This window comes from Xanthomonas sp. DAR 80977 (assembly GCF_041240605.1).
GTDB lineage: Bacteria > Pseudomonadota > Gammaproteobacteria > Xanthomonadales > Xanthomonadaceae > Xanthomonas_A > Xanthomonas_A bundabergensis.
In genome coordinates this window covers 2,054,563-2,112,233 of sequence record NZ_CP162487.1, presented here as the reverse complement: position 1 = coordinate 2,112,233, position 57,671 = coordinate 2,054,563, and the positions used below count along the sequence as shown (strand labels likewise).

The 57,671-nt window shown below is 70.6% G+C and carries 46 protein-coding genes (2 of these 46 only partly in view); 24 read left to right on the top strand and 22 right to left on the bottom strand.

Going from position 1 to position 57,671, the window contains the following annotated elements; translation table 11 throughout:
• From AB3X10_RS08955 to AB3X10_RS08910, 10 genes are all read left to right on the top strand, one after another.
• Nucleotides 1-496: the 3' portion of a class I SAM-dependent methyltransferase gene (locus AB3X10_RS08955; protein WP_369980862.1), read on the top strand. Its footprint begins 386 nt before the window's first position; 496 of the gene's 882 nt are visible here — the last part of the coding sequence; its start codon lies off the left edge, out of view; its stop codon occupies nucleotides 494-496.
• A 122-nt stretch (nucleotides 497-618) separates the two neighbouring features.
• A complete protein-coding gene (locus AB3X10_RS08950; protein WP_369980860.1) occupies nucleotides 619-1,605 on the top strand; it encodes a PhoH family protein in 987 nt (328 codons plus the stop codon).
• The gene (locus AB3X10_RS08945; RefSeq protein WP_369980858.1) at nucleotides 1,602-2,159 is read left to right on the top strand and encodes a hypothetical protein; all 558 of its coding nucleotides are present in this window, start codon (nucleotides 1,602-1,604) and stop codon (nucleotides 2,157-2,159) included. The genes AB3X10_RS08950 and AB3X10_RS08945 overlap by 4 nt, the downstream gene beginning before the upstream one ends.
• A gap of 98 nt (nucleotides 2,160-2,257) precedes the next feature.
• On the top strand, nucleotides 2,258-3,130 hold the full coding sequence (locus tag AB3X10_RS08940; protein ID WP_369980856.1) for a hypothetical protein: 873 nt from the start codon (nucleotides 2,258-2,260) through the stop codon (nucleotides 3,128-3,130).
• Between the two features lie 56 nt (nucleotides 3,131-3,186).
• Nucleotides 3,187-3,672 (top strand): rRNA maturation RNase YbeY, encoded by a 486-nt coding sequence (gene ybeY, locus AB3X10_RS08935; protein ID WP_369980855.1) that lies wholly within the window; start codon nucleotides 3,187-3,189, stop codon nucleotides 3,670-3,672.
• A gap of 45 nt (nucleotides 3,673-3,717) precedes the next feature.
• The gene (locus AB3X10_RS08930) at nucleotides 3,718-4,188 is read left to right on the top strand and encodes a hypothetical protein (RefSeq protein ID WP_369980854.1); all 471 of its coding nucleotides are present in this window, start codon (nucleotides 3,718-3,720) and stop codon (nucleotides 4,186-4,188) included.
• Between the two features lie 58 nt (nucleotides 4,189-4,246).
• Complete coding sequence (locus AB3X10_RS08925) at nucleotides 4,247-4,825, top strand: hypothetical protein (RefSeq protein ID WP_369980853.1); 579 nt, start codon at nucleotides 4,247-4,249, stop codon at nucleotides 4,823-4,825.
• A 112-nt stretch (nucleotides 4,826-4,937) separates the two neighbouring features.
• Nucleotides 4,938-5,819 (top strand): HlyC/CorC family transporter, encoded by an 882-nt coding sequence (locus tag AB3X10_RS08920; RefSeq protein WP_145705814.1) that lies wholly within the window; start codon nucleotides 4,938-4,940, stop codon nucleotides 5,817-5,819.
• A gap of 80 nt (nucleotides 5,820-5,899) precedes the next feature.
• Nucleotides 5,900-7,120 carry a DUF4105 domain-containing protein gene (locus tag AB3X10_RS08915; RefSeq protein WP_369981740.1) on the top strand — a complete coding sequence of 407 codons (1,221 nt, stop codon included), beginning with the start codon at nucleotides 5,900-5,902 and terminating at the stop codon, nucleotides 7,118-7,120.
• A gap of 25 nt (nucleotides 7,121-7,145) precedes the next feature.
• A complete protein-coding gene (locus AB3X10_RS08910) occupies nucleotides 7,146-8,138 on the top strand; it encodes a magnesium and cobalt transport protein CorA (RefSeq protein WP_369980852.1) in 993 nt (330 codons plus the stop codon).
• Between the two features lie 180 nt (nucleotides 8,139-8,318).
• Here the strand turns inward: AB3X10_RS08910 and AB3X10_RS08905 are convergent, their stop codons facing one another.
• The 12 genes from AB3X10_RS08905 to AB3X10_RS08850 all read right to left on the bottom strand — a co-directional run bounded on the left by AB3X10_RS08905 (nucleotide 8,319) and on the right by AB3X10_RS08850 (nucleotide 25,095).
• A complete protein-coding gene (locus tag AB3X10_RS08905) occupies nucleotides 8,319-9,683 on the bottom strand; it encodes an NAD-dependent succinate-semialdehyde dehydrogenase (protein ID WP_369980850.1) in 1,365 nt (454 codons plus the stop codon).
• A gap of 228 nt (nucleotides 9,684-9,911) precedes the next feature.
• On the bottom strand, nucleotides 9,912-10,766 hold the full coding sequence (locus tag AB3X10_RS08900; RefSeq protein WP_369980848.1) for an ABC transporter permease subunit: 855 nt from the start codon (nucleotides 10,764-10,766) through the stop codon (nucleotides 9,912-9,914).
• The gene (locus AB3X10_RS08895; protein WP_369980846.1) at nucleotides 10,763-11,725 is read right to left on the bottom strand and encodes an ABC transporter permease subunit; all 963 of its coding nucleotides are present in this window, start codon (nucleotides 11,723-11,725) and stop codon (nucleotides 10,763-10,765) included. Before AB3X10_RS08895 ends, AB3X10_RS08900 begins: the two co-directional genes overlap by 4 nt.
• Complete coding sequence (locus AB3X10_RS08890; RefSeq protein WP_369980844.1) at nucleotides 11,722-12,846, bottom strand: ABC transporter ATP-binding protein; 1,125 nt, start codon at nucleotides 12,844-12,846, stop codon at nucleotides 11,722-11,724. Before AB3X10_RS08890 ends, AB3X10_RS08895 begins: the two co-directional genes overlap by 4 nt.
• A 151-nt stretch (nucleotides 12,847-12,997) precedes the next feature.
• Nucleotides 12,998-14,494 (bottom strand): efflux transporter outer membrane subunit, encoded by a 1,497-nt coding sequence (locus AB3X10_RS08885; RefSeq protein ID WP_369980842.1) that lies wholly within the window; start codon nucleotides 14,492-14,494, stop codon nucleotides 12,998-13,000.
• 7 nt (nucleotides 14,495-14,501) lie between these two features.
• On the bottom strand, nucleotides 14,502-16,085 hold the full coding sequence (locus AB3X10_RS08880; RefSeq protein WP_369980840.1) for a DHA2 family efflux MFS transporter permease subunit: 1,584 nt from the start codon (nucleotides 16,083-16,085) through the stop codon (nucleotides 14,502-14,504).
• A complete protein-coding gene (locus AB3X10_RS08875) occupies nucleotides 16,082-17,296 on the bottom strand; it encodes an HlyD family secretion protein (protein WP_369980837.1) in 1,215 nt (404 codons plus the stop codon). Before AB3X10_RS08875 ends, AB3X10_RS08880 begins: the two co-directional genes overlap by 4 nt.
• A 795-nt stretch (nucleotides 17,297-18,091) precedes the next feature.
• Nucleotides 18,092-19,219 carry an extracellular solute-binding protein gene (locus AB3X10_RS08870; RefSeq protein ID WP_369980836.1) on the bottom strand — a complete coding sequence of 376 codons (1,128 nt, stop codon included), beginning with the start codon at nucleotides 19,217-19,219 and terminating at the stop codon, nucleotides 18,092-18,094.
• Nucleotides 19,220-19,379: 160 nt separating this feature from the next.
• Nucleotides 19,380-20,504, bottom strand: a complete 1,125-nt coding sequence (locus AB3X10_RS08865) for a polyamine ABC transporter substrate-binding protein (RefSeq protein WP_369980834.1) — start codon at nucleotides 20,502-20,504, stop codon at nucleotides 19,380-19,382.
• 98 nt (nucleotides 20,505-20,602) lie between these two features.
• Nucleotides 20,603-21,967 (bottom strand): aspartate aminotransferase family protein, encoded by a 1,365-nt coding sequence (locus AB3X10_RS08860; protein ID WP_369980832.1) that lies wholly within the window; start codon nucleotides 21,965-21,967, stop codon nucleotides 20,603-20,605.
• A 976-nt stretch (nucleotides 21,968-22,943) separates the two neighbouring features.
• Entirely contained in the window at nucleotides 22,944-24,326 is a 1,383-nt protein-coding gene (locus tag AB3X10_RS08855; RefSeq protein ID WP_369980830.1) for a glutamine synthetase family protein, read from the bottom strand.
• 13 nt (nucleotides 24,327-24,339) lie between these two features.
• Nucleotides 24,340-25,095 carry a gamma-glutamyl-gamma-aminobutyrate hydrolase family protein gene (locus AB3X10_RS08850; protein ID WP_369980828.1) on the bottom strand — a complete coding sequence of 252 codons (756 nt, stop codon included), beginning with the start codon at nucleotides 25,093-25,095 and terminating at the stop codon, nucleotides 24,340-24,342.
• Nucleotides 25,096-25,363: 268 nt separating this feature from the next.
• On the opposite strand from AB3X10_RS08850, the gene AB3X10_RS08845 reads away from it, so the two are divergent.
• The 3 genes from AB3X10_RS08845 (at nucleotide 25,364) to AB3X10_RS08835 (ending at nucleotide 29,549) form a co-directional block, all read left to right on the top strand.
• Entirely contained in the window at nucleotides 25,364-26,743 is a 1,380-nt protein-coding gene (locus AB3X10_RS08845) for a glutamine synthetase family protein (RefSeq protein WP_369980826.1), read from the top strand.
• A 99-nt stretch (nucleotides 26,744-26,842) separates the two neighbouring features.
• A complete protein-coding gene (locus AB3X10_RS08840) occupies nucleotides 26,843-28,150 on the top strand; it encodes an NAD(P)/FAD-dependent oxidoreductase (RefSeq protein WP_369980824.1) in 1,308 nt (435 codons plus the stop codon).
• Nucleotides 28,151-28,244: 94 nt separating this feature from the next.
• Nucleotides 28,245-29,549 (top strand): diguanylate cyclase, encoded by a 1,305-nt coding sequence (locus tag AB3X10_RS08835; protein ID WP_369980821.1) that lies wholly within the window; start codon nucleotides 28,245-28,247, stop codon nucleotides 29,547-29,549.
• A gap of 10 nt (nucleotides 29,550-29,559) precedes the next feature.
• Here AB3X10_RS08835 and AB3X10_RS08830 read toward each other — a convergent pair whose 3' ends face one another.
• The 5 genes from AB3X10_RS08830 to AB3X10_RS08810 form a co-directional block, all read right to left on the bottom strand.
• Nucleotides 29,560-30,840 (bottom strand): MFS transporter, encoded by a 1,281-nt coding sequence (locus tag AB3X10_RS08830; protein WP_369980819.1) that lies wholly within the window; start codon nucleotides 30,838-30,840, stop codon nucleotides 29,560-29,562.
• A gap of 73 nt (nucleotides 30,841-30,913) precedes the next feature.
• On the bottom strand, nucleotides 30,914-31,162 hold the full coding sequence (locus tag AB3X10_RS08825) for a hypothetical protein (RefSeq protein WP_369980817.1): 249 nt from the start codon (nucleotides 31,160-31,162) through the stop codon (nucleotides 30,914-30,916).
• On the bottom strand, nucleotides 31,152-33,500 hold the full coding sequence (locus tag AB3X10_RS08820; protein ID WP_369980815.1) for an FdhF/YdeP family oxidoreductase: 2,349 nt from the start codon (nucleotides 33,498-33,500) through the stop codon (nucleotides 31,152-31,154). The genes AB3X10_RS08825 and AB3X10_RS08820 overlap by 11 nt, the downstream gene beginning before the upstream one ends.
• The gene (gene fdhD, locus AB3X10_RS08815; RefSeq protein WP_369980813.1) at nucleotides 33,497-34,336 is read right to left on the bottom strand and encodes a formate dehydrogenase accessory sulfurtransferase FdhD; all 840 of its coding nucleotides are present in this window, start codon (nucleotides 34,334-34,336) and stop codon (nucleotides 33,497-33,499) included. The genes AB3X10_RS08820 and fdhD overlap by 4 nt, the downstream gene beginning before the upstream one ends.
• Nucleotides 34,337-34,359: 23 nt before the next feature.
• A complete protein-coding gene (locus AB3X10_RS08810; protein WP_369980811.1) occupies nucleotides 34,360-36,042 on the bottom strand; it encodes an OFA family MFS transporter in 1,683 nt (560 codons plus the stop codon).
• 188 nt (nucleotides 36,043-36,230) lie between these two features.
• Here AB3X10_RS08810 and AB3X10_RS08805 point away from each other — a divergent pair, with 188 nt between their 5' ends.
• From AB3X10_RS08805 to AB3X10_RS08795, 3 genes are all read left to right on the top strand, one after another.
• Nucleotides 36,231-37,304: a substrate-binding domain-containing protein gene (locus tag AB3X10_RS08805; protein ID WP_369980809.1), complete on the top strand. Its 1,074-nt coding sequence runs from the start codon at nucleotides 36,231-36,233 to the stop codon at nucleotides 37,302-37,304.
• 250 nt (nucleotides 37,305-37,554) lie between these two features.
• The gene (locus AB3X10_RS08800) at nucleotides 37,555-38,145 is read left to right on the top strand and encodes a hypothetical protein (protein ID WP_369981738.1); all 591 of its coding nucleotides are present in this window, start codon (nucleotides 37,555-37,557) and stop codon (nucleotides 38,143-38,145) included.
• Between the two features lie 228 nt (nucleotides 38,146-38,373).
• Entirely contained in the window at nucleotides 38,374-38,895 is a 522-nt protein-coding gene (locus tag AB3X10_RS08795) for a DUF1203 domain-containing protein (RefSeq protein WP_369980808.1), read from the top strand.
• Nucleotides 38,896-39,010: 115 nt separating this feature from the next.
• Here AB3X10_RS08795 and AB3X10_RS08790 read toward each other — a convergent pair whose 3' ends face one another.
• Entirely contained in the window at nucleotides 39,011-40,513 is a 1,503-nt protein-coding gene (locus AB3X10_RS08790) for an aldehyde dehydrogenase (protein WP_369980807.1), read from the bottom strand.
• Nucleotides 40,514-40,601: 88 nt separating this feature from the next.
• Nucleotides 40,602-41,150, bottom strand: coding sequence for a cupin domain-containing protein (locus AB3X10_RS08785; RefSeq protein ID WP_369980806.1), 549 nt, complete (start codon nucleotides 41,148-41,150; stop codon nucleotides 40,602-40,604).
• A 207-nt stretch (nucleotides 41,151-41,357) separates the two neighbouring features.
• Here AB3X10_RS08785 and AB3X10_RS08780 point away from each other — a divergent pair, with 207 nt between their 5' ends.
• The 5 genes from AB3X10_RS08780 to AB3X10_RS08760 all read left to right on the top strand — a co-directional run bounded on the left by AB3X10_RS08780 (nucleotide 41,358) and on the right by AB3X10_RS08760 (nucleotide 46,873).
• Entirely contained in the window at nucleotides 41,358-42,746 is a 1,389-nt protein-coding gene (locus tag AB3X10_RS08780; protein WP_369980804.1) for an aspartate aminotransferase family protein, read from the top strand.
• A 61-nt stretch (nucleotides 42,747-42,807) separates the two neighbouring features.
• Complete coding sequence (gene ald / locus AB3X10_RS08775; RefSeq protein ID WP_369980803.1) at nucleotides 42,808-43,920, top strand: alanine dehydrogenase; 1,113 nt, start codon at nucleotides 42,808-42,810, stop codon at nucleotides 43,918-43,920.
• A 25-nt stretch (nucleotides 43,921-43,945) separates the two neighbouring features.
• Entirely contained in the window at nucleotides 43,946-45,439 is a 1,494-nt protein-coding gene (locus AB3X10_RS08770; RefSeq protein ID WP_369980801.1) for a CoA-acylating methylmalonate-semialdehyde dehydrogenase, read from the top strand.
• 95 nt (nucleotides 45,440-45,534) lie between these two features.
• Nucleotides 45,535-45,849 (top strand): EthD family reductase, encoded by a 315-nt coding sequence (locus tag AB3X10_RS08765; protein WP_228321605.1) that lies wholly within the window; start codon nucleotides 45,535-45,537, stop codon nucleotides 45,847-45,849.
• 169 nt (nucleotides 45,850-46,018) lie between these two features.
• The gene (locus AB3X10_RS08760; RefSeq protein ID WP_369980800.1) at nucleotides 46,019-46,873 is read left to right on the top strand and encodes a plasmid replication/partition related protein; all 855 of its coding nucleotides are present in this window, start codon (nucleotides 46,019-46,021) and stop codon (nucleotides 46,871-46,873) included.
• A 59-nt stretch (nucleotides 46,874-46,932) separates the two neighbouring features.
• Here AB3X10_RS08760 and AB3X10_RS08755 read toward each other — a convergent pair whose 3' ends face one another.
• Entirely contained in the window at nucleotides 46,933-47,316 is a 384-nt protein-coding gene (locus AB3X10_RS08755) for a VOC family protein (RefSeq protein WP_369980798.1), read from the bottom strand.
• Nucleotides 47,317-47,578: 262 nt separating this feature from the next.
• Here AB3X10_RS08755 and AB3X10_RS08750 point away from each other — a divergent pair, with 262 nt between their 5' ends.
• From AB3X10_RS08750 to AB3X10_RS08740, 3 genes are all read left to right on the top strand, one after another.
• Complete coding sequence (locus AB3X10_RS08750; RefSeq protein ID WP_369981736.1) at nucleotides 47,579-48,820, top strand: DUF445 domain-containing protein; 1,242 nt, start codon at nucleotides 47,579-47,581, stop codon at nucleotides 48,818-48,820.
• A gap of 179 nt (nucleotides 48,821-48,999) precedes the next feature.
• Nucleotides 49,000-53,088, top strand: a complete 4,089-nt coding sequence (locus AB3X10_RS08745; RefSeq protein WP_369980796.1) for a CHASE domain-containing protein — start codon at nucleotides 49,000-49,002, stop codon at nucleotides 53,086-53,088.
• 57 nt (nucleotides 53,089-53,145) lie between these two features.
• A complete protein-coding gene (locus AB3X10_RS08740; protein ID WP_369980794.1) occupies nucleotides 53,146-54,189 on the top strand; it encodes an HD domain-containing phosphohydrolase in 1,044 nt (347 codons plus the stop codon).
• A gap of 129 nt (nucleotides 54,190-54,318) precedes the next feature.
• Here AB3X10_RS08740 and rlmKL read toward each other — a convergent pair whose 3' ends face one another.
• Both rlmKL and AB3X10_RS08730 read right to left on the bottom strand, forming a co-directional pair.
• The gene (gene rlmKL, locus AB3X10_RS08735; protein ID WP_369980792.1) at nucleotides 54,319-56,499 is read right to left on the bottom strand and encodes a bifunctional 23S rRNA (guanine(2069)-N(7))-methyltransferase RlmK/23S rRNA (guanine(2445)-N(2))-methyltransferase RlmL; all 2,181 of its coding nucleotides are present in this window, start codon (nucleotides 56,497-56,499) and stop codon (nucleotides 54,319-54,321) included.
• Nucleotides 56,500-56,701: 202 nt separating this feature from the next.
• A protein-coding gene (locus tag AB3X10_RS08730; protein ID WP_369980790.1) for an ATP-binding cassette domain-containing protein crosses the window boundary here: on the bottom strand, nucleotides 56,702-57,671 show its 3' portion. It continues 644 nt past the right edge of the window; 970 of the gene's 1,614 nt are visible here — the last part of the coding sequence; its start codon lies beyond the right edge, outside the window; its stop codon occupies nucleotides 56,702-56,704.

The window sequence follows — 57,671 nt, the reverse complement described above, 5'->3', positions numbered from 1 at the left end:
GCTGAAACGCCGCGCCCTGGCGTCGTTGCGGTTCGACCAGCCGCGCCTGCATTTCGTCGCGTGCGATCTGGCGCAGGCAGCGCTGCCTGCGGCACTCGTCGGCGCGCCGCAGTTCGATCCCGACGCCGCCACGCTGGTGATCGCCGAAGGCGTTGTGATGTATCTGCCCATCCCGGCGGCGCTCCGGCTACTGCACGGACTGGCCGGATTGCTGCGGCAGGCGCGCTGCATCGCCACCGCGATGCAGACGCGCGCCGACGGCCGCGCGGATTTCGTCCTGGCACGCCCCTGGCTGCGCCATTGGCTGCGCTGGAACGGCGAGCCGTTCCGTTGGGGATGCAGCCGCGCGGCGTTGCCCGGGGCGTTGCGGCGGGCCGGACTTGCGATGGACGCGCTGGCGGACCCCGACGACCAGGCCGACCCGGATCCGTGTCCGGGAGAATGGCTGTTCGCCGGCACCCTCCTGCCCGGTCCGCCGCCTGCGCTTGGCCGCTGACGCAGGTGTTCGCCAGCGCCTGCATGCCTGCCCTCGTCTGGCCCTTCACCGCCCCGCGCGCTACGCTTCTCTTCCCTGTCCAACGACGCAGGCGTCGCCTCGCGCGCCGCGTACGACCTTCGATGACCATCCCCGCGCAACGCGATTTCACCCTGGAACCCGCCGACACCGAACGCCTGGCCAACCTGGCCGGTCCGTTCGACGCGCACCTGCGCCAGATCGAACTGCGCCTGGGCGTGGAGATCTCCAACCGCGGCAACGTGTTCCGGATCACCGGCCCGTCCGGCGCGGTCGCCGCCGCCGAGACCTTGCTGCAGGCCCTGTATGCCGAGGCCGACAGCGTCGTGTTCGACGACCAGGCCATCCACCTGCGCTTGAACCAGGCCAACGTGGACCTGGTCGCCGAGCGCGCCTACGCGCCGCAGGAGGTGGCGATCAAGGTCAAGCGCGGCACCGTGCGCGGCCGCGGCGCCAACCAGGCCAAGTACCTGCACCAGATCGCCACCCACGACATCAATTTCGGCATCGGCCCGGCCGGCACCGGCAAGACCTTCCTGGCGGTGGCCAGCGCGGTCGAGGCGCTGAACGAATCGCGTGTGCAGCGGCTGATCCTGGTGCGCCCGGCGGTGGAAGCCGGCGAGAAGCTGGGCTTCCTGCCCGGCGACCTGAGCCAGAAGGTCGATCCCTACCTGCGCCCGCTGTACGACGCGCTGTACGAGATGCTCGGCGTGGAGAAGGTGGTCAAGCTGCTGGAGAAGAACGTCATCGAGATCGCGCCGCTGGCCTACATGCGCGGGCGCACGCTCAACGACGCCTACGTGATCCTGGACGAGGCGCAGAACACCACCATCGAACAGATGAAGATGTTCCTGACCCGGCTGGGCTTCGGCTCCACCGCGGTGGTCACCGGCGACCTGACCCAGATCGACCTGCCCAAGCACGTCAAGTCCGGCCTGCGCGACGCGATCGAGGTGCTGCACGAGGTCGACGGGGTCAGCTTCACCTTCTTCGAAGCGCGCGACGTGGTGCGGCATCCGCTGGTGGCGCGCATCGTCACCGCCTACGAAAAGCGCGACCTCACCGACAAGGTCACCGGCCCGGCGGCATGACCCCGCGCTGGCCCGGGGTTGCACTGGCGGCCCTGCTCGGCATGGCCTGCAGCCATTGCGGCCTCGCCCAGGCCCAGGCGGCGATGCCGGCGACGCCACAGCGCATCGCCCTCGCCCAGACCATGGCGCCGCCCTGTGTTTCGGTCAGGGTCGAGCAGGCGACCATCAGCCTGCCCGGCGCCGAGCTCGAACGCGCCGCCGACGCCCGGCGTGCCTCCACCACCGCGCCGAAAGACGACGAGCGACAGCGCCTGGCCTGGATCGCTGGAGGACGTGCGCAGGCACTGCTGGCGGCCGCCGGCGACGCACGCGACCGATTCGGCTGCGCCGTGGTCGAAAAGGCGCGGGTACCCACCGATGCCCTGTATTTCGTGGGCCAACTGCTCGAACGCGGACAGGCCGCCGTGTGGACGAACGCGCCGCCGGGCCTGGCGCCGGCGCTCGAGGTCAGGCGCAACGACCCGCACTGCCGGCACGACCCGATGGGCAGCGTGTCCTATCGCGTCGCCGGCGGCGGGCCGCCACTGCTGATGCTGGTCGAATGCGTCACCTGATCCGGCGCCATCCCGGCCAGCAGCAGTGGCACTGACTTGCCTGCGCAAACCTTGCGGGTGACCTTACACTGCTCTCATATCCCGCACAGGAAGTGCCCATGCTCCGTTGTTGCTCGCTGCTGTCCGTCTGCCTGCTGGCCCTGGCACCCGTCGCGGCATCCGCCAAGCCGAAGCAATCGCCGGCGCCATCGCGCCCCTACATCGAAACCAGTTACGTGATCGCACCGAAGACGGTGGGCGCGTTCACCCTCACCCGCAGCAAATACGACCCGGCCGCCAAGCTGGCTGGCGCCGGCTTCCACTACGCCATGGACGACCATCCGGAACTGGCGATCGATGTCTTCGTGTATCCGATCGGGCGGCAGGATCCTGCCAGGGCGCTCGATGACGGCTTGGTCGCCTTTCGCCGCGACCTGTCCTCGGCGGTGACGCATGGCACCTATTCGCGGTTGGACGAACTGGACCACGCACCGTTCGCGCTGGGCGGCGACACCTCCCCTCCATCGCAGCGGGCCAACGACATGGATGCCGCGGTGCTCGCGGCCATCGCCGAAAGCGAGCGCACGGCTGGGGAAAGACTGCGGCTCAGCATGCAGTTGTCCTCGACCGGCATGCCGCTGTTCTCCAACGGCTACCTGTTCTACAAGCAGCTCTACTACTTCAAGGTCCGCGTGTCCGCAGCGCGGGACGGCATGACGCAGGAGGGCTTCGACGCGCTCGCCGACCGGACCGCGCGCACGCTCGTGCCGGCCATCGAGGTGGCCAACGTCGGCGGCTGCGCGGGCGCGACCATCCACATCGACGTCAACGATCCGCCCGAGCAGCGCGTCGCGGCGCTGGTCCGCCAGGCCAGGACCCAGATGGGCTTCAACTGCCATGGCTCGGCCAAGGACGCGGGCATCGATGGGCATGCCGGCACCGCCGAGGTGATCGAGATCGCCTACGCCGCCGGCGACTGGACGTCGCGGTGAAGCGCCACACGCGCGATACTGTCGGCTCCTGTCCGCTCTGAAATGCCGGTATCGCCATGACCAAAGGTCCGGTCCACCTCGACGTCGGCGTCAGCTACGCCCTGCCCCGCGCCGGATTGCCGGCGGCGACGAGCTTCCGCAAGTGGGTGGCGGCGGCGCTGAAGGGCCGCATCCGCGAAGCCGACCTGGCGATCCGCCTGGTCGACGCCAAGGAAGGCCGTGCGCTGAACCACCACTACCGCGGCAAGGACTACGCCACCAACGTGCTCAGCTTCCCGGCCGAGCTGCCCGAAGGGCTGCCCAAGGGCGTCAAGCTGCCGCTGCTCGGCGACCTGGTGATCTGCGCGCCAGTGGTGGCGCGCGAAGCCGCCGAACAGGACAAGCCGCTCAACGCCCACTACGCGCACCTGACCGTGCACGGCGTGCTGCACCTGCTCGGCTGGGACCACGAGGACGACAAGGAAGCCGAGGCGATGGAGCAACTGGAGCGCGAGATCCTGGCCGACCTGGGCGTGGGCGACCCCTACGCCGGGGAACGCTGACACCTGCCGCACGCGGCGCATTTTTCGACATTGGAGTGGACACGGATGTTCGAACCAGCACGACCCGCACAGCGCCAAACCCGCCCGCACCCAGCGCGATGGCATGGCCTCGCCGCGGCCCTATGGGGCACCGGCCTGGCCGCTTCCGTCTATCTGGGCCTGATCCGTCCGGCACCGCTGTTCGCCGGCAGCGGCAGCCTGCCCGAGCAGGTGCTGCCCTGGCTGGGCGGGCTGGCCGTGCTGGTGGTGGCGACCACGCCCGGCGCCTGGCGCTGGCTCTACCGGCGCCGGCAGCGGGATGCAGGCGCCGGCCCGGTGCGCATCGCCGCCCATCCCGGACGGGTCGCGCTGCTGTTCCCGCTGTCGGTCGGCGCCTGGCTGTGTTGCCGCCAGTTGCATGCCCAGGTCGACAGCGGCGGGACATTCGCGGCGCTGTCGGTGCTGTACCTGGCCAGCGCGCTGCTGACCGTGTCCAGCGCGCGGCAATGGCTGGTCAAGCGCTGGCGCGGGCGCTAACGTTGCCGCGCGGCCGCCGTGCCGCGCCACTCCGTTCCCCGGCCCGAGGTCCAGCGCGTTGATCCGTCCATCGCTCGTTCTGCTCGCGCTCGCGTGCGCGCTGCCCGCGGCTGCCGCTCCCGCCTCCGCACCCGCCATCGACCTGCCGGCGCTGCTCGAATGCCGCCAGGGCGTGGCCGACTTCGCCGCGCTGGGGCCGCTGCTGGCCGATCCGCTGAAGGCGGTGGCGCAGGGCTGGCGGCCGCTGCCGCAGTCCAACCTGTTCATGAGCGAATACGAGCTGGTGCGGCCGATCCAGGTGTTCGGCCACAGCACCAATCGCATCGCCGTGGCCGGCGCCAGCGTGATGGCGATCCTGGACCTGGCCGACCCGCGCCCGCTGGCCAAGCAATTGCAGCTGGAAGCGGCGGTGGACACGCCGGAGAAGGCGATGTTCGGCCGCGAGCTGGTCAGCCGCGACGTGACCGACCCGAAGACCGGCGAGCCGATGATCGAATCGGTCATCCTCAGCCTGTCCACGGTGAAGTCGCATCCGGGCAAGACCCTGGCCGGCTGCAGCTACAGCCTGGACCTGCCGGAGGATCCGGACGCCGCGCCGGCGCCGGACCCGCTGCACACGCCCGCCAGCGGCGGCTGAACCCGTGCCCGCGCGCCCCGCGCCGGCCGCCGGCGGCGTCGCGGCTCTGTCCCATTGGCCCTGCTAGACTTGCGCACATCGCCCGGCAGACCGGGTGCCGTATCCACAGAACATGTCAGAAGACGACTCTAGTAGCTCCCCTTCGGAAACCCACGAAAAACGCCGCGGCTGGCTGGAACGGCTCAGCTCGGTCTTCTCCGGCGACCCGCACACCCGCGACGACCTGGTCGAGGTGCTGCGCGACGCCCAGCACGACGGGCTGATCGCCGCCGACACCCTGCGCATGATGGAAGGCGCGCTGTCGGTGTCCGAGCTCACCGTCGGCGACGTGATGATCTCGCGCTCGCAGATGGTGTCGCTGCCGGTGGAATCGCGCTTCCTCGACCTGATGAAGCAGGTGGTCGAATCCGGCCACTCGCGCTTCCCGGTGCATGGCGAGAACAAGGACGACATCCTCGGCATCCTGCTGGCCAAGGACCTGCTGCGCGGCGTGGTCGCCGACCACGGCCCCGGCACGGTGCGCGAACTGCTGCGCCCGGCGGTGCTGATCCCCGAGTCGAAGAAGCTCAACGTGCTGCTCAAGGAGTTCCGGCTCTCGCGCAACCACATGGCGATCGTGGTCGACGAGTACGGCGGCGTCGCCGGCCTGGTCACCATCGAGGACGTGCTGGAGCAGATCGTCGGCGAGATCGACGACGAGCACGACGACGCCGAGGACGAGGCCTCGCTGATCGCCGCGCAGGCCGACGGCCAGTACGTGGTCGACGCGCTGACCCCGATCGAGGATTTCAACGAACGCTTCGGCGCCGACTTCTCCGACGACGACTACGACACCGTCGGCGGCCTGGTCACCGAGGCCATCGGCCACCTGCCGGAAACCGGCGAGGAACTGACCCTGGGGCGCTTCGCGTTCCGCGTGGCGCGCGCCGACGCGCGCCGGGTGCAGGCCTTCCACGTTACCATCCTGCCGCCCGACCCGCAGGAAGACGCTTGACCGCTCGCCCGCTGTCGCCGCTGCCGGCACGTCGCTGGCCGCAATGGCTGCTGGGCGCGCTGCTGGCCTGCTGCGCGGCGCTGGCGTTCGCGCAGGCCGGCAGTGCGGACCCGGCCGCGCCGCCCGCGCTGGCGCCCGCCGCCACCGCGGTGACGGTTGCCGGCCCGGCCAGCGACGACGCGTCGGCACCGGCGCCGCGGATCGGCGTGGCCACGATGCAGCCGGGCGAGGTGTTCTTCGAGCGCTTCGGCCACGACGCGATCGTGGTGGTGGATCCGCGCAGCGGCCAGGCCACCTCGTACAACTTCGGCTTCTTCGACCCCAGCGAGCCGGACTTCGTCAGCCGCTTCGCCGCCGGCGACATGATGTACTACCTGGTCGCCCTGCCCTTGCAGGACGACCTGGCGCAGTACCGCGACGCCGGCCGCGGCGTGGACATCCAGTGGCTGGACATGGAACCGGCGCAGGCACGCGCGCTGCAGCAGGCGCTGGCCTGGCGCGCGCGGCCGGAAAACGCGCGCTACCGCTACGACTACTACACCGCCAACTGCGCCACCATGGTCCGCGACGCGCTGGACCGGGCGCTGGACGGCGCGCTGCACGCGCAACTGTCCGGGCGTTCGCGCGGCAACACCTACCGCAGCGAATCGGTGCGCCTGGCCTCGCCGGCGCCGTGGATGTGGCTGGGCTTCGACCTGGGCCTGGGCCCGTTCGCGGACAAGCCGCTATCGCGCTGGGAAGAGGCGTTCGTGCCGATGCGCCTGGCCGAGAGCCTGGGCGAGGTGCGCAACCGCGCCGGGCGCCCACTGGTGCAGGCGCGCCAGCAGCTGCTGCCGCAGCGGCTGCCGCCGGAGCCGACGGAACAGGCACGGCACTGGTGGCCGTGGCTGCTGGCCGGGCTGCTGGTCGCCGCCGGCGTGCTCGCGCTGGCGCGGCGGCCGCGCGCGCTGGCCGCGCTGGCGCTGCCGTTCTGGCTGCTGTGCGCGCTCGGCGGCGGCGTGCTGCTGTACCTGTGGGGTTGCAGCGACCACCGCGCGGCCTGGGCCAACCGCAATCTGCTGCTGCTCGACCCGCTGTGCCTGCTGCTGGTCGGCGGCGCCATCGCGCAGCTGCGCGGGCGCCGGCCCGGACGCTGGTTCGGCGTGCTGCTGTGGTCGGTGGTGGCCCTGGCCGGCGCGGCGCTGCTGATCCATTGGCTGTCGATGCTGCAGCCGCAGTTCAACCTGCAATGGATCGCCCTGCTGCTGCCGGTGCATGCGGCGCTGGCCTGGGCGTTCACGCGGCGCCGCTTGCAGCGCTGATCCCGCCCGCGCACGATTCCCGCCCATGGCCTCCGTTCCCGAAAATCCCGCCTGCGTCATCAATTGCGTGCACTACGACGGCCACGGCCGCCGCCACGACATCGCCCTGGCGCAGATCAGCGACGTGCTGGCCGGCGACGACGGCTTCGTCTGGGTCGGCATGTACGAACCCGCCGACGACGTGCTGCAGCAGCTGAAGGAAGAATTCCAGCTGCACGACCTGGCGATCGAGGACACGCGCAAGGCGCACCAGCGGCCCAAGGTCGAGGCCTACGGCAATTCGCTGTTCCTGGCCGTGCACACCGCGCAGGTGATCGACGAGCGCATCGTCTACGGCGAGACCCACGCCTTCCTCGGCGCGCGCTTCCTGCTGACCGTGCGCCACGGCGCGTCGCTGCCGTACGCGCCGGTGCGCGAACGCCTGGAGCGCGAGGCGGCGCTGATGCAGCTCGGCCCGTCCTACGCGCTGTACGCGGTGCTGGACTACATCGTCGACAACTACCAGCCGATCCTGGACGAGTTCCGGCAGAGCCTGGAGCGCCTGGAGAAGGACATCTTCGCCGAGGCCTACCGGCGCGACACCGCGATCCGCCTGTACGAACTCAAGCGCGAGCTCAACCAGATGCGCCTGGGCGTGGCGCCGCTGCAGGACGTGCTGGCCCACCTCAAGCGCAACCCCGGCCCGCTGATCCCCGACGAAGTGCGGCTGTACGTGCGCGACGTGCTCGACCACGCGGTGCGCACCAACGAGGCGATCGACACCCTGCGCGAGATGCTGGGCACCGCGCTGAGCGTGAACCTGTCGCTGGTGACCCTGGCCCAGGGCGAGACGGTCAAGCGCCTCGGCGCCTGGGCCGCGCTGCTCGCGGCCCCGACCCTGATCACCAGCTGGTACGGCATGAACTTCAAGCAGATGCCGGAACTGGAATGGCCCTGGGCCTACCCGCTGATGGTCGGCGGCGTGGCCGCGGTGTGCCTGGGGCTGTATGTGGCGTTCAAGCGGGCCAGGTGGTTGTGAGCCGGGATTCGGGATTGGGGATTCGGGATTCGCAAAAGCGGGGGAGCTGGCCATCTGAGAGAGAGGACGTGATGGCCCAGGTTTGAAGCGCTGCGATAGGAGCCTTGGGACCACGCGGTTTCGCCCAGGCGTCGGGATCCGCCGTTGCGAATCCCCAATCCCGACTCCCCAATCCCGGATTCAACCCACATACACCGACTTGATGTTCATGAACTCATGAATGCCGTGCTCGGCCAGTTCGCGGCCGAAGCCTGAGCGCTTGATGCCGCCGAACGGCAGGCGTACGTCGCTCTTGACGATGGCGTTGACGAAGGCCGCGCCGCACTGCAGCTGGCGGGCGACGCGCTCGCCGCGCGCAGGGTCGGCGCTCCACACGCTGCCGCCCAGGCCGAAGCTGGTGTCGTTGGCCACGCGCACCGCCTCGGCCTCGTCGGCCACGCGCAGGATCGCGGCGACCGGGCCGAACAACTCTTCGTCGTAGGCCGGCATGCCCGGCACCACCTTGTCCAGGATCGAGGCCGGATAGCCGGCATGGGTTCCGCTGTCGGGCGCGCCGCCGAGCAAGGCCACCGCGCCCTTGGCGAGACTGGCCTGCACCTGCTTGTGTAGTTCCTCGCGCAGGTCCTGCCGCGCCATCGGCGCCAGCGTGGTCGCGTCGTCCTGCGGATCGCCGAGCCGGCGCTCGGCCGCCGCGGCGACGAAGCGGCGCACGAAGTCGTCGGCGATCGCCTCCACCACCACGAAGCGCTTGGCCGCGATGCAGGTCTGTCCGGCGTTGTCGAAGCGCGACTTCACCGCCGCGGCCACGGTGAGGTCCAGGTCGGCGTCGTCCAGCACCACGAAGGCATCGCTGCCGCCCAGTTCCATCACGCACTTCTTCAGCTGGCCGCCGGCGTTGGCGGCGATCGAGCGGCCGGCACGCTCGCTGCCGGTCAGGGTCACCGCGGCGATGCGCGCATCGCGCAGCACCTCGGCGGCCTGGTCGTTGTCGATGTGCAGCACGTCGAACACGCCGGCCGGCACGCCGGCGGCGGCGAGCGCGGCGTGGATCGCGTCGGCGCAGCGCGGCACGTTGCTGGCGTGCTTGAGCAGGGCCACGTTGCCGGCCATCAGCGCCGGCGCCAGGAAGCGGAACACCTGCCAGATCGGGAAGTTCCACGGCATCACCGCCAGCACGCAGCCCAGCGGCTCGTAGCGCACGTAGCTGCGCTGCGCGTCGGTGGCGATCGGCAGCTCGCGCAGGTAGTCGGCGGCGTGCTCGGCGTAGTAGTCGCAGGCGTCGGCGCACTTGTCGATCTCGGCCAGCGCCTCCTTGCGCAGCTTGCCCATCTCCGCGGTCATCACCCGCTGGATCTCCTCGCGGCGCGCGCGCAACTGCGCGCCGACCTGGCGCAACAGCGCGCCGCGCTGTTCCAGCGGCGTCTGCGCCCACGCGGGAAAGGCCTGCGCGGACGCGGCCAGGCGCCGCTCGACGGCGGCGGCATCCATCAGCTCCAGGCTGTATTCGACCTGGCCGGTGGCGGGATTGACGGTGTCGTAAGGCATCGCGACGGACTCCTGGAAAAAGTCCGCCCAGCCTAGCGCCGCGAAGGTTGCGGCGGCGTGGCGATGCGGCGATCGCGATGGACCGCAGCGTTCTGCGCTGGCCGCTGCCGGTGTAGGGATTTTGTGGGAGCGACTTCAGTCGCGACAGGCCTTCCCGGTAACGCCCGTCGCGACTGAAGTCGCTCCCACAACAAGCGGCAGAGCACAAAGACCCGGTTCGACGCCCCGTCAGCCGCCCTGCTGCAGCGCCAGCTGGATGTCGCGCTGGCGCCGCTTCTCGCTGCGCGCCATCAGCCACCAGCCGAGGAAGGCGGCGATCGACACCGCCAGCACCATCAGCGTGGCCAGCGCGTTGATCTTCGGCTTCAAGCCCATCCGCACCGAGGAGAACACGGTCATCGGCAGCGTGGTCGAGTTCGGCCCGGCCACGAAGTTGGCGATCACCACGTCGTCCAGCGACAGGGTGAAGGCCAGCAGCCAGCCGGACACCAGCGCCGGGGCGATGATCGGCAAGGTGATCAGGAAGAACACCTTGAGCCGGTTCGCGCCCAGGTCCATCGCCGCCTCTTCCAGCGAGCGGTCCAGCTCCTGCAGGCGCGAGGACACCACCACGGTGACGAAGGACAGGGTGAAGGTGACGTGCGCGGCCCAGATCGCGGTGACGCCCTTGGGCGGGATGCCGATCAATCCGCCCATCGACACCAGCATCATCATGATCGACAGGCCGATGATCACCTCCGGCATCACCAGCGGCGCGGTCACCAGCGCGCCGAACAGGCTCTTGCTGGAGAAGCGGCGGAAGCGGGTCATCACCATCGCCGCCAGCGTGCCGATCACCATCGACGCGGTGGCGGTCCAGAACGCCACCTTCAGGCTGATCCACGCCGCCTGCAGGATCTGCCGGTCGCGCAGCAGCTCGCCGTACCACTTGGTCGAGAACCCGGCCCAGACCGTGGCCAGCTTGGAGGCATTGAACGAGTACACCATCAACAGCAGGATCGGCAGGTACAGGAAGGCGAAGCCGCCGCCCAGCACCGTCCAGCGCAGCACCCGCCCGCCGCGCAGCGCGCCGGCGCCGCTCATGCCTGGCCGCCTTCGAGCTGGCGCTGCTGGTAGCGGTTGAAGATCAGGATCGGCAGCATCAGCAGCGCCAGCATCGCGATCGCAACCGCCGAGGCGGCCGGCCAGTCGCGGTTGTTGAAGAACTCGCCCCACAGCACCCGGCCGATCATCAGCGTGTCCGGCCCGCCGAGCATTTCCGGGATCACGAACTCGCCCACCGCCGGAATCATCACCAGCATGCAGCCGGCGACGATGCCCGGGCGCGACATCGGCAAGGTGATGGTCAAGAACGCCTTCCACGGCCGCGCGCCGAGGTCGTAGGCGGCCTCGAGCAGGCGGTGGTCCTGCTTGACCAGGGTCGCGTACAGCGGCAGCACCATGAACGGCAGATAGCAGTAGACGATGCCGATGTAGGCGGCGATCGGCGTGTACAGGATGCGCAGCGGCTGCTCGATCAGGCCCAGCGCCAGCAGCGCGCGGTTGAGCACGCCGTTGCTGTCGAGGATGCCGATCCAGGCGTAGACGCGGATCAGGAACGAGGTCCACGACGGCAGCACCACCAGCATCATCGCGATGTTGCGCGCCGACGGCGACAGCCGCGCGATCACGTAGGCCATCGGATAGCCGATCAGCAGGGTCAGCAGGGTCGAGATCCCGGCGATCTTGATCGAGCCCCAGTAGGCCTCGATGTACTGGTTGTCGCGCACCAGCGCCAGGTAGTTCTGCAGGGTGAACTTCAGCGTCAGCACGCCGTCCTGGTAGTCTACCAGCGCGCTGTACGGCGGGCTGCTGATCGCCTGCTCGGCGAAGGAGATGCGCAGCACGATCAGGAACGGGATCGCGAAGAACAGCAACAACCACAGATACGGCGCGGCGATCACCGCCCAGCGCGCGCCGGGCAGGCGACGCAGGCGCTGCAGCAGCCTGCGCCGCGGCGGCAGCGGCGCGGCGGGCACGCTGGCGGCGGCGGGCGCGCTCATGCGGTCAGCACCACGCCGTCGTTCTCGCCCCACCACACCCACACCGTATCGCCCCAGGTCAGGTTGTCGCTGGCCCAGCGCTGCTGGTTGGCGAAGTTGGCCATCAGCTTGACGCCGCTGGGCAGGCGCACGTGGTAGACCGAATGGCTGCCGAAGTAGGCGATGTCCTCGATCGTGCCCTGCGCCTTGTTGTGCGCCTGCGCCGGCGCGTCCTTGCCGATGCCGAGCTTCTCCGGGCGCACCGCGAACGACACCGGCTGCCCGGTGATGCCGGTGATGCCGTGGCCGACGTAGATGCTGTCGGCGAAGGCGCCGGCGCGCAGGGTCACGTAGTCCGGCAGGTCCTCGTCGATGACCGCGTCGATCAGGTTGACCGAGCCGATGAACTCGGCGGCGAAGCGGTTGGCCGGCTGCTCGTAGATCTCGTCCGGGGTGCCGACCTGCTGGATCCAGCCGGCATCCATCAGCGCGATGCGGGTGGCCATGGTCATCGCCTCCTCCTGGTCGTGGGTGACCATCACGCAGGTCACCCCGGAAGTCTCGATGATGTTGACCAGCTCCAGCTGCATCTGCGAGCGCAGCTTCTTGTCCAGCGCGCCCATCGGCTCGTCCAGCAACAGCAGCTTCGGCCCCTTGGCCAGCGAGCGCGCCAGCGCCACGCGCTGCTGCTGGCCGCCGGAGAGCTGGTGCGGCTTGCGCTTGCCGAGCTTGCCCAGTTGCACCAGCTCCAGCATCTCGCCCACGCGGGTGGCGATGGCCGCGCGCGACAGGCCGTCCTGCTTCAGCCCGAAGGCGATGTTCTGTTCCACCGACATGTGCGGGAACAGCGCATAGGACTGGAACATCATGTTGAGCGGGCGCTCGTACGGCGGCAGGCCGTCCAGCGGCTGGCCGTCGAGCACGATGCGGCCGCGGCTGGGTTGCTCGAACCCGCCCAGGCAGCGCAGCAGCGTGGACTTGCCGCTGCCCGAGCCGCCGAGCAGCGCGAAGATCTCGCCCTTGCGGATGTCCAGGTCGACGTCGTCGAGCGCGACGAAGCCGTCGAACTCCTTGCGCAGGCCGGCGATGGACAGGTAGCCGCTGCCCTTGGCCGGCGGCGCCGCGGCGGCCGCGATCGCCATCGGCGGAAGATCGGATCTCGCTTCGCTCAACGCCATCTAGTGCTCCCCGTGGAAGACGCCGCCGCGCAGGTTCGCCGATGCTGCCGGGACGTGCGCGGCCGTCCCCAGTGTAGCCGCGGCCGCCGCATCGGCGATACCGCGGCGCGGGGGTTTATTGCGTCTGTGTCGGCGTCTGCACCGGCGGCGGCGCCCAGCCCAGGCCCAGGCTCTTCTGCAGCGCCACGTAGCGCAGCAGCACCTGGGTCCGCGCCTGCACCGCACTGTCCTGCGCCGAGGCCTGCTGGCGCTGCACGTCCAGCGCATCGATCAGCGACGAGGCGCCGGCCGCATAGCGCTGCTGCAGCAAGGCCGCGGAACGGTCCGCCGAGGCTTGGGCCTTGGCCGCGGCCAGCGCCTGCTGGCGGGCAGCGCCGAACCGCGCCAGCGCGCTGTTGGCGTCCTGCAGCGCCGCCAGCACGGTGCCTTCGTAGGCGGCCAGGCGCGCGGCGTTGCCGGCGCGGGCCTGTTCGACCTTGGCCCTGGTCGCGCCGAAATCGAAGATCGACCAGCGCAGGAACGGCGCCACCACGCTGTTGATCGCATCGCTGCCGAGGTCGCCCGGCGAGGTCGCGGCCATGCCGATGTTGCCGAGCAGGGTGACCTGCGGGAAATACGCGCTCAGCGCCTGCCCGATCTGCGCCGAGGAGGACGCCAGCTGGCGCTCGGCGCGGCGCACGTCCGGGCGGCGGCGGATCAGCGATCCCGCATCGTCCACCGGCACCACCGCCGGCAGCGTCGGCAGCGGCCGGTCCGCGGCCAGCGCGGCGTCGAGCGCGCCCGGCTCGCGGCCGATCATCAGCGCCAGCTGGTCCAGCGCCTCCTTCGCCTGCGCCTGCAGGTCCGGCAACACCGCCTCCTGCTGTTGCAGCTGCGCCTGCGCGCGCTCCACCTGCAGGTCGGCATCGGCGCCGCGCTCGCGGCGCTGCCGGGTCAGTTGCAGGGTCTGCCGCGCCGCGTCCAGATTGCGCTCGGCGATGGCGATGCGCTCGCGGGTGCCGCGATAGCCCAGGTAGGCCTGGCCCACTTCGGCGGCGAGCTGCACCTGGGTGTCGGCCAGGTCGGCCTCGTCGGCCTGTGCGTCGGCCAGCGCGCCTTCGCTGGCGCGGCGGCGGCGGCCGAAGAAGTCCAGCTCCCAGCTGGCATCGAAGCCGACGTTGTACAGCTGCGCGTGCGGGTCGATGGACAGCTGCTGGCCGCTGCCGGCGGCGACGCTGCCCAGGCCGTCGACCAGCGCATCCGGCGCCCTGGCGTTGAGATAGGCGGCGTTGGCGCCGACGCTGGGCAACTGCTCGGCATGGCGCTGCTGCACCAGCGCGCGCGAGGCGCGCAGCTTGGCCTGCGCCGCGCGCAGGTTCGGGCTGTTCTGCAGCGCCTGTTCGACCAGCGCGTTCAACTGCGGGTCCTGCAACGCCTCCCACCAGCGCTGCGGCGGCGCGGCCGGCACCACCCCGGCCGCGGCGGCGTCCGCATCGGCGCGATGCAGTTGCGGCTGCGCCTGCGCGGCCTCGGCCACCGGCGGCGGCTTCACGTAGTTCGGGCCGAGCACGCAGGCCGACAGCAGCAGCGGCAGCGCGGCGGGGACGAGCACACGGGAAAAGCGCTGGGCCATGGAATCCTCAATGCATCGCGAGCGGAGCGCCGCCCTTGGGCAGCGGTTTGAGCAGGAACGCCAGCGGGATCGTGCACACCACGATCACCCCGAAGATCCAGAACAAGTCGTTGTAGGTCATCACCAGCGCCTGCTGCTGCACCATCCGCGCCAGCTGCGCCACCGACTGCATCGCCGCGCCGGCGCCGGTCACCGACTGCAGCTGCGCGGCCAGGCCGTGCACGTAGTCCTGCGCCAGCGGCGAATTGGCGCTGGTGCCGCTGCCGATCATCTGCGTGTGGAACACCATGCGCCGCTCCTGGAAGGTGGAGATCAGCGCCAGCCCGATCGAGCCGCCCATGTTGCGCGCGGCGTTGAACAGCCCGGAGGCGTCGCCGGCCAGTTCCGGCGGCACCGAGGAGATCGCCGCCTGGTTCAGCGACATCATCGCCAGCGCCAGGCCACAGCCCTGCAGCAACTGGCCGACCACGAAATGCATGCCCACCGAATCGGCGCTGAGGTTCATGTTGACGAAGCAGGCCACGGCGAAACAGCTCAACCCGCCGATCACCAGCATGCGCACGTCCACGCTCATCAGCATCTTCGGCATCAACGGCATCAGCAGCACCGTCGGCACGCCGGACAGCAGCACCACGTAGCCGGACTGCTCGGTGTTGTAGCCGGAGATCGTGGCCAGGAACTGCGGGATCATGTACATGACCCCGAACAGGATCATGCCCACCGCCATCACCATCACGAACACCGCGCCGAAACTGCGCTGCAGCAGGATCGACAGGCGGATCACCGGCTGCCGGCTGAAGAACTGCGAGGCGACCAGGGCGACGAAGCCCAGCGCCGAGAGCAGGCTCAGCAGCACGATCTCCGAGGACTCGAACCAGCGCTCGCGCTGCCCTTCCTCCAGCACCACGGTCAGCGCGCCGAGCCCGGCGGTGAGGCCGAAGATGCCGAGCCAGTCGGCGTCGAGCAGCCCGCGCAGGTTCATCCGCTCGTGCGGCAGGCCGAGCAGCAGCAGCGCCACCAGCCCGGCGCAGATCGGCACGTTGATGAAGAACGCGTAGTGCCAGCTGACGTTCTCGGTGAGCCAGCCGCCGAGCAGCGGCCCGATCACCGGCCCCAGGATCACGGTCATGCCGAACAGCGCGGTGCCCATGGTCTGCTGCGCCGGCGGCAGCCGCGTGGCGACGATGGTCAATGCGGTGGGAATCAGCGCGCCGCCGGCGAAACCCTGGCCGACGCGGCCGAGGATCATCATGGTCAGGCTGTTGGACAGCCCGCACACCACCGAGAAGAAGGTGAACAGCAGCGCGCAGATCAGCAGGAAATTGCGCAGCCCCAGGGTGCGCACGAACCAGCCGGTCAGCGGGATCATCACGATCTCGGCGACCAGGTAGGCGGTGGAGATCCAGGTGCCCTCGGTGCCGCTGGCGCCGACCTCGCCCTGGATGGTCGGCAACGCCGCGTTGACGATGGAGATGTCCAGCGTCGCCATGAACGAGCCGATGGTGCCGGCGGCGACCGCCAGCCACGCCCCGGCGTCGGCCTTCTGCTGCGCGCCGGCGCCCGCCGCCGGGGCAGCGGCGGCCTCGCTCACGGCCGGCCCTCGCCCTGCTTGCTTTCCTGCTGCACGCGGTCCTTGACGTCCTTGGCCGCGCGCGTGTCCACCGTGACCGTCACCGACATGCCCGGCACCAGCACCTTGCGCGCCTCCGCGCCGGCCTTCAGGCGGATCCGCACCGGCACCCGCTGCACCACCTTGGTGAAGTTGCCGGTGGCGTTCTCCGGCGGCAGCAGCGCGAACTGCGAGCCGGTGCCCGGCGCGATGCTCTCGACCACGCCGTCCAGCTCGACACCCGACAGCGCATCGACCTCGATCCGCGCCGGCTGTCCGGGCCGCATCAGCCCGACCTGGGTTTCCTTGAAATTGGCGCTCAGGTACAGCGCATCGACCGGCACCACGCTCATCAGCCGGGTGCCGGCGGCGACGAACTGGCCGACCTGCACGGTCTTGTCGCCGATGCGGCCGTCGATGCGCGCGGTCAACCGCGTGTCCTCCATCGCCACCTCGGCCTGGTCGGCGTCGGCCTGCGCCTGCTGCAACCCGGCGCGGGCCTGGTCGAGCTGCGCGCTGGCGCCCTGCACCTGGCTTTCGGCGGCCACGACCTGGGCCTTGGCCGCGTCGTACTGGGCCTGCGCGCGGTCGCGGTCGTGGACGATGCTCTCGTAGTGCTCGTGGGTGTCGGCGCCGGACGCGGCCAGCGGCGCGAAGCGCTTGGCCTCGCCCTGGGCGAAGCGCAGGCTGGCCGCGGCCGCGGTGACCTGGGTGCGCGCCTGCAGCAGCGTGGCGCGCTGCGCCTGCAGCCCGGCCTCGGCGGCGGCGATGTCGGCCTGGCGCACGGCGACCACCGCCTGCGCCTGCTGCTGGGTAGCGCGATAGGTGCGCTCGTCGATCTGCAGCAGCGGCTGCCCGGCCTTGACCGTCTGGTTGTCGCCGACGTACACCGCGGTCACGTAGCCGTTGACCCGCGGCGCCACCGCCACCGAATCGGCCTGCAGGTAGGCGTTGTTGGTTTCCTGCAGGTAGCGGCCGGTGGTCAGGTAGTAGACCAGCCATGCCACCAGCGCGATCAGCACGACCAGGCCGATCAGCAGCAGGGTCCATTTCACCTTGGGATTCTTCAGCGGCGACGGCTTGTCGGCTTGCTTGGCGTCGTCCTTGCCAGCGTCCTGGGCCGGCGCGGCCCGCGCATCGTCCGAACTCGCCTGCCGTTGCGTCTGCGTGGGATCTGGGTCGTGGGTGCTCAAGTCGCAGGTTCCTGGGGGTGGAGGACCATCGTCGCCTGTGCGCCTGACGGTGCAGGGACAGGAACGCGCTGCCTGGCGCGCATTCACCAGACGGAAGCGTACGGCGACTCTACAAGTATCTGTACTGGCGGGTCCAGATTGTGTGAGCGCCGGTCGGCGGCGGCGTTCAGGCGCCTACGCGCGTCCGCCCGTCGCCGGTGGCACTCCTCTCCCCTCGCCTTCGCGGCGGCCGATGGCTTGCAGCCTGGCGCACCGGGTATGGCGTGCTGTTCGAACTTTCCGCCTGCGCCGTACCCTCACCCCTGCCCCTCTCCCGTGGGGAGAGGGGAATCATGGCGGCGTTCGCTGCGCGGCACGATTGGACGGTTGCAAAAGCGCTGCTCCCTTCCCCCCTGCGGGGGAAGGTGCCCGAAGGGCGGATGGGGGTACGGCAAACCGCCGCGCCATCCAACCGCGCGGACTTGCGGATGGCGACGGCGTGCTTCTGCGTGCCTTCCACTCCCCAGCCTCGCCGTACCCTCACCCCTGCCCCTCTCTCGCCGGGAGAGGGGAATCATGGCGGCGTTCGCTGCTCGGCACGATTGGACGGTTGCAAAAGCGCTGCTCCCTTCCCCCCTGCGGAGGAAGGTGCCCGAAGGGCGGATGGGGGTACGGCAAACCGCCGCGCCATCCAACCGCGCGGACTTGCGGACGGCAACGGCGTGCTCCTGCGTGCCTTCCACTCCCCTGCGCCGCCGTACCCTCACCCCTGCCCCTCTCCCGCCGGGAGAGGGGAATCGTCTGCTGCGGCGCCGCTCAGCGTCCGGTCTTCAGTTCGGTCCACAGCCGCGTGTACTGGCGGTCCACCTCCGGCGGCATCACCGCCAGCGCGAACAGCTTGGCCTGCACCTCGGCCGGCGGGTAGATGGTGCGGTCGCCGCTGATCGCCGCGTCGATCAGCGGCAGCGACTTGGGCACCGCGTTCGGATAGCTGACGAAGTTGGTGTTGGCCGCGGCCACTTCCGGGGTCAGCAGGTAGTTGATGAACTGGTAGGCGCTCTCCGGATGCTTGGCGTCTTTCGGGATCGCCAGCATGTCGAAGAACTGCAGCGCGCCTTCCTTCGGGATCGAGTAGGCGATGTGCACGCCGTTCTTGGCCTCCTCGGCGCGGTCGCGCGCCTGCAGGATGTCGCCCGACCAGCCCACCACCAGGCAGGTGCTGCCCTTGGCCAGCGCATCGATGTACTGCGAGGAGTGGAAGTTCTGGATGTAGGGGCGGATTTCCTTGAGCTTGGCCGCGGCCTTCTCGATCACCTTCGGGTCGGTGCTGTTCGGGTCCTCGCCCAGGTAGTGCAGCACGGTCGGCACGATCTCCGAGGCGGTGTCCAGGAAGGTCACGCCGCAGTCCTTGAGCTTGGCCAGGTTCTCCGGCTTGAACACCAGGTCCCAGCTGTCGACCACGTCGGTGGTGCCGAACGCGGCCTGGATCTTGTCGACGTTGTAGCCGATGCCGGTGGTGCCCCACAGGTACGGCACCGCGTAGGTGTTGCCCGGATCCTGCTGGGCGATGCGCTGCATCATCGCCGGGTCCAGATTGGCCAGGTTGGGGATCTTGCTCTTGTCCAGCGGCAGGAACACGCCGGCCTGGATCTGCCGGCCGAGGAAACTCAGCGACGGCACCACCACGTCGTAGCCGCTGCCCCCGGCCAGCAGCTTGGCTTCCAGCACCTCGTTGCTGTCGAACACGTCGTAGGTGACGTGGACGCCGCTGTGCCGCTCGAAGCCGGGCACGGTGCCTTCGGCGATGTAGTCCGACCAGTTGTACACGTTCAATTGCTTGGCATCGCCGCCGCCCGCCGCCGCCGCGCCGTCCTGCCGGCCCGATCCGCCGCAGCCCGCCAGGCACAGCACCGCCCCCATCACCGCTATCGCTCGCCGCTTCATCGTCGTCTCCCATGCCGCCCGTTGCGGGCAGCGGTTGGCGGGACGCCGCGCTGGCGGGCGTCCCGGTGGTCCTCCCCTTTGGCGGCCGCGCGCTGCGCGGCCGTACTGCGTGCAGGCGCCGCGCCGCCGCGCCGCGCCATGGACCACGGACGCGACCGGCTCAGCGGCCGGTCTTGATCTCCGTCCACAGGCGGGTGTACAGCTTGTCCACCTCGGGCGGGTTGATCGAATAGGTGAACATCTTCGCCGCCACCTCCGGCGGCGGGTAGATGGTCGGATCGTTGCGGATCGCCGCATCCACCAGCGGCGTCGCCTTCGGCACCGGATTGGCGTAGTGGATGAAGTTGCTGTTGGCCGCGGCCACGTCCGGGGTCAACAGGTAGTTGATGAACTTGTAGGCGTTCTCCGGATGCTTGGCGTCCTTCGGGATCGCCAGCATGTCGAACCACTGCGGCGCGCCTTCCTTGGGGATCGAATAGGCCACTTTCACGCCGTTCTTGGCCTCCTCGGCGCGGTCGCGCGCCTGGATGATGTCGCCGGACCAGCCCACCGCCAGGCAGGTGCTGCCGTTGGCCAGCGAGGTCACGTACTGCGAGGAGTGGAAGTTCTGCACGTACGGGCGGATGGTCTTGATCAGCGCGGCGGCCTTCTCGATCTTGGCGCTGTCGGTGGTGTGCGGATCCTCGCCCTGGTAGTGCAGCGCGATCGGGATCAGGTCCGACGGCGTGTCGAGGATGGTGACGCCGCAGTCCTTGAGCTTGGCGATGTTCTCCGGCTTGAACACCAGGTCCCAGCTGTTGGCGATGTCGGTGCTGCCGAACGCGGCCTTGACCTTGTCCACGTTGTAGCCGATGCCGGTGGTGCCGACCATGTACGGCACGCCGTACTTGTTGCCCGGATCCTGCTGCGCGATGCGCTGCATGATCTCCGGGTCCAGGTTGGCCAGGTTCGGGATCTTGCTCTTGTCCAGCGGCAGGAACACGCCGGCCTGGATCTGCCGGCCGAAGAAGTTCAGCGTCGGCACCACCACGTCGTAGCCGCTGCCGCCGGCCAGCAGCTTGGTCTCGACCATCTCGTCGCTGTCGAACACGTCGTAGGTGACCTTGACCCCGCTGGCCTTCTCGAACGCGGGCACGGTGTTCTCGGCGATGTAGTCCGAATAGTTGTAGACGTTGAGGACCTGGTCCTCGCCCGCCGCGGGCTTGCCGCCCTCGCCGCCGCCGGAACCGCCACAGGAGGCGAGCAGCGCCGCGGAAAGGGAAAGGGTGAGCATTCGCAGCTTCATTGCAGGTCTCCGCAGGTCCATGGGGAAGATCGGAAGATACACGCCGCGGCGTCGCGCGGCCGACTCAAGACGACACATCCAGACTAACCAGCGCCGGCCTATTTGCCCAGCGCCTGCGCGGTGTCCTCCAGCGCCAGCCAGGCCTTGTCGAACAGCTCGTCGACCTGGGCGCGGCTGAGGATCAGCGGCGGTGACAGCAGCATCGCATCGTTGGTCGCGCGCAGGATCAGGCCGCGGCGCAGCGCATGGTCGCGGCACAGCGCGCCGACCTTGCCGCGGTCGGGGAAATACTGCCGGCGCGGCTTGTCCGGCACCAGTTCCAGCGCACCGATCATGCCGACGATGCGCGCCTCGCCGACCAGCCGGTGCTCGCCCAGCTCGGCCCAGCGCTGCGCCAGGTACGGCGCGATCTCGCGGCGCGCGCGTTCGACGATGCCCTCGTCCTGCAGCAGGCGCAGGTTCTCCAGCGCCACCGCCGCGCACACCGGATGCCCCGAATAGGTGCAACCGTGCGCCAGCTCGCCGCCCTGCTCCTTCAGCACCGTGGCCACGCGCTTGCCGAACATGGCCGCGCCGAGCGGGATGTAGCCGGAGGTGATGCCCTTGGCGATGGTCATCACGTCCGGCTGGAAACCGAAGTGCTGCGCGCCGAACCATTCGCCGGTGCGGCCGAAGCCGCAGATCACCTCGTCGGCGACCAGCAGCACGTCGTAGCGGCGGCAGATGCGCTCGATCTCCGGCCAGTAGCTGCGCGGCGGGATGTAGACGCCGATCGCGCCCATGATCGGCTCGCCGATGAACGCGGCCACGCGCTGCGGCCCCAGCTCCAGGATCTTGTCCTCCAGCCGGCGCGCGGCAAGCAGGCCGTATTCCTCCGGGTCCAGGTCGCCGCCGTCGCCGAAGCCGTAGGGCGGGTCGATGTGGTGGATGTCGGGGATCGGCAGGCCGCCCTGGCGGTGCATGCCCTTCATGCCTCCGAGGCTGGCGCCGGCCATGGTGGTGCCGTGGTAGCCGTCGTGGCGGCCGATGAAGATGGTCTTCTGCGGCTGGTCCTGCACCGCCCAGAAGTGCCGCACCAGGCGCAGGATGGTGTCGTTGGCCTCGGAGCCGGAGTTGGTGAAGAAGGCATGGTCGAGGTCGCCGGGGGTCAGTTCGGCGAGTTTGGCGGCCAGGCGGATGGTGGGTTCGGTGGTGCACTGGAAGAAGCTGTTGTAGTACGCCAGCTGTTCCATCTGCCGCGCGGCGGCCTGGCCGAGTTCCTTGCGCCCGTAGCCGACGTTGACGCACCACAGCCCGGCGAAGGCGTCGAGCAGCTTGTTGCCGTCGGCATCCCAGACGTAGGCGCCGTCGCCACGGGTGAGGATGCGCGTGCCTTTCTGGGCCAGCGCGGCGTTGTCGTTGAACGGGTGCAGGTGATGCGCCGCATCCAGGTCCTGCAGGGTCCGCGTCTCTATCCGATCCATGTCCACTCCATGCTCGTTGCTGTGCCTGTTGCTGTTGCTGTCGTTGCCACCGTCGTTTTGCCTGTTGCTGCTGCGTTCGCTCTCGCCCCGGCTCTTTGCCGTTGCCTTGGCTGTCGCCGTTGCTTTGGCCGTTGCCGTTGCCGTTGCTTGGCTGTCGCTGTCGCTTGGCTGTTGCTTGGCTGTCGCTGTTGCTTTGGCTGTTGCTTTGGCTGTTGTCTTTGCGGTTGCCGTTGCCGTTGCTTTTGACTTACCGGGTTCCCTTCCGAGCGGCGGCCATGGCGGGGAAAAACCCCGCAGGGGCGGCGCACATGGATGTGCGCCGTTCGCGGCAGGGGCAGGATGCCCCTTCCGCGAATCCCCGTCGTGGACGCGGACCTGGAGCGCGCAGCGCGGAAGGCGCTCGGCAGGGCGTGCTTTCTTTTGGTTACTTTTCTTTGCACGAGCAAAGAAAAGTGACTCGCGCCAAAGCGCGAAAGCCTTTGCCTCTAGCCTTTGTTTTTGCCTCCGCCCGTAACCCTTGAGCAACAACATGAAGCAAATGCAGGAGCAGGAGCAAAGCTTTCGCCTTGCGGCGAGTTACTTTTCTTTGCTCGCGCAAAGAAAAGTAACCAAAAGAAAGCGCGCCCTGCCTGCGCGCCCTCCGCGCTGCGCGCTCCGGGTCCGCGAACCAGACGGGATCCGCGGAAGGGGCTTGTCCGCTACGCGGCCAAGTCCGGGGCAGTCGCCTCGCGGCGCCAGCCCGCTCGCCGGGGCGAAGCAGTGCTTCGCCTTTTTCCGGCGAGCCCTGCCCCTGCCGCGGACGGCGCACATCCCTGTGCGCCGCCCTTCGGGTTTTTCCCGCCTGGTTCGCCGCTACGGAAGGGAACCCGGCAAATCAAAAGCAACGGCAACGGCGAATTCAACAGCAACAACAACAGCTAGTGACTGCACCCTGCCTGATCCGCCATCGCCATCACCATCACCATCGATGGCAGGCTCACACGTTCAACAACAGGAACTCCCGCTCCCACGAACTGATCACCCGGAAGAAGGTCTCGTATTCCTTGCGCTTGACCGAGATGTAGGCGCGCACGAAACGCGGTCCCAGCAACTCCTGCAGCGGCATGCAGCGCTCCAACTCGTCCAGCGCCTCGCCCAGCGAGCGCGGCAACTGATAGCCCATCTCCTTGCCGTTGCCGCTGATCGGCGCGGTCGGCTCCAGCTTCTCGCGGATGCCCAGCAGGCCGCAGGCCAGCGTCGCCGCCATCGCCAGGTACGGATTGGCGTCGGAGCCGGCGAAGCGGCTTTCCACCCGCATGTTCTCGATCGTGTCGATCGGCACCCGCAGCCCGCAGGTGCGGTTGTCGAAGCCCCACAGCACGTTGCTCGGCGACACCTCGCCGAACATCAGCCGGCGGTAGGAGTTGACGTTCGGCGCCAGCACCGCCATCGCCATCGGCACGTACTTCTGCAGCCCGGCCAGGTAGTGCGCGAAGGTGCGGCTGTACTCGCCGGCGCGGCGGCCGCTGAACACGTTCTTGCCGTGCTTGTCGACCAGGCTCTGGTGGATGTGCATCGCGCTGCCCGGCTCGTTCTCCATCGGCTTGGCCAGGAACGTGGCGTATACGCCGTGACGCATCGCCGCCTCGCGCATGGTGCGCTTGAACAGGAACACCTGGTCGGCGCGCGACAGCGCGTCGGAATGGGTGAAGTTGACCTCCAGCTGCGCCGCGCCGGATTCGTGGATCAAGGTGTCCACGTCCAGTTCCATCGCATCGCAGTAGTCGTACATCAGGTCCAGGATCGGGTCGAACTCGTTGACCGCGTCGATCGAGTACGACTGCCGCGCCGTCTCCGGCCGCCCCGAGCGCCCGGCCGGCGGCAGCAGCGGGAAATCCGGGTCGGTGTTCTTCTGCACCAGGAAGAATTCCAGTTCCGGCGCCACCACCGGCTTGAAGCCGATCGCGGCGTACGCCTCGAGCACGCCGCGCAGCACGTTGCGCGGCGCCAGGTCGTGCGGCTGGCCGTCCTTGGTGTAGCAGTCGTGGATCACCTGCGCGGTCGGGTCGGTGGCCCAGGGCACCATCCGCACCGTGTCCGGGTCCGGGCGCAGCTGCATGTCCGAATCCGACGGCGAAGTCAGGTCGTAGTAGTCGTCGGGATACTCGCCGGTGACGGTGGTGGCGAAGATGCCCTCGGGCAGGCGCGTGCCGTAGTCGTGGGAGAACTTGGCCGCGGGAATGATCTTGCCGCGCGCGTTGCCGGTGATGTCCGGCACCAGGCACTCCACCTCGGTGATGTGGCGGTCCTTCAACCAGCGCCGCAGCGAGCTTTCCTGCTGTTCGGGGGTGTTCTTGCGGGAACGCGGTCGGCTGGCCATGGGAAATGTCGATTCAGTGTTTGCGGCGAGCCGCGTAGTGGCGACAGGCATCGCCGAAGGATTGGAAGATGCCCAGGTAGAACGGGTCGTCGAGCACGCGCCATTCCGGGTGCCACTGTACGCCGAGCAGGAAGCCGGGGCCGACGCCGCGGAACGCCTCGATCAGCCCGTCCGGCGCCAGCGCCTCCACGACCAGGTCGCCGCCGAGCCGGGCCACGCCCTGCCCGTGCAGCGAATTGACCCGCACGCGCTGCCTGCCGGCGATCTCCGCCAGCCAGCCGCCCTCGCTCAGGATCACCTCGTGCACTGGCGCGTACTGCAGGTCCAGCGGTGCCTGGGTGTCTTCGCGATGATCGGACAGCCCGGGCACCGCATGCACCTTCTGGTGCAGGGTGCCGCCCAGGGCGACGTTGATTTCCTGGAAGCCGCGGCAGATCGCCAGGATCGGCATGCCGAGCGAGATCGCCTGCGGGATCAGGTCCAGGGTGGTGAGGTCGCGCGCCGGATCGTGCGGATTGCCGAGCCAGCTGGGCTCGTCGCCGTAGTGGTGCGGTTCGATGTTGCTGACCGCCCCGGTCAGCAGCAGGCCGTCCAGCCGCGCCAGCCAGTCGCGCGGCGCGACCGGCGGCTGCAGCGACGGCAGCAGCACCGGGGTCACCCCGGCACCATCGACCGCGGCGCGCAGATACTTCTCTCCGGCAACCAGGAACGGATGCTGGCCGATGAGCTTGCGATCGGTCGGCAGGCCGACCAGGGGCGATACGGCCATGCGAAGAGCTCGTGTGGCGTCGTCGCAACTTACCCCGGGCGTTTGATTTTTACAACACGAGGCGGCGGCATGCCGGTGCCGGCCGGTGCCCGCCGGCGCCGCCGGCAAGCGCTGCGACACGGCCTATTGCAGCGCAGGAACGCAGTGCAGCGGCAAGCGCATGCCGCCGCCAGCCGCCGCATCGCCAGACCAGGCAGGCCACCGTGTTGAGTATTCTTGACGCAGAGCCGGCTCTGTTAAGCTCGGCACACTCCCGCAGGCCGCCGCCATGACCCGCACCCACGACGCTCCGCTCCTGCCCCCGGACGCCGCCCAGGCCCTGCAACGCATCCCCGGCTGCGAACAGATCGACCTGCTGCTGCCGGACAGCAACGGCCTGCTGCGCGGCAAGCGCATCACCCGCGACGCGCTGGACAAGGTCTATCGCGACGGGGTGTGCCTGCCGATGTCGCTGATCGCCACCGACATCACCGGCAACACGGTCGAGGAGACCGGCCTGGGCTACGACATCGGCGACGAGGACCGGCTGTGCTTCCCGGTGCCCGGCACGCTGCAGCCGGTGCCGTGGGCGCCGGTGCCGTCGGCGCAGCTGCTGCTGGCGATGCGCGACGAGGCAGGCGACCCGCTGGACTTCGCCCCGCGCGAGGTGCTGGCGCGGGTGCTGGCGCGGCTGCGCGCGCGCGGGCTGACCCCGGTGATCGCGGTGGAACTGGAGTTCTACCTGTTCGATCCGCGTGCCGACGCCGACGGCCGGCCGCAGCCGCCGCTGCAGGCGCACACCGGCCAGCGCAACGACAGCACCCAGGTCTACTACATGCAGGAACTGGACGACCAGCGCGGCTTCACCGACGCGGTCGCGCAGGCCTGCCGCGCGCAGGGCATCCCCGCCGATACCGCGGTCGCCGAGTACGCGCCCGGCCAGTTCGAGATCAACCTCAAGCACCGCGACGACGCGCTCGCCGCCTGCGACGATGCGCTGATGCTCAAGCGCGCGATCAAGGCGACCGCGCAGCAGCAGGGCCTGCTCGCCAGCTTCATGGCCAAGCCGTTCGCCGCGCAATCGGGCAGCGGCCTGCACCTGCACGTGAGCCTGCTCGACGAGAGCGGCGGCAACGTCTTCGCCGGCACCCCGCAGGCGCCGGCCGAGGCGCTGCGCCACGCCATCGGCGGCCTGCAGCGCAGCGCCGACGACTGCCTGCTGCTGTTCGCCCCGCACGCCAACAGCTACCGCCGCTTCGTGGCCAACGCGTTCGTGCCGCTCAACGACAGCTGGGGCTTCAACAACCGCACGGTGGCGATGCGGGTGCCGCACAGCGATCCGGCCAACACCCGCATCGAGCACCGCATCGCCGGCGCCGACGCCAATCCCTACCTGGTCGCCGCGGCGGTGCTGGCCGGCATCGAGCACGGCCTGCAGCACCGCTTCGATCCCGGCCCGCCGGTGCAGGGCAACGCCTATGCGCAGACCGAGATCCGCCATCCGGACTGGCGCGGCGCGATCGCCGGCTTCCTCGCCAGCGACTTCGTGGCCGACCGCTTCGGTACCCGCTTCCGCCACGTCTACGGCCAGCAGAAGCGCCGCGAGATGCTGGATTTCCACGCGCAGGTGAGCGATCTGGATTACCGCTGGTACCTGCGTACGGTGTGAGGGGCCGGGATTGGACATTGGGGATTGGGGATTCGAAAAAGCAAACGCCACGCATCCGGAGGCTGACCCCATGTTTCCCCATCCCAGCAACCCGCTGCCATGACCCGCTCCTCCTCTAGTCCCGAGTCCCGAGTCCCGAGTCCCGACACTTCCTGGTACACCGCCAGCGCCCACCCTTTCCCGCCGCAGCCGCCGTTGCGCGGGCAGGTGCGGGCCGACGTGTGCATCCTCGGAGCCGGCTATACCGGGCTGAGCGCGGCGCTGGCGCTGGCCGAGGCCGGCTACCAGGTCGCGATCGTGGAGGCGCAGCGGGTCGGCTGGGGCGCGTCCGGGCGCAACGGCGGCCAGGCCATCGTCGGCTACGGCTGCGAGCAGCACACGCTGGAAACGCTGCTCGGCCAGGCCGACGCGCGGCTGCTGTTCGACTTCTCGCGCGACGGCATGCGACTGCTGCGCGAGCGCATCCAGCGCCATGCCATCGCCTGCGACTGGCGCGACGGCCATGCGCACGTGGCGATCAAGCCGCGCCAGGTGCGCGCGCTGCAGGCCGGCATCGTCGAGATGGCGCAGCGCTACGACTATCCGCTGCAGTGGTGGGACCGCGACCAGTTGCGCACGCAGCTGCGCAGCGAGCGCTACCTGGGCGCGATGTACGATCCGGCCAGCGGCCACCTGCACCCGCTCGAGTACGCGCGCGGGCTGGCGCGCGCGGCGCTGGCCGCCGGCGTGCGCATCTACGAGCAGTCGCCGGTGACCGCGCTGGTGCGCGGCGCGCGGCCGATCCTGCGCGGCGCCCACGGCGAGGTCCAGGCCGATTTCGCGGTGCTCGCCGGCAATGCCTGGCTGCGCGGCATCGCGCCGGAGCTGGAGTCGCGGATCATGCCGGTGGGCACCTACATAGGCGCCAGCGCGCCGCTGGGCGCGGCGCTGGCGCGCGAGCTGATCGGCAACGACATGGCGGTGGCCGACGTGAACTGGGCGCTGGACTACTTCCGCCTCAGCCGCGACCACCGCCTGCTGTTCGGCGGCCGCGCCAGCTATTCGTCGCTGCCGCCGCCGGGCCTGCGCGGGGTCATGACCCGGCGCATGCGCCGGGTGTTCCCGCAGCTGCGCGAGGTCGAACTGGACTACGTGTGGGGCGGCTACGTCGACATCACCCGCAACCGCGCCCCGCACTGGGGCCGGCTGAGCCCGAACGTCTATTTCGCGCAGGGCTTCTCCGGCCACGGCGTGGCCGCCACCGGCCTGGCCGGCGAGGTCATCGCCGCGGCCATCGCCGGGCAGGCGCAGCGCCTGGACCTGTTCGCGAAAATCCCGCACGCGCCGTTTCCCGGCGGGCGCCTGCTGCGCACGCCGCTGCTGGTGGCGGCGATGTCCTGGTACAAGCTGCGCGACGCGCTGTGGTGACGGCACGGCGCGGGCGCAACCGCGACGGCTAAAGTTGCCGCCGCCGCGGCCGCTACCTGGGATCTACTCCCCAAGGACGCCTTGCGCGGCTCGCATGCTGCAACCGTTGCCGGCCTACCCGATCGCCAGCGAAAGCGGGGCTGCCCAGCAGCGCATCCTGCTGGTGGAGAATTCGCGCACGTTCACCGGGCTGCTGCGCGAGGCGATCGAGCAGCGGGTGGAACTGCCGGTCACCGTGGTCTCGACCCTGGCCGAGGCGGCGCGCGCGCTGGACGACGGCGGCTCCTGGTTCCTGGCCCTGACCGGGCTGGTGTTGGCCGACGGCGACCGCGACACGGTGGTGGATTTCTTCGTCGCCCGCGGCCTGCCGACGGTGGTGGTCAGCGGGGTCTACGACGAAAGCCTGCGCAAGCGCGTGCTGACCCAGCAGATCGTCGACTTCGTGCTGAAGAACGCGCCCGGCAGCATCGACTACCTGGCCTGGCTGGTGCAGCGGCTGGCGCGCAACCGCAGCATCGCCGCGCTGGTGGTGGACGATTCGCCGTCGGCGCGCGCCTACGCCGCGAGCCTGCTGGCGATGTACGGCTACCAGGTGGTGGAGGCCGCCGACGGCGCCGCCGGGCTGAAGGCGGTGGAAGCCAATCCGGCGATCCGCCTGGCGGTGGTCGACCAGGAAATGCCGGGCATGGAAGGGGTGGAGTTCACCCGCCGGCTGCGCGCGATGCGCGCCCGCGACAAGCTGGCGGTGATCGGCCTGTCCGGCAACAGCGACCCGTCGCTGGTGCCGCGCTTCCTCAAGAACGGCGCCAACGATTTCCTGCGCAAACCCTTCTCGCGCGAGGAGTTCTTCTGCCGCGTCTCGCAGAACGTGGACCAGCTGGAACTGATCGGCACGCTGCAGGACCTGGCCACCCGCGACTTCCTCACCGGCCTGCCCAACCGCCGGCATTTCCTGGAACAGAGCCAGCGCTTGCTGCCGCAATGGCTGGCGCGCAGCGACACGGTCAGCGTGGCGATGCTCGACATCGACCACTTCAAGCACATCAACGACAGCTGGGGCCACGAGGCCGGCGACGAGGCGCTGCGCGCGGTGGCCGCCGCGGTGGCCGCGCACGCGCGGACCCAGGACCTGGTGGCGCGCTTCGGCGGCGAGGAATTCTGCATGCTGGTGCCGGGCCTGGATGCGCAAACGGCCAGCGCCTACTTCGAGACCCTGCGCCAGCGCATCCACGCGCTGAAGGTGCAGGTGGGCGAGCAGACGCTGCGCATCACCATCAGCATCGGCGTGTGCACCAGCGACGGACGGCGCGACGCACTGCACCCGCTGCTGGCCGAGGCCGACAAGCACCTGTACCTGGCCAAGGCCGGCGGCCGCAACCGGGTCGAGCACGCCGCCTGAGCGCGGCGCCTCAGCGGCGCCTGGCGCCGATCACCAGCAGGGCCAGCAGGCTCAGCGCCGCGCCGGCACTGAGGTAGTAGCCGACCCACGGCAGGCCATAGTGCTTGGCCAGCCAGCTGGCCACGTACGGCGCCGGGGCCGCACCGATGATGCCGGCCAGGTTGAACGACATCGAGGCGCCGGTATAACGCACCTGCACCGGGTACAGCTCGGCCAGCAAGGTGCCGCAGGGCCCGTAGGTCAGGCCCATGAAGAACGAGCCCAGCGACAGGAACGCCAGCAGCTGCCACGGATGCGCGGCGCCGAACAGCGGCGCGAAGCCCAGCCCGAACAGGACGATGAGCAGGCCGGCCGCGATCATCATCCGGTGCGTGCCATAGCGGTCGCCGTAATGCGCCGATATCGGAATGCCGGCGGCGAAGAACAGGATGCCGACCATCTGCAGCAGCAGGAACTGCTCGCGGCCGTAGCCGAGCACCGCGGTGCCGTAGCCCAGCGCGAACACCGTCATCAGATAGAACAGCATGAAGGTCGCGAACACGCCGAAGGTGCCGAGCAGCAGCGCGCCGGCATGCCGCGACAGCACCGTCCACATCGGCAACGCCACCCGCACGTTGCGCTCCAGCGCCTTCTGGAAATCCGGGGTTTCGTGGATGCGCAGGCGCACCCACAGCCCGGTCACCACCAGCAGCGCGCTGGCCACGAACGGGATGCGCCAGCCCCAGCGCATGAACTGCGCATCGTCGAGCACCGCACCGAGCAGCAGGAAGATCCCGGAGGACAGCAGGAAGCCCAGCGGCGCGCCCAGTTGCGGGAACATGCCGTACCAGGCGCGCTTGCCCGGCGGCGCGTTCTCGGTGGCCAGCAACACCGCCCCGCCCCACTCGCCGCCCAGGCCCAGGCCCTGGCCGAAGCGGCACAGCGCCAGCAGCGCCGGCGCCCACATGCCGATGCTGGCGTAGCTGGGCAGCAGCCCGATCACCACCGTGGACAGGCCCATCGTCAGCAGCGCGGCCACCAGCGTGGCCTTGCGCCCGATGCGGTCGCCGAAATGGCCGAACAGCGCCGAGCCGACCGGCCGCGCCACGAACGCCACCGCGAACGTGGCCAGCGACTGCAGCCGCGCCGCGTCGGCGTCGCCGGCCGGGAAGAACAGGGTCGGGAACACCAGCACCGCGGCGGTGGCGTAGATGTAGAAGTCGAAGAACTCGATGGTGGTGCCGACCAGGCTGGCCAACAGCACGCGGCGCGGCGAATTGACGGGCGAAACGGGAAGCGCGGCAGCGGTCATGGGCTCGGGATCGACGGGAAGCCGGCCGATTCTGGCAGATCGGCCGTGGCCCCGCAGCGCCGCGTCGCCGCGCTCAGCGCGGCAGCTGCGCGCGCCCGGCGGCGGTCAGCACCGCCACCTCGCGCTCGCCGCGCGTCTCCACCCGGATCCAGCCCGGCCCGGCACGTCCGTCCAGATTGGCCTCGCCTAGCCAGGCCAGGGTGCGCAGCAGCACGCTCATGCGCACGCCCAGGCGCTTGCACAGGCGCGCCAGCGCGATGCCCTCCGGTTCCGGCGCCAGCGCCTCGAGCAGCGCCCGGGTCAGCGCCGGATCAGCGGACAAGCGCCACGCCGATGTCGCGCGGCACCGCGTCGGCGGCCTCGGCCAGGTGCGGGGTCACCACCACCGGGATCGACTTGGAGGTCGGCGTGCGCGCCTCGTCGGCGAAGCTGGACAGCGGCACCAGGCCGTTGGTCTCGGGGTAGTAGGCGGCCAGGCAGCCGCGCGGGATGTTGTATTCCACCAGCAGGAACCGCTTGGCCCGGCGCTGCACGCCGTCCTCGCCGAGGCTTTCCAGGTCGACCCAGGCGCCGGCCTGCAGGCCCAGGTCGGCGATGTCGGCGGCATTGATGAACAACACCCGGCGCTCGCCGAACACGCCGCGGTAGCGGTCGTCCAGGCCGTAGATGGTGGTGTTGTACTGGTCGTGCGAGCGCGTGGTGGCCAGGGTGAACACCACTTGTCCGGGGCGCTGGCGGCGCGCGCGGTGGATCGGGTTGTCGGTCGGCACCGCATGCACCTTGAACACCGCGCGGCCTTCCGGCGTCGTCCACACGCGGTCGCGCGCGCTGTTGGACAGGCGGAAGCCGCCGGGCACGCGCACCCGCGCGTTGAAGTCGGCGAAGTCCTCGAACACCTGCGCGATCAGGTCGCGGATGCGGTCGTAGTCGGCGACCAGCCAACGCCAGCGGATCGCGCTGCGCGCGCCGAGCGTGGCCTCGGCCAGGCGCGCGACGATCGCCGGCTCCGACAGCAGCTCCGCCGAGGCCGGCGGGTTGATGCCGGCCGACAGGTGCACCATGCTCATCGAGTCCTCGACGCTGACGCTCTGCGGCCCGCCCTCCTGGATGTCGATCTCGGTGCGGCCCAGGCACGGCAGGATCAGCGCGTCGCGGCCGTGCACCAGGTGGCTGCGGTTGAGCTTGGTGGTCACGTGCACGGTGAGGTCGCAGCGGCGCAGCGCGCGGTGCGTGGCCTCGGTGTCGGGGGTGGCGGTGGCGAAGTTGCCGCCCATGCCGAAGAAGGTCCTGGCGCGGCCGTCCAGCATGGCCTCGATCGCGCCGACGGTGTCGAAGCCGGGCGCGCGCGGCGGCTCGAAGCCGAACACCGTCTTCAGGCGGTCCAGGAACGCGGCCGGCGGCTGCTCGTAGATCATCATCGTGCGGTCGCCCTGCACGTTGCTGTGGCCGCGCACCGGGCAGGCGCCGGCGCCGGGGCGGCCGAGGTGGCCGCGCAGCAGCAGCAGGTTGGCGATCATGTGGATCGTCGCCACCGAATGCTTGTGCTGGGTGATGCCCATGCCCCAGCAGGCGATCAGCCGCTCCGATTTCAGGTAGATCTCGCCGGCATGGCGCAGCTCGGCCTCGCCCAGCCCCGACTCCTCGACGATGGTGGCCCACGGCTCGGCGATCACCTCCGCGGCGAAGGCGTCGAAGTTGGCGGTGTGCTGGGTGATGAAGTCCAGGTCCAGCAGCCGCGGCCGCGCCTCGCGCGCCGCCTCGGCATCGCGCTCCAGCACGTGCTTGATGATGCCCTTGACCGCGGCCAGGTCGCCGCCGATCTTGAGCTGGAAGTAGTCCGACGAGATCCGCGTCGAACCGTTGTGCAGCATCTGCAGCTTGTCCTGCGGATCGGCGAACTTCTCCAGGCCGCGCTCGCGCAGCGGATTGAACGACACGATCGCCGCGCCGCGCTTGGCCGCCTGGCGCAGTTCGCCGAGCATGCGCGGATGGTTGGTGCCGGGGTTCTGGCCGAAGATGAAGATCGCATCGGCCAGTTCGAAGTCGTGCAGCGACACGGTGCCCTTGCCGACCCCGATCTGCGACCTCAGCGCGGTGCCGGACGGCTCGTGGCACATGTTCGAGCAGTCGGGGAAATTGTTGGTGCCGAACTCGCGCACGAACAGCTGGTACAGGAACGCGGCCTCGTTGCTGGTGCGCCCGGAGGTGTAGAAGATCGCCTCGTCCGGCGAGGCCAGGCCGTTGAGATGGCCCGCGATCAGCGCGAACGCCTCGTCCCAGCCCACCGGCACGTAGTGGTCGCTGGCGCTGTCGTAGCGCAGCGGATGGGTCAGCCGGCCCTGCCCTTCCAGCCAGTAGTCGCTGTACTTGGCCAGCTGCGCCACGCTGTACTGCGCGAACAGCGCCGGGGTGGCGCGGCGCGCGGTGGCCTCGGCGGCCACCGCCTTCGCGCCGTTCTCGCAGAACTCGAAGGTCGAGGTGTGGTCGCGGTCGGGCCAGGCGCAGCCGGGGCAGTCGAAGCCGTCGGGCTGGTTGGCGTGCAACAGGGTCTTGGCCCCCTGCACCGCCACGTCCTGCTGCATCAGGTGCTTGGCGACGGCGCGCAACGCGCCCCAGCCGCCGGCCGGCTGCGTATAGGGTTGGATGGTCTTCTTGCTCATGCGGGCTCTCCGGCGTGCTCGGCCTGATACAGGCGCTGCGGATGGCTGTAGACGACGTAGTCGTGGTCGCGGGCGAAACCGATCAGGGTCAGGCCGGCGCTGTCGGCCAGCGCGATCGCCAGCGCGGTGGGTGCGGAAATGGCCGCCAGCAGCGGGATGCCGGCCTGCGCGGCCTTCATCGCCATCTCGTAGCTGGCGCGGCTGGTGACCACGGCGAAGCCGCTGGCCGGGTCCAGCCCGGCCGTGGCCAGCGCGCCGATCAGCTTGTCCAGCGCGTTGTGCCGGCCGACGTCCTCGCGCGCCAGCCGCACGCATCCGTCGGCGTCGGCCCATCCTGCGGCATGGGTGGCGCCGGTGAGCGCGTTGAGCGGTTGCTGCTGGCGCAGCTCGCGCAGGGCGCGGGCCAGCGCCGCCGGCGCGATCGCGCTGCCGGCCGGCAGCGGCCGCGGCGCGCGCAGCACCGCCTCGATCGATTCGCTGCCGCACACCCCGCAGCCGCTGCGGCCCTGCAGGTTGCGCCGCCGCGCCTGCAAGGCCGCGGCATGCGCGGGCGGGATCTGCAGTTGCAGCGAGACGCCTTCCAGGAAGGTCTCCACGCCGAGGATGCGCAACTGCGCCGGCGCCTCGACGATGCCCTCGCTGAGCGAGAAGCCCAGCGCGAAGTCGTGCAGGTCCTCCGGGGTGGCCATCATCACCACGAACGGCTCGCCGTTGTAGGCGAACGCCACCGGCACCTCGGCCGCCACCAGGTCCTGGGTGAGCTCGGTGCGCCCGTCGCGATGGCGGCGCACGCCGCGCGCGACGGCGCCGGGCCGGGAAGACGCACGCGAGTACATGGTGACGCCTCCCTTCCGCAAATTCAGTGGAACAGCACGAACGCCTTCTGCAGGGTGACCCAGATGCCCCACAGCATCGGCACCCCGACCGCCAGCCAGGCCAGCGCCACCAGCAGCGGATTGCCGCCATGGCCGACCTGCGCCAGCTGCGCCGCATCCAGCGCCGACTGGCCGTTGCTGCCGACCTTCTCGTGCGCCAGCTGCTTCTCCGCGGCCAGCTCCTGCGCGGTCATGAAGTGCCTGGCCGCCACCGGCCGCACCAGCAGGTTGCAGATCAGGCCCAGCACCAGCATGCCCGCCAGGATGTACATCGTGGTGTTGTACACCTGTGACGGCGGCACGCCCACGCCCAGCTGGTACTCGCGCATGTAGCCGACCACCACCGGGCCGAGGATGCCGGCGGTGGCCCAGGCGGTCAGCAGGCGGCCGTGGATGGCGCCGACCATCTGCGTGCCGAACAGGTCGGCCAGGTAGGCCGGGATGGTGGCGAAGCCGCCGCCGTACATCGACAGGATCACGCAGAAGATGCCGACGAACAGCGCGCTGCCGCCGACCTTGCCGGCCCACGGCGCCGCCGCGTACAGGGCGATGCCGAGCACGAAGAACACCGTGTAGGTGTGCTTGCGGCCGAGCTTGTCGGACATGCTGGCCCAGAAGAAGCGGCCGCCGATGTTGAACAGGCTGAGCAGGCCGGTGAAGCCGGCGGCGATGGCGGCGATGGCCGCCAGCTGCGCGGTGTCCAGGCTGCCGAAGCCGGCGTCCACGCCGATCAGGCGGCCGCCGAACACCTCCTGCAGCATCGGCGAGGCCATGCCGATCACGCCGATGCCGGCCGACACGTTCAGGCACAGCACGCCCCACAGCAACCAGAACTGCGGGATGCCCCAGACCTTCTTCACGTGCACGTGGTGGGCGGTGATCATCGCGTTGGCGCTGGCCGCCGGGGCGGTCCAGCCGGCGGGGGTCCAGCCGCTCGGCGGCACCCGGTAGCCGAACGCGCCGGCCATCATGAACACGAAATACAGCGCCGCCATGACCAGGAAGGTCTCCTTCACCCCGACCGAGTCGGGGCCGGCGAAATGGCGCATCAGCGCATCGGCCAGCGGGCTGCCGATCATCGCGCCGCCGCCGAAGCCCATGATCGCCATGCCGGTGGCCATGCCGCGGCGGTCCGGGAACCACTTGATCAGGGTCGACACCGGCGAGATGTAGCCAAGCCCCAGGCCGATGCCGCCGATCACGCCCGAGCCCAGCCACAGCATCCAGATCTGGTGCAGATGGATGCCCAGCGCCGAGATCACCAGCCCGCCGCACCAGCACAGCGCCGAGACCACGCCGGCCTTGCGCGGGCCGGCGCGTTCCAGCCAGCCGCCCCACAGCGCCGCCGAGCAGCCCAGCAGCACGAAGAACAGCGTGTACATCCACTGCAGTTCGCTGATCTTCCAGTCGCAGCTGGCCGACACGATCCGCGCCAGGAAGCCCATGTCGGGCGGACATGCCACCGCCTCGGTGATCCCCAGCGCCTTGGACAGCGGCAGCCAGAACACGCTGAAGCCGTAGGCCATGCCGATGCACAGATGGATCGCCAGCGCGGCCGGCGGCACCAGCCAACGGTTGAAGCCCGGCCCGGCGACGATGCGTTCCTTCGACAACAGGCCGGCGGAGGCGGTGTGCGCGGCGCTGGCCGCGCTGCTCGAGTTGCTCATTCGGTTCCCCTCAGGTGCATCGGCGTCTTTATGTGATGGAGCGCATATTGCCTGTCCACGGCACGGCCTCGGCGGCGGCATGGCCGGCGCGAAGGCGCGCGGCGAGCGTAGTACGAAAGCGCCATGGCGCCGAGCGTCGGATGGTCTAATAATCGGCTGTAGAAAGCCGATTGCGAGCCGCACCCCGCATGTACAAGGTGACGATCCAGCCGCAGTGGGAACTGCGCACCGAGGACGGACAGCGGCTGCCGCCGCGGCTGGTGGAACTGCTGCTGGCGATCCGCGGCACCGGCTCGCTGGCCGCGGCCTGCCGCCAGACCGGGCTGTCCTACCGCTATGCCTGGGGCACCCTGCGCGAGGCGCGGCGTCTGTTCGGGCAGCCGCTGCTGCGCGCCACCCGCGGCCGCGGCGCGCAGCTGGCGCCGATCGGCGAACGCCTGGTGTGGGCCGAGCAGCGCATCGCCGCGCGCCTGGCGCCGACCCTGGAAAGCCTGGCCAGCGAACTGGAGACCGAGCTGGAGCGGGTGTTCCGGCAGGAAGCGGCGCCGCTGCGCCTGCACGCCTCGCACGGCTTCGGGGTGGAGACGCTGCGCCGCTGCATGGTCCTGGCCGGCGCGCCGCTGGAACTGAAGTACCGCAGCCCGGACGACGCCCTGGCCGCGCTGCGCGACGGCGCCTGCGACCTGGCCAGCCTGCACCTGCCGATCGGCGAACTGGAGCACGAGCTGCTCGGCCATTACCGCGACCGGCTCGATCCGCACGGCGACTGCGTGCTGCACCTGGCCACGCGCACCCAGGGCCTGGTGCTGGCGCCGGGCAATCCCAAGCGCATCCACGCCCTGCCCGACCTGTTGCGGGACGACGTGCGCTTCATCCAGCGCCAGCCCGGCTCGGGCACGCGCCTGCTGCTGGAATGCCTGCTGGCGCGCCAGGGCCTGTCGCCCGGCGGCCTGCATGGCCCGCACATGGAAGAACTGACCCATGCCGCGGTCGCCGCCTACGTCGCCAGCGGCCAGGCCGATGCCGGCTTCGGCCTGGAACCGCCGGCGCGGCGCTACGGCCTGGACTTCATCCCGATCGTCAGCGAGCGCTACTTCCTGCTGTGCCGTCGCGACGCGCTGGACAGCGGCCAGCTGGCCCCGATCGTGGACCTGCTGCGCAGCGAGACGTTCCAGCACGAACTCGGCTTGCTGCCCGGCTACGACGCGCACGACTGCGGGCGCGTGCAGGGCCTGGCGGAGGCGTTTGCCGGGTTGTTGTGAGCCGGGATTGGGGATTCGGGATTGGGAAGCAGGCGACTGGGCGGCTGAGCCTGGACTGTTCGGTGCTCCTTGTGGGAGGGGCTTCGGTCCCGGGGCTTTTGTCGACCACGCCTGTTCGGAATCAGGACGCTTCGGCGAATCCGCGCAGGAAACGACGGCGCGCACCGGCGCGACGGCGGCGCAATCCGCCTTTTGCCTGTCGCGTCGGTTAGGCTTTGCGCCCTTTCGCAGCCGAAACGTTCCCATGCCAATGCCCATGCCGTTCCGCGTCGCCGCCGCCGGCCTCCTGCTGCTCGCCACGCACGGCGCACGCGCCGCCGACCTGCCCGCCGACGTGCTGCGCCAGTTGCCGGCCGGCTACCTGCCGCTGGAACAGCTGCGCGCCGACCTGGACGGGGACGGCCGCGCCGACTACCTGGTGGCGCTGCAGCAACGCGGCGAAGCCGAGCGCGAGCCGGCGCCGGCTCGGCCGCTGCTGATCTTCGTGCAGCAGGCCGATGGCCACTACCGGCTGGCCGCGCGCAACGACCACGTGGTGCTCAAGCGCGACGATGGCGGCCAGTGCGACCCCTTCACCGACAGCGACGATCCGTTCGCGGCCAAGGGCCGCTACTTCACCGTGCAGAACGGCGTCTCCTGCGGCCAGCACTGGACCTACTTCATTACCTTCCGCTACGTGCCCGAGCGCAAGACCTGGGTGTTCCACAAGCGGATCCGGCAGAGCTGGCAGCTGAATTCGGATCCGGCGCCGGACGCCGATGCGCTGACGAAGACCACGGACAAGGTGGACGCCGCCGATCCCAAACATCCGGTCACCTTTGCCGACTACGTGCCGGACTGAGTCGCGCGCAACCCGCACGCGCCCTGCCCGCACAGCGGCGATACCCAGCCCAACGCAACGACGGCGTCGGCTGCACCCGGTGGCATGCCTGATCGAGGCGCTCGCGTGCGGCGATGCGACGCCGGTGCCCTTTCACCGCCACCGGCCGCCGCTGCCGTGTCCGGATCCGGCCAGCATGCGGCCGCGGCGGCGGGCATGCTGCGCGCTCGATCGTCTCCTGGAGCGCACATGTCCAGCTTCGTCTGCATCGGCCTGCCCGCCGCGCCATTCGCGCCGCTGTTCGACCTCGACGATGCGCAGCTGCACGCGCACGGCGCGCGCCGCGTCCACGCCGACCAGTCGCCGGGCTTCCCATGCCGGGTCAGCCTGGAGGATGCGCGGCCCGGCGAGGAACTGTTGCTGCTGCACTACCGGCACCAGCCGGCGGACACGCCGTACCGCGCCGCCGGGCCGATCTACGTGCGCCGCCACGCGCAGGCCGCGGCGGCGCTGCCGGACCAGGTACCCGCCGCGATCCGCCGGCGCCTGATCTCGCTGCGCGGCTACGATGCGGCCGACATGATGGTCGCCGCCGACGTGCATGCCGGCGAAACGGTGGCCATGGCGATCGAGCAGGCCTTCGCCGATCCGCGCGTGCGCTACCTGCATCTGCACAATGCGCGCCAGGGCTGTTTCGCCTGCCTTGTGGAGCGGGTTTTTGAGCCGGGATTGGGGATTCGGGATTCGGGATGCGACCCGCGCTTCCTGTAGGAGGGGCTTCAGCCCCGACGCGTGACCAGTAAAGCGTCGGGGCCGCAGCCCCTCCTACAGAACAGCGCAGTGCTGCGCACTTGCGAATCCCCAATCCCCAATCCCGAATCCCGGCTCAAACCGCCAGATTGATCCAGGTCGCCTTCATCTCGGTGTACTTGTCGAACGCATGCAGCGACTTGTCGCGGCCGTTGCCCGATTGCTTGTAGCCGCCGAACGGGGCGGTCATGTCGCCGCCGTCCCAGTAGTTGACCCATACGCTGCCGGCGCGCAGCTTGCGCGCCACCCGGTGCGCGCGGCCGATGTCGCGGGTCCACACGCCCGCGGCCAGGCCGTAGTCGCTGTCGTTGGCCATGCGCAGCGCGTGCGCTTCGTCGTCGAAGGCGATCACCGACAGCACCGGGCCGAAGATCTCCTCGCGGGCGATGGTGTGCTCGTGGCCGACCTCGTCGAAGATGGTCGGCTCCACGTAGCAACCGCCGGCGACCACCTCCACGCGCGTGCCGCCGAGCAGCAGCCGCGCGCCTTCCTCGTTGCCGCGCGCGATGTAGTCGAGCACGCGGTTGGTCTGCGCCTCGTCCACCAGCGCGCCCATCGCCGCATCGTCGTCGAACGGATGCCGCGGCTGCAGCGTGCGCCCGGCGGCGACCACGCGGGCCACGAACTCATCCTTGATCGAGCGCTCCACCAGCAGCCGCGACGCGGCGGTGCAGACCTCGCCCTGGTTGTAGAAGATCGCGCCGGCCGCGGCCTGCGCCGCCTGTTCCAGGTCCGGCGCGTCGGCGAACACCAGGTTCGGGCTCTTGCCGCCGCACTCCATGTACGCGCGTTTCATGTTCGACAGCCCGGCGCACTGCAGCAGGCGCTTGCCGACCGCGGTGGAGCCGGTGAACACCAGCCCGTCCACGTCCATGTGCAGGGCCAGCGGCTCGCCGGCGCTCCTGCCGAACCCGGGCACCACGTTGAACACGCCGTCGGGAATGCCGGCCTCGGCCACCAGTTCGGCCAGGCGCAGCGCGCTCAGCGGCGATTTCTCCGAGGGCTTGAGCACCACCGAATTGCCCGCCGCCAGCGCCGGGGCGATCTTCCACGCGGCCATCAGCAGCGGGAAATTCCACGGCACGATCGCGCCGACCACGCCCAGCGGCTCGCGCGTGATCAGGCCCAGTTCGTCCTGCCCGGTCGGCGCCACTTCGCCGTAGAGCTTGTCCAGCGCCTCGCCGGTCCAGGCCAGGCAGCGCACCGTGGCGGCCACGTCCACGCTGCGCGCGTCGCGCACCGGCTTGCCCATGTCCAGCGATTCCAGCAGCGCCAGTTCGTCGGCATGCTGCTCGACCAGCTGCGCCAGCTTCAGCAGGGTCTTCTTGCGCTGCGCCGGCTTGGCCTGCGACCAGTGCCCGGCATCGAAGCTGCGCCGCGCCGCGGCGACCGCGCGTTCGATGTCCTCGGCCCCGCCCTCGGCGACCTGGCCGAGCACGCGGCCGTCGATCGGGCTGATGCAGTCGAAGGTCTTGCCGCTGGCCGCATCGACGTAGCGGCCGTCGATGAAGGACTGGGTGCGCAGCTGCAGCGCGTCGGCCATCGCCTGCCATGCATCGCGGGTGCGGGGTGCGGTCATCGGAAACTCCGGGTCGGGAGGAAGGAACGGATCTGCGGGTCGTGCGGCTGCGGCGGAGCGGAAGCCCGCGCCGCGGCGCGGGCGGGGCTCAGAACGTGGCCGGGGTATTGGCGCTGACGATCACCACCGCCTCGCTGCCGACGTTGCGGAACCGGTGCGGCACCCGGCTCTCGAAATAGTATCCCTCGCCGGCCCGCAGCACGCGCACCTGCGCGCCGACGGTGATCTCCACCTCGCCAGCCACCACCACCCCGCCCTCCTCGCCTTCGTGCACCAGCATCGCGGTGCCGGTGTCGCTGCCCGGCGGCATCACCTCGCGCAGGATGCACATCTGCCGCTGCGGACGATGGCCGCCGACCAGGTAGTAGTGGATGCCGTCGCTGCCCACGTCGGGCAGCTCGTCGACGCCATAGAACGGCGCATCGGCCGGCCCGATGTCCAGGTCCTGGGTGAAGAAATCGGCCAGCGAGATCGGGATGCCGTCCAGCACCTTCTTCAGCGAACTCACCGAGGGGCTGACCTTGTTCTGCTCGATCAGCGAGATGGTGCTGTTGGTCACGCCCACCCGCTTGGCCAGCTCGCGCTGGCTCAGCCCGTGGGCGGTGCGAACCCGGTGCAGGCGGGCGCCGATATCCATCGCGTGATGAGGAAAGCCTGGACGGTGTTGCCGGATACTTTACACACCCGGTCCCGGCGGTCAATTTGCCGCGCGCCGCGCCGTGCGCCCGATACGCCGGCCCAGGGCGGGGGTATCGCGATGTGGTTTCAGGGCGTGCTGCCCTGGAGCGGGCACCCCGCCACCGCAGGCCGGGTTGGTGTAAAGTTTTTTCAACACCCCTCTCGCGTGGAGCCTGTGATGAGCCCTCAGTCGCCCCCCTCCTCCCAGGCGCTGGCCGACCACTACGCCGCCCAGGCCACGCAGGCGCCGGACGGCATGGATGCGTTCTGGATGCCGTTCACCGCCAATCGCCAGTTCAAGGCGCGGCCGCGCTTGCTGGCCTCGGCCGAAGGCATGTACTACCGCAGCGTGGACGGGCGCCAGATCCTCGACGGCACCGCCGGGCTGTGGTGCTGCAATGCCGGGCACGCGCGGCCGCGCATCGTCGAGGCGGTGTCCAGGCAGATCGCCACGCTGGATTTCGCGCCGACCTTCCAGATGGGCTCGCCGCTGCCGTTCGTGCTCGCCGAGCGCCTGGTCGAACTGGCCCCGCCCGGCCTGGACCATGTGTTCTATACCAACTCCGGCTCCGAGTCGGTGGACACCGCGATGAAGATCGCCCTGGCCTACCACCGCGCCCGCGGCGAGGGCCAGCGCACCCGCTTCATCGGCCGCGAGAAGGGCTACCACGGGGTCGGTTTCGGCGGCATCTCGGTCGGCGGGCTGCCCAACAACCGCAAATGGTTCGGCCCGCTGCTGCCCGGCGTGGACCACCTGCGGCATACCCTGGACATCGAGCGCAACGCGTTCTCGCAGGGGCTGCCGGCGCACGGCGTGGAGCTGGCCGAGGACCTGGAGCGGCTGGTCGCGCTGCACGACGCCTCGACCATCGCCGCCGTCATCATCGAGCCGATCTCCGGCTCGGCCGGCGTGGTGCTGCCGCCGCTGGGCTATCTGCAGCGCATCCGCGAGCTGTGCGACAAGCACGGCATCGTGCTGATCTTCGACGAGGTGATCACCGGCTACGGCCGCGTCGGCAAGGCCTTCGCCGCGCAGCGCTTCGGCGTGACCCCGGACCTGATCACCACCGCCAAGGGCCTGACCAACGGCTGCGTGCCGATGGGCGCGGTGTTGGTCTCGCACGCCATCCACGACGCCTTCGCCCACGGTCCGGCCGGCGCCATCGACCTGTTCCACGGCTACACCTACTCCGGCCATCCGCTGGCCTGCGCCGCGGCGCTGGCGACGCTGGATACCTATGCCGAAGAGAAGCTGTTCGAAAAGGCGATCGAACTGGGCGGCTACTGGCAGCAGGCGATCCATGCGCTGAAGGACTTGCCGCACGTCGTCGACATCCGCAATTTCGGCCTGATCGGCGCGATCGAACTGGCATCGCGCAAGGATGCGCCCGGCGCGCGCGCCTACGAGATCTTCGAGCGCTGCTTCCACGACGCCGGCCTGCTGATCCGCGTCACCGGCGACACCATCGCGCTGTCGCCGCCGCTGATCGTGGAGCGCGAGCACATCGACCGGATCTTCGCGGTGCTGGCCGACATGATCCGCAGCACGCCCTGACCCCCGCCCACCCAACCCGCTCCGCGCTCCCCACGCGCGCCGCATGCCTGGAGAACCGCTCATGCTGGTCGGCGTCCCGAAAGAGATCAAGAACCACGAATACCGGATCGGGCTGACCCCGGCCGGGGTCCGCGAACTGGTGCTGCACGGCCACCAGGTGCTGGTGCAGCGCGACGGCGGCCAGGCCATCGGCCTGACCGACGCGGACTACGAACGCGCCGGCGCGCGCCTGGCCGACGACGCGGCCAGCGTGTTCGCGCAGGCCGACATGATCGTCAAGGTCAAGGAGCCGCAACCGGAGGAATGCGCGCTGCTGCGTCCCGGGCAACTGCTGTTCACCTACCTGCACCTGGCGCCCGATCCGGCGCAGGCCAATGCGCTGCTGCGCTCCGGCTGCACCGCGATCGCCTACGAGACCGTCACCGACGGCCACGGCGGGCTGCCGCTGCTGGCGCCGATGAGCGAGGTCGCCGGGCGCATGGCGATCCAGGCCGGCGCGCATGCGCTGGAAAAGGCGCAGGGCGGCTCCGGCGTGCTGCTCGGCGGCGTGCCCGGGGTCGCGCCGGCGGAGGTGCTGGTGATCGGCGGCGGCGTGGTCGGCATCAACGCCGCGCGCATGGCGATGGGCCTGCACGCGCGGGTGACGGTGCTGGACCGCTCGCTGGAACGGCTCAAGTACCTCGACGAGCTGTACGGCCACCAGCTGACCACGCTGTATTCCACCCGCGACGCGATCGAGCAATGCCTGCCGCACACCGACCTGGTGATCGGCGCGGTGCTGATCCCCGGCGCCGCCGCGCCCAAGCTGGTGTCGCGCGCGCAGCTGGCGCTGCTGCGTCCGGGCTCGGTGCTGGTGGACGTGGCGATCGACCAGGGCGGCTGCTTCGAGACCAGCCACGCCACCACCCACCAGCAGCCGACCTACGAGGTCGACGGCATCGTCCACTACTGCGTGGCCAACATGCCCGGCGGCGTGGCGCGCACCTCCACCTTCGCCCTGACCAACGCCACCTTGCCGTTCGTGCTGCAGCTGGCCGAGCACGGCCTGCAGGCGCTGCGCGACGACCAGGACCTGCGCAACGGCCTCAACGTGCACGCCGGCAAGCTCACCCACCGCGCGGTGGCGCAGGCGCTGGGACAGGAGTTCGTGCGGCCGCTGGACGCGCTGGGCTGAGAGTTTCCTTCGAGGATTGCCGACCATGAACGAGTCCCTGTCCCACTACATCGGCGGCCGCCGCGTCGATTTCCGCAACGGCGACTATGCCGAGGTGTTCGATCCGGCCAGCGGCGCGGTGGCGCGGCGCGTGCCGCTGGGCGACGCGCATGCGGTCGGGATGGCGGTGACCGCCGCCGCGCAGGCGTTCCCGGCCTGGGCGGCGACCCCGCCCCTGCAGCGCGCGCGGGTGATGTTCCGCTTCCGCGAACTGCTGGAACGGCATGCCGACACGCTGGCCCGCTGCATCAGCGCCGAGCACGGCAAGGTGGTGTCCGATGCGCGCGGCGAGGTCACCCGCGGCATGGAGGTGGTGGAGTTCGCCTGCGGCATTCCACACCTGCTCAAGGGCGAGCATTCGGTCGATGTCGGCCGCGGCGTGGACGCGTGGAGCGAATACGCGCCGCTGGGCGTGGTCGCCGGGGTCACCCCGTTCAACTTCCCGGCGATGGTGCCGCTGTGGATGCTGCCGGTGGCGCTGGCCTGCGGCAACAGCTTCGTGCTCAAGCCGTCCGAACGCGATCCGTCCGCCTCGCTGCTGCTGGCCGACTGGCTGCACGAGGCCGGCCTGCCGGACGGCGTGTTCAACGTGGTGCACGGCGCCAAGCCGGCGGTGGATGCGCTGCTCGCGCATCCGCAGGTGCAGGCGCTGAGCTTCGTCGGCTCCACCCCGGTCGCCGCCGACCTGTACGCGCGCGGCAGCGCGCTGGGCAAGCGCGTGCAGGCGCTGGGCGGGGCCAAGAACCACCTGGTGGTGCTGCCCGACGCCGACCTGGACGACGTCGCCGCCGCCCTGCTCGGCGCCGGCTACGGCTCGGCCGGCGAACGCTGCATGGCGATCTCGGTGGCGGTGTGCGTGGGCGATGCGGTGGCCGATGCGCTGGTGGCCAGACTGGCGCCGCGGGTGGCCGCGCTGCGCCTGGGCGCCGGCGCCGACGAACCGGACATGGGCCCGCTGATCAGCGCCGCGCACCGCGAACGCGTGCGCGGCTACATCGACAGCGGCGTGGCCGACGGCGCCACGCTGGTGGTGGACGGCCGCGACGCGCAAGCGCCCGCGCAGGCCGGCGGCTTCTTCCTCGGCGGCAGCCTGTTCGACCACGTGCGCGCCGACATGCGCATCTACCGCGAGGAGATCTTCGGCCCGGTGCTGTGCGTGCTGCGCGTGGCCGACGCCGACGCCGCGCTGCAGCTGATCGACGCGCACGAGTACGGCAACGGCGCGGCGGTGTTCACCCGCGACGGCGGCGCCGCGCGCGCCTTCGCCCGGCGCGTGCAGGCCGGCATGGTCGGGATCAACGTGCCGATCCCGGTGCCGATGGCGTTCCACAGCTTCGGCGGCTGGAAGCGCTCGCTGTTCGGCCCGCTGCACGTGCACGGCCCCGACGGGGTGCGCTTCTACACCCGGCTCAAGACCGTCACCGCGCGCTGGCCGGCGGCGGCGCAAGCGGCCGAGTTCGCGATGCCGACGATGCGCTAGAAGCGCAGCGCCGCAACGCAGCACGGGCGCAGCGCCGCGACGGTGTAGCCTTGCGCGACCCCCGATCCTACCGCCGCAGCCACAGGAGTCGCTCCATGATCAAGGTCAGCGTGATGTACCCGTACACGCCAGGCGCCCGTTTCGACCACGACTACTACCGCGACACGCACATGCCGCTGCTGCAGGCGCGCATGGGCGATGCCTGCAAGGGCTACACCGTGGACAAGGGCCTGTCCGGCGGCGCCCCCGGCAGCGATCCGACCTATGTCGGCATGTGCCACATCTTCAGCGACTCGGTGGACGCGTTCCAGGCCGGCTTCGGCCCGCATGCCGACGAGATCCTCGGCGACATCAAGAACTACACCGACCTGACCCCGGTGATGCAGATCAGCGAGGTGGTGGTGGGGTGAGGCTCGCTGCGCGAGCCGGGATTCGGGATTCGGGATTCGGGATTGGGCCGGAAGGCACGCCCGCAGTGCGGGAGACGCAAGAGTTGCGCTCTTGCGAATCCCGAATCCGCCAATCCCCAATCCCGGCCCTCTACAATGCCGGCCCCCTCGCAACACCGTGCCGTGCCCGATGAACATCGTCGTCAAAGAAGACCTCAAGGCCTACATCGATCCGCTCACCGCCGACGAGTACGCGGCGCTGGAGCGCAGCCTGCTCGCCGAAGGCTGCCGCGATGCGCTGGTGCTGTGGGGCGAGATCCTGGTCGACGGCCACAACCGCTACGGCATCTGCCAGAAACACGGGCTGCCGTTCCAGACCGTGCAGAACACCCGCTTCCAGTCGCTGCAGGACGTGCACCTGTGGATGATCGACCAGCACCTGGGCCGGCGCAGCGTGTCCGATTTCCAGCGCGGCGTGCTGGCGCTGCGCAAGCGCGAGATCCTGGCCGAACGCCGCAGCCGCGCCGCCGAGGCGTCCACGGCGGCCGCCGATGGCGCCGCAGCCGAGGCGCAGGACGATGCCGCGCCCTGGGCCGATGCGCCTGCCGGCGCAGACGGCGCGCGCAGCGAGGCGATGCCGGCGCCGTTGAGCCGCGCCGAGCTGGCCCGCGCCGCGCGGCTCAGCAACAGCCAGGTGGTGCAGATCGAGAAGATCCAGAAGCAGGCCACCGCCGAAGTGGTGGAAGCGGTGAAGTCCGGCGCGATCTCGATCAACGCCGCCGCGGCGGTGGCCAGCCTGCCCGAGGACGAACAGCGCGCCGCGGCCATGGCCGGCAAGGACGAACTCAAGCAGGCGGCCAAGCGCGCCCGCGAGTCCAAACGCAAGCCGCGCGACACGGCGGCCACCGAACGGGATGGCGATGGCGACGCAGCGCAGGGCGACAGCGAACTGGCCGCGCTGCGCCAGCGCGTGGCCGAGCTGGACGCCGAGAACCGGGCGCTGCGCGAGGAAGTGGCGGCACTGCGCGCGCGGCTGCAGGGCTGATCCGGGCGCTGAAGCTCGCGCGATCCGGCGCGGTGCGCAGGCCGCGGTGCCGACACGCTTCAGGCGTGCTGGGCAAGCGACAGGGTGTTGCCGTCCGGATCGCGGAACCAGGCCACCTTGTCGCCGTTCGGCGCGGTCCAGATGCCTTGCGCGTCCTGGCTGTCGGCGAAGAACGGGTAGCGGATGAACGCAACGCCCCTGGCCGCAAGCGCGGCCACATCGGCACCGATATCGGCGCTCTCCCAACCGAACACGGTGTAGTCGGCGGCGACGCGCGCCGGCGGCGTGACGATGCGCAGGTTGATCGGACCGGCCGCGAATTTCAGGGCGAAGCCGTCGAAGCCCTGGCAGCGCAGGCCCAGGATGCCCTCGTAGAAGGCGCGCGCGCGGTCGATGTCGTCGACGGCGATGAAAAAACCGGCAGGGGTGTGATCGGCGAGCATGGCGCGCGTTCGGCAAGTGGCCCGGAGGCGAACCTAGCATGCCGTCCAGCACCCGGCCATGCCCCCGCGACGGCGCCGTGCCGGAGCGCCGCGCCTGGCCGGCCGGCGCGCTGGGCGTGCCGGCGTTGGACGTTCGCGCGCACGCCGGTGACGGCCGCTCCGATGAAACCGTCCTAACCGCGCGCTGCGTAAACTCGCCCACATGAGCGCGTCTTCCGAACAAACCATGCCGCCAGATCCGCGCCGCTCGCAGCTGCGGCGCATGAAACTGCTGGCGGCGCTGTTGCTGCTGGCGATGCTGGCCGGCTTCCTGCTCAGCCATGTCATGGGCATGCACGGCGCCTGGGCCTGGATCGGCGCATTCTGCGAGGCCGCCACGGTCGGCGCGCTGGCCGACTGGTTCGCGGTGGTGGCGCTGTTCCGCCATCCGCTGGGGCTGCCGATCCCGCACACCGCGATCATCCCGCACGGCAAGGCGCGCATCGCCGACAGCCTGGCGGTGTTCGTGCGCGACCATTTCCTGGAACCGGCGGCGCTGCTGGCCAAGCTCAGCGCGTTCGATCCCGCGGCGCGGCTGGGCCAGTGGCTGGCCGAACCGGCGCAGGCCGGCAAGCTGGCCGAGCTGGCGCGCGGCTGGGCGCTGCAGGCGCTGGACCTGCTCGACGAGGCCGCGGTGCGGCGCCGCATCCACGGCTTCGTGGTGGCGCGCCTGCACGAATGGAACGCGGCCGCGACCGCCGGCGAGATCCTCGGCCTGCTCACCGCCGACGGCCGCCACCAGGCCCTGCTCGACGAAGCGCTGACCCGGCTCGGCCGGCACCTGGACGATGCGGCGGTGAAGCAGCGCGTGTCGGCGATGATCGTGAAGTACGCGCGCCGCGAATGGCCCAAGCTGGTCGGCACGGTGGAATGGGTCAAGCCGGTGGAAGGCATCGCCGACACCCTGGCCGAGCGCCTGGCGCACGCGCTGCTGGACGAACTGCAGGACGTGCTGTCGCAGCCGCAGCATCCGCTGCGCCAGGACTACGAGCGCTGGCTCGGCGGCTACGTGCAGCGGCTGCGCAGCGACCCGGCCACCGCCGACAAGCTGCAGGCGATGAAGCAGCGCCTGATCGAGCACCCCGGCGTGCAGGACTACGTGCAGGGCCTGTGGGACCAGATCCACGCCAGCCTGCGCCAGGACCTGTCGCGCGGCGACGGTGTGCTGGTGCAGCATTTGCAGCGCTCGCTGGCCGCATTCGGGCAATCCCTGTCCCAGGACAGCGCGCTGCGCGAGGCGCTCAACCAGCACCTGCTCGGCGGCGCCGAGAAACTGACCCAGCGCCTGCGCAGCGGCGTCACCGAGCACATCGCGCAGACCGTGAAGGGCTGGGACGAACGCCACCTGGTGGAACAGCTGGAGCTGAGCGTCGGCCGCGACCTGCAGTACATCCGCTTCAACGGCACCCTGGTCGGCGGCCTGATCGGGGTCACGCTGCACGCAGCCGTCACGCTGATTCCATGAAGGTCGTAGACGTTCGCCCCGGCAGCGCAGCGCAGGGGCTGGTGCGGCGGCAGCGATCGCGCTAGCGTGGCATGCGCGGTCGGGACGGGGCCGCGCTGCAACCGTGAAGGCCATCCCGTACGGACCGGAAGGACGCCGATGCCCGCGCATCGCCAGCGTTCGCCAAAGGAAAGGGGCGCATGTCGAAGAACCGCTGGACACCCGCTGCCGGCCCTGCGCGTTCGGCGCTCGGCGCCGCGGTGCTGGTCCTGGTCCTCGGGCTGCTGGCGGCGGCGCTGCTCGCGCGCTTCCTGCAGCAACGCAACCTGCAGCAGGCCCGCGACCGCTTCCAGCAGCTGACCACGCACGTCACCGGCGAGCTGCAGCAACGCCTGAACGTCTACGAACACGGCCTGCGCGGCGCGCGCGGCGCGGTGATCGCCGCCGGCGGCGACCACATCAGCCGCGAGCGCTTCCAGCGCTACAGCGACTCGCGCGAGTACCGGCGCGAATTCCCCGGCGTGCGCGGCTTCGGCTACATCCGCCGGGTGGCGCAGGCCGACGAGGCCGCGTTCCTGCAGCAGGCACGCAGCGACGGCGCACCGTCGCTGCAGATCCGCCAGATGACGCCGCACGATGGCGACCGCTTCGTGATCCTGTACATCCAGCCGCTGCGGCTCAACAATCCCGCGCAGGGCTTCGACATCGCCTCCGAGCCGGCGCGGCGCACGGCGGCGATCGCCGCGGCGCGCTCGGGCAAGCCGACCATCACCGCGCCGGTCCGCCTGGTGCAGAGTCCCGGGGTCGGCAACAGCGGTTTCCTGCTGCTGTTGCCGGTCTACCGCGAAGACCTGCCGCTGCAGACCCCGGAGCAACGTTGGCAGGCCACCACCGGCTGGGCCTACGCGCCGTTGAACATCGCCGAAGTGCTGGTGTCCTCGCCCAACCATGCCCACGAACTGCTGTTGACCCTGGCCGACAGCGAGAACAGCGCGCAACCGTTCTATCGCGACGCCGCCGCCGCGCAGACGCCGCCCACCGGACTGCGCGCCGAGCGCAGCCTGCCGATCTACGGCCGCCAATGGCTGCTCGGCGCGCAGGCGACGCCGGGCTTCGTGCGCTCGCTCAACCAGACCTCGCCGCTGCTGGCCGGCGGCCTGGTCGGCGGCATCTCCGTGCTGCTCGCCGCGCTGCTGTACCTGTACCTGACCGGCCGCCACCGCCGCGACCTGATCCTGCGCGAACAGAGCCAGCTGGCGGCGCTGGTCGGCGGTTCCAGCGAGGCGATCGTCGCCGAGGACGCGGATGGCCGCATCACCCACTGGAATCCGGCCGCCGAACGCATCTTCGGCTACGCCCCGACCCAGGCCATCGGGCAACCGTTGCAGGACCTGCTCGGCGCGCAGGTGCGCGACTCCACCGGCAACGGCACGCAGGTGCGCGAGCTACGCCATCGCGACGGCCATCGCGTCAGCGTGCTGGCCAGCGCCTCGCCGATCCTGGACAACGACGGCGACGTGGTCGGCCACTCGCACCTGCTGCACGACGTGTCCGAACGGGTGCGTGCCGAGGCGCGCGTGCTGGAACTCAACGCCACCCTGGAACAGCAGGTGGCGCAGCGCACCAGCGAACTGGTCACCTATTCGGCGCTGCAGCGCGCGATCCTGGCCAACGCCGGCTACGCGATCGTCGCCACCGACCCGGACGGCACCATCACCCTGTTCAACCCCGCCGCCGAGACCATGCTCGGCTACCCCGCGCACGAGATGATCGGACGCAAGGCCACCGGCCTGTTCCTGGATCCGGAGCAGCTGGCCAGCCGCGCCGAGCGCATGGCCGCGCAATCGGGCATGGCGGTGGCGCCGGCGTTCGAGTCGGTGGCCGCGCTGTCCACGCTGGGGCGCAGCGACACCCGCGAATGGACCTACGTCAGCAAGGACGGGCGCCCGTTCCCGGTGCTGCTGACGCTGAGCACGCTGCGCGACGACAACGACCAGGTGATCGGCTACCTCGGCATCGCGGTCGACCTGACCGAGCAGAAGCGCCACGAGCGCGAACTGCGCCTGGCGATCGACGCGGCGGAAACCGCCAACCAGTCCAAGAGCGATTTCCTGGCCAACATGAGCCACGAGATCCGCACGCCGATGAATGCGATCCTGGGCATGCTGTACCTGCTGCAGCACAGCGAGCTGCCGCAGGCGGCCAAGGACATGATCCAGAAGAGCGACGCGTCGGCGCGCACGCTGCTGGAGATCATCAACGACATCCTCGACTTCTCCAAGATCGAATCCGGGCGCATCGACCTGGAATCGGAACCGTTCGACCTGAACCAGCTGCTGGAGAACATCGCCGCGCTGATGACCTCGGCGATCAGCGCCAAGCCGGTGGAGATGATCGTCGAACCGCTGCCGGCCGGCTGCCGCTGGCTGCGCGGCGATGCGCTGCGCCTGAACCAGGTGCTGATCAACCTGGTCGGCAACGCCATCAAGTTCACCGAGCAGGGCGAAGTGGCGCTGTCGGTGCGCAGCTTCCCCAGCGCCGAACCCGGCAAGATCAAGCTGTTCTTCTCGGTGCGCGACACCGGCATCGGCATCCCGCGCGAGAAACAGAGCCTGATCTTCTCGCCGTTCCTGCAGGCCGACACCTCCACCAGCCGCCGCTACGGCGGCAGCGGCCTGGGCCTGACCATCAGCCGGCGCCTGGTGGAACTGATGGGCGGCCAGCTCGAGGTGCAGAGCACGCCCGGCCGCGGCAGCGACTTCTATTTCGCGATCAGCTTCCCGGTGCTGCCGGCGCCGGCCGCGGAGACGGAACATCCGGAAGCGCGGCGGGTGCTGATCGCCGACGACCACGACCTGGTGCGCAGCAACCTGGCCAGCATCGCCAGCGGCTTCGGCTGGCAGGTGGAAGCGGTGGCCAACGGCACCGACGCGATCGCCGCGGCCGGCCCGGAGCGCGACGGCTTCGACGTGATCCTGCTCGACTGGCGCATGCCCGACCTGGACGGGCTGCGGGTGGCGCAGCGCATCCGCGCGCAATCGGCGCCGGACCGGCAGCCGATCATCGTCATGGTCACCGCCTACGAGCGCCGCCTGCTGGAGGAACAGCACTACGCGCCGAGCGACGTGGACGCGGTGATGACCAAGCCGGTCACCGCCTCGGCGCTGTACCGCACCATCGCCACATTGCTGGCGCGGCGCCGCGGCGACGGCCCGGCACCCCTGCTCAGCGGCGACGGCACGCCGCGCCTGGCCGGCGCGCGGCTGCTGGTGGTGGACGACAGCGAGATCAATTGCGAGGTCGCGCAGCGCATCCTCGAGGGCGAAGGCGCGCTGGTGGAACTGGCCCACGACGGCGAACAGGCCCTGCAGCGGCTGCGGCGCGATCCCAGCCGCTTCCAGCTGGTGCTGATGGACGTGCAGATGCCGACCCTGGACGGCTACGAAGCCACCCGCCTGCTGCGCGAGGACCCGCGCCTGGCCGGCCTGCCGGTGATCGCGCTGACCGCCGGCGCCTACCGCCAGCAGCAGGAGCTGGCCCTGTCCAGCGGCATGAACGGCTTCATCGCCAAACCCTTCCAGGTCGAGGAACTGATCGCGGTGATCCGCCAGTTCCTGCCGCTGCGCTCGCCGCCGCCGCTCGAGCCGCTGCCGGTGGCCGCCGCGGAGGTCTGGCCCACGGCCGATCCGCAACTGCTCGACGCCGCGCAGGCGCAGCGGCTGTGGACCGAACGCGCGCCCTACCAGCGCTACCTGCTGAAGCTGCTGCAGGACAACCCCGATCCGGCGGCGACGCTGCAGGCGCTGCTGGATCCGCAGGCGCCGGCTGCGGCGATCTCCTACGTGCACAAGCTGCGCGGCTCGGCCGGCTCGCTGGCGCTGCCGGCGCTGGTCGCGGCCAGCGCCGCGCTGGAGGAACGGCTCGGCGAAGCGCCGGCGCAGGCCGGCCCCATGATCGCGGCGCTGGACATGGCCATGACCATCACCGCCGCGGCGATCCAGCGCTTCGTCGCCGAGACCGAGGCCGAGGCGGCCGCCGCGCAGGCGCTGCCGGCGGCCCCGGCCGCGGACGACGGCACCGCCTCCGCGCTGCCGCTGCAGCAGCAACTGCAGCTGCTGCTGCAGGCCCTGGACAGCGACGACCCGGACCGCGTGGAACGGATGCTGCACGGGCTGGCGCCCTCGCTGCCGGCGGCGATGGCCGCGGAGCTGAAGCAGTTGGTCGAGAGTTTTTCCTTCCGCGAGGCAGAGGCTAAAGTCAGGCGCTGGCAAGCCGATGCACCCCAATAGCATCCGCCGCGCCGGCCCGGTCCGGCTGCCGTTGGGTGCACACGACAAGGAACGACGATGGTCCAGCCCCCCATCCTGTGCGTAGACGACGAAGCCAGCAACCTGGCCCTGATCCGGCAGATCCTGCGCGAGGACTACGCGCTGACCTTCGCCAAGAACGGCGCCGAGGCCCTGCGCGCCGTGGTCAAGCACCGGCCTGCGCTGATCCTGCTCGACGTCGACCTGCCCGACCTGGACGGCTACACCATCGCCCGCACCCTGAAGCAGGACCCGCGCACCGCGGCGATCCCGATCATCTTCGTCACCGGCAAGGACAAGGATGCCGACGAGAGCATCGGCTTCGAGGCCGGCGGCGTGGACTACATCACCAAGCCCTATTCGCCGAGCATCCTGCGCGCGCGGGTGCGCACCCACCTGTCGCTGGTCAGCGCCGCCAGCCTGGCCAGCAGCCACCGCGACGCGATCCAGATGCTGGGCATGGCCGGCCACTACAGCGACTCGGACACCGGCACCCACATCTGGCGCATGGCCGCCTATGCGCGTGCGCTGGCGGTCGCCGCCGGCTGGTCGGGCGAGGACGCCAAGCTGCTCGAGCAGGCCGCGCCGATGCACGACACCGGCAAGATCGGCATCCCCGACGCGATCCTGAAGAAGCCCGGGCCGCTGGATGCGGACGAATGGGCGGTGATGAAGCGGCATCCGCAGATCGGCTACGACATCCTCAGCCGCAGCGGCGCGCCGCTGTTCCGGCTCGCCGCCGAGGTCGCGCTGCACCACCACGAGCACTGGGACGGCAGCGGCTATCCGGCCGGCCTGGCCGGCGAACGCATTCCCGAGTCGGCGCGGATCGTGGCCCTGGCCGACGTGTTCGATGCGCTGACCACGCAGCGCCCGTACAAGGACGCCTGGCCGCTGGCGAAGGTGATGGACCTGTTCCAGCAACAGGCCGGGGCGCAGTTCGAGCCGCGCCTGGTGACCCTGTTCAGCGCGATCCTGCCGCAGATCCTGCAGATCCAGGACTACTGGAGCGAACGCGAACCGGGCGAGGACGTGCCGCATCGCGCCAGCGCGCGTTCCGCGACGCGGCATCGCGACAGCTGAGCCGCCCGCCACGCGCAGCTGTTTCCGCCTGCCTGCACCCTTGCCCCTGCAGGAGCGGCTTCAGCCGCGACCGGGCATTACCGGTGACGCCCGGTCGCGGCTGAAGCCGCTCCTGCAGGGGAGCCCACCTCAGCGCCGCTGCAGGCGCCAGGCGCGATGGATGCGCGGATTGCGCTCGAAATCCGGGGCGATGGTCTGCGCGGTGATCTCCTCGCACAGCGCGAATTCGGCCAGCGCCTCCGCGTCCAGCTTGAAGCGGCGGAAGTTGTTGGAGAAGTACAGCACGCCCTCCGGCATCAGCCGCGCCACCGCCGCGCGCAACAGCCGCACGTGCTCGCGCTGGATGTCGAAATCCTCGGCACGCGCCGAGTTGGAGAAGGTCGGCGGGTCGCAGAAGATCACGTCGTAGCGGTTCTTCTCCGCCTCCAGCCAGGTCAGTGCGTCGGCCTGGACCAGCCGGTGCTGGGCGCCGCCCTTGCCGTTGAAGGCCAGGTTGTCGGCGCACCACTGCAGGTAGGTGCCCGACAGGTCCACGCTGGTGGTGGAATCGGCGCCGGCCACCGCGGCCTGCACGCTGGCCACGCCGGTGTAGCAGAACAGGTTGAGGAAGCGCTTGCCGCGCGCCTGCTGCGCCATCGCCCCGCGCAGCGGGCGGTGGTCCAGGAACAGGCCGGTATCCAGATAATCGAACAGGTTCACCCGCAGCAGCGCGCCGTGCTCGCGCACCACCAGGAATTCGCCGCGCTGCTCGAAGCGGCCGTACTTGCTGCCGCCCTTGCCGCGCTCGCGCGACTTCAGCGCCATCCGCTCGGCCGGCACCGCGAACACCTCGCGCGCCGCGGCCAGCAGTTCGTTGCGGCGGCGGCGCACGTCGGCATCGGGAATCTCTTCCGGCGCGGCGTATTCCTGCACGTGCAGGTAGGTGCGCGCCTGGCCGCCGTCTTCCTGGTACACGTCGATCGCCGCCGCGTACTCGGGCAGGTCGGCGTCGTAGGCGCGGAAGCAGCCGATCTGCTCGCGCGCGCGCCAGGTCTTGAACTTGCGCAGGTTCTTGCGCAGCCGGTTGGCCACCATCTGCGCGCCGTCGCTGAGCGCGCGCGGCGCATCGGCCGGCTCGCGCTGCGCCACCGCGATCGGGTCGCAGACGATCAGCGGGCATTCCAGCGCGCCATTGAACATCTGGTACTTCTTGGCCGCGCGCAGGCCGGTGGCGTAGGCCAGGTCGGCATTGCCGCACAGCAGGCTGGCGCGCCACTGCGGCACCGCGCGCTTGAGCGCCTCGCCCAGGCGCCGGTACAGCGCGGTGTCGGCGGCCAGGCGCTCGTCGTAGGGCGGATTGCACACCACCGTGCCCAGCGCCTGCGCCGGCGTGCGCAGGTCGGCGACATCGCGCACCTCGAACACGATCGCCGCGGCGACCCCGGCCGCCTGCGCGTTCTCGCGCGCGGCGCGGATCGCATGCGGATCGATGTCGCCGCCATGGATCACCGGCTGCAGCGCCGCGCGGCCGGCGGCCTCGCGCTGCCGCGCCTCGCCCAGCAGCGCGCGCCAGGCGTCCTGGTCGAAGCCCAGCCAGCGGCTCGGCGCGGCGCTGAACTCCAGCGGCCCGGCATCGCCGCGGCGCGCGGCGGCGAGATCGCCGCGCAGCAGGCCGGGGGCCACGTCGGCGGCCATCAGCGCGCCTTCGATCAGCAGCGTGCCGCTGCCGCACATCGGGTCCAGCAGGCCACCGCCCTGCGCGTACAGCTGCGGCCACTGCCCACGCAGCAGCACCGCCGCGGCCAGGTTCTCCTTCAGCGGCGCGGCGTTCTGCACCTGGCGCCAGCCGCGCCGGTGCAGCGAGCCGCCGCCCAGGTCCACCGACAGCGTGGCGCGACCCTTGCGCAGCGACAGGTTCAGGCGCAGGTCCGGATCCTCCACGTCCACCGACGGCCGTTCCAGGCCTTCCCCGCGCAGCGTGTCCACCACCGCGTCCTTGACCCGCTGCGCGGCGTAGCGCGCGTGGGTGATCGCGGTGCCGGACACGTGCGCGTCCACCGCCAGGGTGTGCTGCGAGGTCAGGTGCTCGCGCCACGGCAGCGCGGCCACGCCGGCGTACAGTGCGGTCTCGTCGGGGCACTCGAATTCGTCGAGCGGCCACAGCACGCGGCTGGCCAGGCGCGACCACAGCACCGCGCGCTGCGCATCGCGCAATGCGCCCTCGGCATTGACCCCGGACACGGTGGCGGTGGCCTTGGCGACGCCGAGCGCGAGCAGCTCGTCGACGAGCAGGTATTCCAGGCCCTTGGCGCAGGAGACGAAGAATTTCACGGGAATGCGGACCACACGAGGAAGGAGGAATGCGCGGGCGGGCGCCGGGCCCGCCCCGCGCGTATCGCGGCAGCGCGGCCCGCGACGGGCGGGCGGCGGCAGCGGACGGGAAGACGCGAATGGTCGGCCATCGCGCCCGCCATTACCAGCCCGGGGCGCGATCGGCGCCCGCCCGCCGCCGCCCACCGCGCGTGGCGCGCGCTCACCATGGCGCCAGCCGCCAGCGCTCGGCATCGGCCTGCAGGCGCGTGTCCAGGCGCAGCCCGTCGAGGAACGCGGCATCGTGCGACACCACCAGCAACGCGCCCGGATACTGCAGCAGCACCTGCCGCAGCGCCTCGCGCGCGTCCAGGTCCAGGTGGTTGTCCGGCTCGTCCAGCAACAGCAGTTCCGCCGGCGGCGCGCGGTAGAACGCGCAGGCCAGCGCCGCCTTGAGCCGCTCGCCGCCGCTGAGCCGTCCGCTGGGCACGCCGATGCGCTGCGCGTCCAGGCCGAGCAGGGCCAGCCGCGTGCGCAGTTCGGCCACGTCGGCGACGGCATTGGCGGCCTGCAGCTGCGCGAGCGCCGGCAGCGCCGGATCGAGCAGGCGCAGCGACTGGTCCAGGTAGGCGCTCGGCGCGCGCAGTTCGCAGCGCCCGGCCAGCGGCGCGAGTTGGCCGTCCAGCGCCCGCAGCAGGGTCGATTTGCCGCTGCCGTTCGGCCCGACCACGCCGATCCGCTGGCGGCCGCCGACGCACAGGTCCAGCGCGGCGCGCGCGGGCGGCGCGTACGGCAGCCGCAGGCCGTGCAGTTCGGCGACCGTGCGCCCGGCCGCCGCAGCCGGCGTCGGCGCGAACAGCACGACCGGCGCCGCGGCCTCGACCGCGTGCGCGGCCTCGCGCACCTGCGCCGACAGCCGTGCCTGCGCGGCAGCCGCTTGCTGCTGGTGCTTGCCGGCGCTGTGCTCGCTGCGCTGCCGCTGCCGGCCGAGCAGGATCGGCGCCTGGTTGGCGTCCTGCGCCTGGCGCCGGCCGTGTGCGCTGCGCCGCTGCTGGCGCGCCTGCTGCTCGCGCAGCGCATCGCCCTGGCGGCGGCGCTCGTGCTTGCGGCGCTCCAGTTCGGCCAGCGCCTGCTGCTGCTCCTGCGCCTTGCACTGCGCGTAGAACGCGTAACCGCCGCCATAGTCGCGCAGG

Coding starts and splice junctions, on each gene's coding strand:
- AB3X10_RS08900 (WP_369980848.1), bottom strand. CDS start 10,766: ATGAGCGGCGCCGGCGCGCTGCGCGGCGGGCGGGTGCTGCGCTGGACG.
- AB3X10_RS08755 (WP_369980798.1), bottom strand. CDS start 47,316: ATGCTCGCCGATCACACCCCTGCCGGTTTTTTCATCGCCGTCGACGAC.
- AB3X10_RS08745 (WP_369980796.1), top strand. CDS start 49,000: ATGTCGAAGAACCGCTGGACACCCGCTGCCGGCCCTGCGCGTTCGGCG.
- AB3X10_RS08895 (WP_369980846.1), bottom strand. CDS start 11,725: ATGAGCGCGCCCGCCGCCGCCAGCGTGCCCGCCGCGCCGCTGCCGCCG.
- AB3X10_RS08845 (WP_369980826.1), top strand. CDS start 25,364: ATGACCCGCACCCACGACGCTCCGCTCCTGCCCCCGGACGCCGCCCAG.
- AB3X10_RS08800 (WP_369981738.1), top strand. CDS start 37,555: ATGCCCATGCCGTTCCGCGTCGCCGCCGCCGGCCTCCTGCTGCTCGCC.
- AB3X10_RS08930 (WP_369980854.1), top strand. CDS start 3,718: ATGTTCGAACCAGCACGACCCGCACAGCGCCAAACCCGCCCGCACCCA.
- AB3X10_RS08945 (WP_369980858.1), top strand. CDS start 1,602: ATGACCCCGCGCTGGCCCGGGGTTGCACTGGCGGCCCTGCTCGGCATG.
- AB3X10_RS08760 (WP_369980800.1), top strand. CDS start 46,019: ATGAACATCGTCGTCAAAGAAGACCTCAAGGCCTACATCGATCCGCTC.
- ybeY (WP_369980855.1), top strand. CDS start 3,187: ATGACCAAAGGTCCGGTCCACCTCGACGTCGGCGTCAGCTACGCCCTG.
- AB3X10_RS08890 (WP_369980844.1), bottom strand. CDS start 12,846: ATGGCGATCGCGGCCGCCGCGGCGCCGCCGGCCAAGGGCAGCGGCTAC.
- AB3X10_RS08750 (WP_369981736.1), top strand. CDS start 47,579: ATGAAACTGCTGGCGGCGCTGTTGCTGCTGGCGATGCTGGCCGGCTTC.
- AB3X10_RS08855 (WP_369980830.1), bottom strand. CDS start 24,326: ATGGCCAGCCGACCGCGTTCCCGCAAGAACACCCCCGAACAGCAGGAA.
- fdhD (WP_369980813.1), bottom strand. CDS start 34,336: ATGTACTCGCGTGCGTCTTCCCGGCCCGGCGCCGTCGCGCGCGGCGTG.
- AB3X10_RS08950 (WP_369980860.1), top strand. CDS start 619: ATGACCATCCCCGCGCAACGCGATTTCACCCTGGAACCCGCCGACACC.
- ald (WP_369980803.1), top strand. CDS start 42,808: ATGCTGGTCGGCGTCCCGAAAGAGATCAAGAACCACGAATACCGGATC.
- AB3X10_RS08810 (WP_369980811.1), bottom strand. CDS start 36,042: ATGAGCAACTCGAGCAGCGCGGCCAGCGCCGCGCACACCGCCTCCGCC.
- AB3X10_RS08790 (WP_369980807.1), bottom strand. CDS start 40,513: ATGACCGCACCCCGCACCCGCGATGCATGGCAGGCGATGGCCGACGCG.
- AB3X10_RS08805 (WP_369980809.1), top strand. CDS start 36,231: ATGTACAAGGTGACGATCCAGCCGCAGTGGGAACTGCGCACCGAGGAC.
- AB3X10_RS08910 (WP_369980852.1), top strand. CDS start 7,146: ATGGCCTCCGTTCCCGAAAATCCCGCCTGCGTCATCAATTGCGTGCAC.
- AB3X10_RS08860 (WP_369980832.1), bottom strand. CDS start 21,967: ATGGATCGGATAGAGACGCGGACCCTGCAGGACCTGGATGCGGCGCAT.
- AB3X10_RS08840 (WP_369980824.1), top strand. CDS start 26,843: ATGACCCGCTCCTCCTCTAGTCCCGAGTCCCGAGTCCCGAGTCCCGAC.
- AB3X10_RS08765 (WP_228321605.1), top strand. CDS start 45,535: ATGATCAAGGTCAGCGTGATGTACCCGTACACGCCAGGCGCCCGTTTC.
- AB3X10_RS08905 (WP_369980850.1), bottom strand. CDS start 9,683: ATGCCTTACGACACCGTCAATCCCGCCACCGGCCAGGTCGAATACAGC.
- AB3X10_RS08920 (WP_145705814.1), top strand. CDS start 4,938: ATGTCAGAAGACGACTCTAGTAGCTCCCCTTCGGAAACCCACGAAAAA.
- AB3X10_RS08850 (WP_369980828.1), bottom strand. CDS start 25,095: ATGGCCGTATCGCCCCTGGTCGGCCTGCCGACCGATCGCAAGCTCATC.
- AB3X10_RS08795 (WP_369980808.1), top strand. CDS start 38,374: ATGTCCAGCTTCGTCTGCATCGGCCTGCCCGCCGCGCCATTCGCGCCG.
- AB3X10_RS08885 (WP_369980842.1), bottom strand. CDS start 14,494: ATGGCCCAGCGCTTTTCCCGTGTGCTCGTCCCCGCCGCGCTGCCGCTG.
- AB3X10_RS08940 (WP_369980856.1), top strand. CDS start 2,258: ATGCTCCGTTGTTGCTCGCTGCTGTCCGTCTGCCTGCTGGCCCTGGCA.
- AB3X10_RS08785 (WP_369980806.1), bottom strand. CDS start 41,150: ATGGATATCGGCGCCCGCCTGCACCGGGTTCGCACCGCCCACGGGCTG.
- AB3X10_RS08770 (WP_369980801.1), top strand. CDS start 43,946: ATGAACGAGTCCCTGTCCCACTACATCGGCGGCCGCCGCGTCGATTTC.
- AB3X10_RS08865 (WP_369980834.1), bottom strand. CDS start 20,504: ATGAAGCTGCGAATGCTCACCCTTTCCCTTTCCGCGGCGCTGCTCGCC.
- AB3X10_RS08835 (WP_369980821.1), top strand. CDS start 28,245: ATGCTGCAACCGTTGCCGGCCTACCCGATCGCCAGCGAAAGCGGGGCT.
- AB3X10_RS08820 (WP_369980815.1), bottom strand. CDS start 33,500: ATGAGCAAGAAGACCATCCAACCCTATACGCAGCCGGCCGGCGGCTGG.
- AB3X10_RS08830 (WP_369980819.1), bottom strand. CDS start 30,840: ATGACCGCTGCCGCGCTTCCCGTTTCGCCCGTCAATTCGCCGCGCCGC.
- AB3X10_RS08870 (WP_369980836.1), bottom strand. CDS start 19,219: ATGAAGCGGCGAGCGATAGCGGTGATGGGGGCGGTGCTGTGCCTGGCG.
- AB3X10_RS08740 (WP_369980794.1), top strand. CDS start 53,146: ATGGTCCAGCCCCCCATCCTGTGCGTAGACGACGAAGCCAGCAACCTG.